Annotated in this window: 59 protein-coding genes and 4 tRNA genes (1 of these 63 only partly in view); 21 read left to right on the forward strand and 42 right to left on the reverse strand. The window is 45.6% G+C overall.

The genetic code is table 11. The features are described 5' to 3' along the window. The 3 genes from infC to rplT form a co-directional block, all read left to right on the forward strand. Positions 1-182 carry the 3' portion of a translation initiation factor IF-3 gene (gene infC, locus L7H18_05480; protein ID UMX47858.1) on the forward strand. 319 nt of this gene lie to the left of the window's left edge, so only the last 182 of its 501 coding nucleotides appear in the window; its start codon lies beyond the left edge, outside the window; the stop codon is at positions 180-182. A 58-nt stretch (positions 183-240) separates the two neighbouring features. After that, on the forward strand, positions 241-426 hold the full coding sequence (locus tag L7H18_05485) for a 50S ribosomal protein L35 (protein ID UMX47859.1): 186 nt from the start codon (positions 241-243) through the stop codon (positions 424-426). Between the two features lie 107 nt (positions 427-533). Beyond that, entirely contained in the window at positions 534-881 is a 348-nt protein-coding gene (gene rplT, locus L7H18_05490) for a 50S ribosomal protein L20 (GenBank protein UMX47860.1), read from the forward strand. 419 nt (positions 882-1300) lie between these two features. On the opposite strand, the gene L7H18_05495 is transcribed toward rplT, so the two are convergent. From L7H18_05495 to L7H18_05510, 4 genes are all read right to left on the reverse strand, one after another. Then, complete coding sequence (locus tag L7H18_05495; GenBank protein UMX47861.1) at positions 1301-2041, reverse strand: hypothetical protein; 741 nt, start codon at positions 2039-2041, stop codon at positions 1301-1303. Further along, positions 2034-2567, reverse strand: a complete 534-nt coding sequence (gene yjjX / locus L7H18_05500) for an inosine/xanthosine triphosphatase (GenBank protein ID UMX47862.1) — start codon at positions 2565-2567, stop codon at positions 2034-2036. The genes L7H18_05495 and yjjX overlap by 8 nt, the downstream gene beginning before the upstream one ends. A 65-nt stretch (positions 2568-2632) precedes the next feature. Then, the gene (locus tag L7H18_05505; protein UMX47863.1) at positions 2633-3151 is read right to left on the reverse strand and encodes a hypothetical protein; all 519 of its coding nucleotides are present in this window, start codon (positions 3149-3151) and stop codon (positions 2633-2635) included. 97 nt (positions 3152-3248) lie between these two features. Continuing rightward, complete coding sequence (locus L7H18_05510) at positions 3249-5108, reverse strand: alanine--tRNA ligase (GenBank protein UMX47864.1); 1860 nt, start codon at positions 5106-5108, stop codon at positions 3249-3251. 558 nt (positions 5109-5666) lie between these two features. Here L7H18_05510 and L7H18_05515 point away from each other — a divergent pair. Then, on the forward strand, positions 5667-5840 hold the full coding sequence (locus L7H18_05515) for a hypothetical protein (protein UMX47865.1): 174 nt from the start codon (positions 5667-5669) through the stop codon (positions 5838-5840). 31 nt (positions 5841-5871) lie between these two features. Here L7H18_05515 and L7H18_05520 read toward each other — a convergent pair whose 3' ends face one another. From L7H18_05520 to L7H18_05650, 27 genes are all read right to left on the reverse strand, one after another. Continuing rightward, complete coding sequence (locus tag L7H18_05520; protein ID UMX47866.1) at positions 5872-6378, reverse strand: hypothetical protein; 507 nt, start codon at positions 6376-6378, stop codon at positions 5872-5874. After that, entirely contained in the window at positions 6375-7178 is an 804-nt protein-coding gene (locus L7H18_05525; protein UMX47867.1) for an alpha/beta hydrolase, read from the reverse strand. The genes L7H18_05520 and L7H18_05525 overlap by 4 nt, the downstream gene beginning before the upstream one ends. Before the next feature lies 1 nt (position 7179). After that, positions 7180-8565 carry an ATP-binding protein gene (locus tag L7H18_05530; GenBank protein ID UMX47868.1) on the reverse strand — a complete coding sequence of 462 codons (1386 nt, stop codon included), beginning with the start codon at positions 8563-8565 and terminating at the stop codon, positions 7180-7182. 57 nt (positions 8566-8622) lie between these two features. Beyond that, positions 8623-8847, reverse strand: coding sequence for a hypothetical protein (locus tag L7H18_05535; GenBank protein ID UMX47869.1), 225 nt, complete (start codon positions 8845-8847; stop codon positions 8623-8625). A gap of 167 nt (positions 8848-9014) precedes the next feature. Continuing rightward, the gene (locus tag L7H18_05540) at positions 9015-9464 is read right to left on the reverse strand and encodes an NUDIX domain-containing protein (GenBank protein ID UMX47870.1); all 450 of its coding nucleotides are present in this window, start codon (positions 9462-9464) and stop codon (positions 9015-9017) included. Positions 9465-9572: 108 nt separating this feature from the next. Continuing rightward, positions 9573-10109, reverse strand: a complete 537-nt coding sequence (locus tag L7H18_05545; protein ID UMX47871.1) for a polysaccharide deacetylase family protein — start codon at positions 10107-10109, stop codon at positions 9573-9575. Positions 10110-10138: 29 nt separating this feature from the next. Continuing rightward, positions 10139-10432: a winged helix-turn-helix domain-containing protein gene (locus L7H18_05550; protein ID UMX47872.1), complete on the reverse strand. Its 294-nt coding sequence runs from the start codon at positions 10430-10432 to the stop codon at positions 10139-10141. 109 nt (positions 10433-10541) lie between these two features. Next, entirely contained in the window at positions 10542-11516 is a 975-nt protein-coding gene (locus L7H18_05555; protein ID UMX47873.1) for an LD-carboxypeptidase, read from the reverse strand. A 143-nt stretch (positions 11517-11659) separates the two neighbouring features. Beyond that, positions 11660-12349, reverse strand: a complete 690-nt coding sequence (locus L7H18_05560; protein ID UMX47874.1) for an NUDIX domain-containing protein — start codon at positions 12347-12349, stop codon at positions 11660-11662. A gap of 13 nt (positions 12350-12362) precedes the next feature. Beyond that, positions 12363-12611 (reverse strand): cupin domain-containing protein, encoded by a 249-nt coding sequence (locus tag L7H18_05565; GenBank protein UMX47875.1) that lies wholly within the window; start codon positions 12609-12611, stop codon positions 12363-12365. Positions 12612-12706: 95 nt separating this feature from the next. Next, entirely contained in the window at positions 12707-13369 is a 663-nt protein-coding gene (locus L7H18_05570) for a nucleotidyl transferase AbiEii/AbiGii toxin family protein (GenBank protein ID UMX47876.1), read from the reverse strand. A 2-nt stretch (positions 13370-13371) separates the two neighbouring features. Further along, positions 13372-13542, reverse strand: a complete 171-nt coding sequence (locus L7H18_05575; protein UMX47877.1) for a hypothetical protein — start codon at positions 13540-13542, stop codon at positions 13372-13374. A gap of 168 nt (positions 13543-13710) precedes the next feature. Further along, complete coding sequence (locus L7H18_05580) at positions 13711-13932, reverse strand: hypothetical protein (GenBank protein ID UMX47878.1); 222 nt, start codon at positions 13930-13932, stop codon at positions 13711-13713. 28 nt (positions 13933-13960) lie between these two features. Beyond that, entirely contained in the window at positions 13961-16567 is a 2607-nt protein-coding gene (locus tag L7H18_05585; protein ID UMX47879.1) for a DUF2339 domain-containing protein, read from the reverse strand. A 94-nt stretch (positions 16568-16661) separates the two neighbouring features. After that, entirely contained in the window at positions 16662-17015 is a 354-nt protein-coding gene (locus tag L7H18_05590) for a riboflavin kinase (GenBank protein UMX47880.1), read from the reverse strand. Positions 17016-17320: 305 nt separating this feature from the next. Continuing rightward, positions 17321-17791: a transposase gene (locus L7H18_05595; protein UMX48456.1), complete on the reverse strand. Its 471-nt coding sequence runs from the start codon at positions 17789-17791 to the stop codon at positions 17321-17323. Between the two features lie 61 nt (positions 17792-17852). Continuing rightward, positions 17853-18359, reverse strand: a complete 507-nt coding sequence (locus L7H18_05600) for a winged helix-turn-helix domain-containing protein (GenBank protein UMX47881.1) — start codon at positions 18357-18359, stop codon at positions 17853-17855. 148 nt (positions 18360-18507) lie between these two features. Continuing rightward, positions 18508-18927, reverse strand: coding sequence for a hypothetical protein (locus L7H18_05605; GenBank protein UMX47882.1), 420 nt, complete (start codon positions 18925-18927; stop codon positions 18508-18510). After that, positions 18903-19247, reverse strand: a complete 345-nt coding sequence (locus L7H18_05610; GenBank protein UMX48457.1) for a class I SAM-dependent methyltransferase — start codon at positions 19245-19247, stop codon at positions 18903-18905. Before L7H18_05610 ends, L7H18_05605 begins: the two co-directional genes overlap by 25 nt. A gap of 16 nt (positions 19248-19263) precedes the next feature. Next, the gene (locus L7H18_05615) at positions 19264-19878 is read right to left on the reverse strand and encodes a 4Fe-4S binding protein (protein UMX47883.1); all 615 of its coding nucleotides are present in this window, start codon (positions 19876-19878) and stop codon (positions 19264-19266) included. 290 nt (positions 19879-20168) lie between these two features. Next, positions 20169-20405 carry an AraC family ligand binding domain-containing protein gene (locus L7H18_05620; GenBank protein ID UMX47884.1) on the reverse strand — a complete coding sequence of 79 codons (237 nt, stop codon included), beginning with the start codon at positions 20403-20405 and terminating at the stop codon, positions 20169-20171. 110 nt (positions 20406-20515) lie between these two features. Further along, positions 20516-20953: a GNAT family N-acetyltransferase gene (locus L7H18_05625; GenBank protein ID UMX47885.1), complete on the reverse strand. Its 438-nt coding sequence runs from the start codon at positions 20951-20953 to the stop codon at positions 20516-20518. Positions 20954-20956: 3 nt separating this feature from the next. Next, positions 20957-21229 (reverse strand): helix-turn-helix transcriptional regulator, encoded by a 273-nt coding sequence (locus L7H18_05630; GenBank protein UMX47886.1) that lies wholly within the window; start codon positions 21227-21229, stop codon positions 20957-20959. Positions 21230-21250: 21 nt separating this feature from the next. Next, positions 21251-21580 carry a type II toxin-antitoxin system RelE/ParE family toxin gene (locus L7H18_05635; protein UMX47887.1) on the reverse strand — a complete coding sequence of 110 codons (330 nt, stop codon included), beginning with the start codon at positions 21578-21580 and terminating at the stop codon, positions 21251-21253. Then, the gene (locus L7H18_05640; protein ID UMX48458.1) at positions 21561-22031 is read right to left on the reverse strand and encodes a DUF1749 domain-containing protein; all 471 of its coding nucleotides are present in this window, start codon (positions 22029-22031) and stop codon (positions 21561-21563) included. The genes L7H18_05635 and L7H18_05640 overlap by 20 nt, the downstream gene beginning before the upstream one ends. Before the next feature lie 278 nt (positions 22032-22309). Further along, positions 22310-22726 carry a hypothetical protein gene (locus tag L7H18_05645; GenBank protein UMX47888.1) on the reverse strand — a complete coding sequence of 139 codons (417 nt, stop codon included), beginning with the start codon at positions 22724-22726 and terminating at the stop codon, positions 22310-22312. Between the two features lie 83 nt (positions 22727-22809). Beyond that, positions 22810-23661, reverse strand: a complete 852-nt coding sequence (locus L7H18_05650; GenBank protein ID UMX47889.1) for a slipin family protein — start codon at positions 23659-23661, stop codon at positions 22810-22812. A gap of 218 nt (positions 23662-23879) precedes the next feature. On the opposite strand from L7H18_05650, the gene recG reads away from it, so the two are divergent. Continuing rightward, positions 23880-26021 carry an ATP-dependent DNA helicase RecG gene (gene recG, locus L7H18_05655; protein ID UMX47890.1) on the forward strand — a complete coding sequence of 714 codons (2142 nt, stop codon included), beginning with the start codon at positions 23880-23882 and terminating at the stop codon, positions 26019-26021. 103 nt (positions 26022-26124) lie between these two features. On the opposite strand, the gene L7H18_05660 is transcribed toward recG, so the two are convergent. The 8 genes from L7H18_05660 to L7H18_05695 form a co-directional block, all read right to left on the reverse strand. Beyond that, positions 26125-26316: a hypothetical protein gene (locus L7H18_05660; GenBank protein ID UMX47891.1), complete on the reverse strand. Its 192-nt coding sequence runs from the start codon at positions 26314-26316 to the stop codon at positions 26125-26127. Positions 26317-26410: 94 nt separating this feature from the next. After that, positions 26411-27586 (reverse strand): HEAT repeat domain-containing protein, encoded by a 1176-nt coding sequence (locus tag L7H18_05665; GenBank protein ID UMX47892.1) that lies wholly within the window; start codon positions 27584-27586, stop codon positions 26411-26413. 20 nt (positions 27587-27606) lie between these two features. After that, the gene (locus L7H18_05670) at positions 27607-28842 is read right to left on the reverse strand and encodes an ATP-binding protein (GenBank protein UMX47893.1); all 1236 of its coding nucleotides are present in this window, start codon (positions 28840-28842) and stop codon (positions 27607-27609) included. 94 nt (positions 28843-28936) lie between these two features. Then, positions 28937-30481 carry a glycosyltransferase family 2 protein gene (locus tag L7H18_05675; GenBank protein ID UMX47894.1) on the reverse strand — a complete coding sequence of 515 codons (1545 nt, stop codon included), beginning with the start codon at positions 30479-30481 and terminating at the stop codon, positions 28937-28939. Positions 30482-30536: 55 nt separating this feature from the next. After that, positions 30537-30608, reverse strand: a tRNA-Glu gene (locus tag L7H18_05680). A gap of 225 nt (positions 30609-30833) precedes the next feature. Continuing rightward, positions 30834-31430 (reverse strand): HD domain-containing protein, encoded by a 597-nt coding sequence (locus tag L7H18_05685; protein UMX47895.1) that lies wholly within the window; start codon positions 31428-31430, stop codon positions 30834-30836. A 194-nt stretch (positions 31431-31624) separates the two neighbouring features. Next, positions 31625-32722: a Fic family protein gene (locus L7H18_05690; GenBank protein UMX47896.1), complete on the reverse strand. Its 1098-nt coding sequence runs from the start codon at positions 32720-32722 to the stop codon at positions 31625-31627. Between the two features lie 228 nt (positions 32723-32950). Beyond that, complete coding sequence (locus L7H18_05695; protein UMX47897.1) at positions 32951-33949, reverse strand: helix-turn-helix domain-containing protein; 999 nt, start codon at positions 33947-33949, stop codon at positions 32951-32953. Positions 33950-34124: 175 nt separating this feature from the next. On the opposite strand from L7H18_05695, the gene L7H18_05700 reads away from it, so the two are divergent. Further along, the gene (locus L7H18_05700; GenBank protein UMX47898.1) at positions 34125-35072 is read left to right on the forward strand and encodes a hypothetical protein; all 948 of its coding nucleotides are present in this window, start codon (positions 34125-34127) and stop codon (positions 35070-35072) included. Positions 35073-35195: 123 nt separating this feature from the next. On the opposite strand, the gene L7H18_05705 is transcribed toward L7H18_05700, so the two are convergent. Continuing rightward, a tRNA-Pro gene (locus tag L7H18_05705) sits at positions 35196-35266 on the reverse strand. A gap of 204 nt (positions 35267-35470) precedes the next feature. Beyond that, positions 35471-36979 (reverse strand): HD domain-containing protein, encoded by a 1509-nt coding sequence (locus tag L7H18_05710; protein UMX47899.1) that lies wholly within the window; start codon positions 36977-36979, stop codon positions 35471-35473. A gap of 163 nt (positions 36980-37142) precedes the next feature. Between L7H18_05710 and L7H18_05715 the strand changes: the two genes are divergently transcribed. From L7H18_05715 to L7H18_05755, 9 genes are all read left to right on the forward strand, one after another. Further along, a tRNA-Arg gene (locus tag L7H18_05715) sits at positions 37143-37214 on the forward strand. Between the two features lie 37 nt (positions 37215-37251). Continuing rightward, complete coding sequence (locus tag L7H18_05720) at positions 37252-37662, forward strand: pilin (GenBank protein UMX47900.1); 411 nt, start codon at positions 37252-37254, stop codon at positions 37660-37662. Between the two features lie 7 nt (positions 37663-37669). Continuing rightward, a tRNA-Lys gene (locus tag L7H18_05725) sits at positions 37670-37741 on the forward strand. A 58-nt stretch (positions 37742-37799) separates the two neighbouring features. Further along, a complete protein-coding gene (gene rpsO, locus L7H18_05730) occupies positions 37800-38066 on the forward strand; it encodes a 30S ribosomal protein S15 (protein ID UMX47901.1) in 267 nt (88 codons plus the stop codon). Between the two features lie 55 nt (positions 38067-38121). Then, positions 38122-38625, forward strand: coding sequence for an NYN domain-containing protein (locus L7H18_05735; protein ID UMX47902.1), 504 nt, complete (start codon positions 38122-38124; stop codon positions 38623-38625). Between the two features lie 136 nt (positions 38626-38761). Continuing rightward, entirely contained in the window at positions 38762-40876 is a 2115-nt protein-coding gene (locus tag L7H18_05740; GenBank protein ID UMX48459.1) for a polyribonucleotide nucleotidyltransferase, read from the forward strand. Between the two features lie 159 nt (positions 40877-41035). After that, the gene (locus L7H18_05745) at positions 41036-43177 is read left to right on the forward strand and encodes a hypothetical protein (protein ID UMX47903.1); all 2142 of its coding nucleotides are present in this window, start codon (positions 41036-41038) and stop codon (positions 43175-43177) included. A gap of 6 nt (positions 43178-43183) precedes the next feature. Next, entirely contained in the window at positions 43184-44764 is a 1581-nt protein-coding gene (locus L7H18_05750; GenBank protein UMX47904.1) for a hypothetical protein, read from the forward strand. Between the two features lie 10 nt (positions 44765-44774). Next, entirely contained in the window at positions 44775-46298 is a 1524-nt protein-coding gene (locus L7H18_05755) for a YifB family Mg chelatase-like AAA ATPase (GenBank protein ID UMX47905.1), read from the forward strand. Between the two features lie 52 nt (positions 46299-46350). Here the strand turns inward: L7H18_05755 and L7H18_05760 are convergent, their stop codons facing one another. Continuing rightward, positions 46351-47418 (reverse strand): LysM peptidoglycan-binding domain-containing M23 family metallopeptidase, encoded by a 1068-nt coding sequence (locus L7H18_05760; GenBank protein UMX47906.1) that lies wholly within the window; start codon positions 47416-47418, stop codon positions 46351-46353. 194 nt (positions 47419-47612) lie between these two features. Between L7H18_05760 and rsmA the strand changes: the two genes are divergently transcribed. Genes rsmA through L7H18_05790 form a run of 6 tightly spaced genes read left to right on the forward strand, consistent with a single transcriptional unit; the run spans position 47613 to position 57577 of the window. Then, positions 47613-48443: a 16S rRNA (adenine(1518)-N(6)/adenine(1519)-N(6))-dimethyltransferase RsmA gene (rsmA, locus tag L7H18_05765; GenBank protein UMX47907.1), complete on the forward strand. Its 831-nt coding sequence runs from the start codon at positions 47613-47615 to the stop codon at positions 48441-48443. Positions 48444-48460: 17 nt separating this feature from the next. Beyond that, positions 48461-51220, forward strand: a complete 2760-nt coding sequence (locus L7H18_05770; protein ID UMX47908.1) for a pilin — start codon at positions 48461-48463, stop codon at positions 51218-51220. A gap of 21 nt (positions 51221-51241) precedes the next feature. Further along, entirely contained in the window at positions 51242-53608 is a 2367-nt protein-coding gene (locus L7H18_05775) for a pilin (GenBank protein ID UMX47909.1), read from the forward strand. Positions 53609-53620: 12 nt separating this feature from the next. Beyond that, positions 53621-54349, forward strand: coding sequence for a hypothetical protein (locus L7H18_05780; protein ID UMX47910.1), 729 nt, complete (start codon positions 53621-53623; stop codon positions 54347-54349). A gap of 18 nt (positions 54350-54367) precedes the next feature. Next, positions 54368-55327, forward strand: a complete 960-nt coding sequence (locus tag L7H18_05785) for a pilin (GenBank protein UMX47911.1) — start codon at positions 54368-54370, stop codon at positions 55325-55327. A 12-nt stretch (positions 55328-55339) separates the two neighbouring features. Continuing rightward, on the forward strand, positions 55340-57577 hold the full coding sequence (locus L7H18_05790; GenBank protein ID UMX47912.1) for a hypothetical protein: 2238 nt from the start codon (positions 55340-55342) through the stop codon (positions 57575-57577). Positions 57578-57671 lie beyond the last annotated feature (94 nt).

Below are 57671 nucleotides of genomic sequence, written 5' to 3' on the forward strand. Positions count from 1 at the left end.
AAAAAGGCGATAAGGTCAAAATTGAACTCCGGCTAAGAGGCCGCGAAAAAGCCTTTGGAAATCTTTCAAAAGAGAAAGTTGAGCAATTCCTGGCAATCTTAGCCAAGCTCACCCCCTACAAAATCGACAAAGAAATAAAACGGGAAATGGGCGGATTCAATATGATAGTTTCAAAAGGTTAAACCATAAAATCATAAAAACATTTAATCATAGAATCATAAAACACGGATTCAGGAAAACATGAAAACAAGAAAATCAATCACAAAGCGTTTCAAGATCACCAAGAACGGCAAAATTATGCGCCGGGCGACCGGATCCTGCCATCTGCGTTCGAAAATGTCGGGCGACAAAGTCCGCGCCGGCCGCAAATGGGTTCCGTTAAACGAATCCGAAGCCAAAAAAATCAGAAAACTAATCATTAAATAAAATTAAAAGTGTAAATATCAAAAATCAAAATGACAATGTAAAATTACCAAATTTAAAAATTTGAATTGTAATTTTACACTTTGATTTTTACATTTTAAACTATTTTTATGCCACGCGTAAAACGAGGAACACTGCATCACAAAAGAAGGGCCAATATAATTGAATATACAAAAGGATTCAAATGGGGCCGGAAATCGAAACTAGCCGCGGCAAAACAGGCCATGATGAAGGCTTTGAGTTACAACTACCGCGACCGCAAGGTAAAAAAGCGCGATACCCGCGCCATGTGGAACATCCACATCAATGGCATCTGCCGCGCTAACGGAACGAATTACAGCAAATTTATCGGCGCTTTGAAAAAACAGAACATCGTAATCGACCGCAAAATCCTCTCGCAATTAAGCGAAACCCGGCCCGAACTATTCCAAGCCATAATGGCCAAAGCCGCCAATTAAAAATATCGGTTTAATTTAAAACTCAATCCCCTCCTCCCGGAGGGGTTTTGTTTTATAACTTTGAATTACGAAACGCTTTGCATTTGGGGTCTATCCCTTGCTGCCTGTCCCGAGTATTCCCGAGGGATAATCGCAAGGGTTAGACCCCTTCAAGGCATTTGAATTTAATGTTTTCGTAATTCAAGATTATAATAAACTTGCGTCCGTTCTATTTAACGGGCGCATTGGATTGCGATACGCTAAGGCGGCTTCCATAAATAACTTCCATATATTGCCCGCGGATTTGGTTCAGATTTCAATTTTCCGACCGAGCGATATTTGAGGCGTAGCTTTGCTACATTAAAAATATCGCGACCGAGAAAAATTGAAATATGAAACAAAGACGGGGGTATGGTGTGGAAGTTATTTATGGAAGCCGCCTAATTATTCAAATTTTGAAAATTCGGGCAAATAACCGCGCATCTGCCGGCAACGCACATCGACGCGAACGGACAGCGCGACATAGCCAGATAATCGCCCGGAGTGGAACACTCAAAATCATGGACGCAGACAATATCGGTCATTTTTTCCACTTTATAATCAAAATCCGCGTTAAAATAGGTTTTGGCGCGTTCGCGGTTAATCTGAAAAGTTTTTTCATTATACGAATTTAAGGCTTTATTGCGGTATTCGGAAGGAAAAAATTCGTCAATGTCGCGCGCGAAATAACTGCCGTCGCGCGGCGCCCAGTGCGACAGCGACCCATCGTCAAGCTTGATAATTTTTGCCGGACCGGCCGCCCCGCTTCCCTCGTATATCTTCCCGCCATCCAAATAAAATTCTTCGCACGAATAATTCAAATAAACCGCTTCTTCGCCATCGCTTTGGCCGATTTTTTCATAAGCGCAAAAAACTTTGCCGCCTTTCGCCGCCGCGGCGAAATTTTTCTCAAGATATTCCGCGATATCGCAATCGATATTGTAAACCGACAGATCGCATTCGCCGGCGAATGGAGTTTCCGTTTTCTCGGATTTTACCGCGTCGATATCGGAATTTCTTTCCTTTCTGATCGAGAGGCCTTCACTGTCATAATCGGGTATAATCGTTTGCGGAATTATCGATACCGCCACAAAAGTGAGAATCGCGGCCGAAATCAATATAAATATGGTTAATTTATTCATATAAAATTTTGTTATCAAGCTGGATCAACGCGGCAATAATTGATTGTTTCACGGTATCTTTGCGGCACCATCGGTTTTTAGTCAGTATCCCGATCGCGCCAAGCGACAAACCGATTTTGGGGTCGCCGGTCAAGCCCAGTTCATAAAACGCCTGGTTGATATCCCTGCCCTTCCCCACCAATTCAATCGCTTTGGGCGGATATTCAAACGCCGCCGATGTCCCCAGATAATATCTTTGCCCGTCATAAAACGCGCAAACGCACAAATTCATAAATCCGGTGGCAGCCTGCCCAACCGACATCAACCCGTCTTCCACGCCCACCGAAAAATCACAATCGCTAAACGCGGTTTTAGCCCGATTTTTGGCGCCGCGAACAGTTTCTTCCAAGCTTTTGGGCTGATCGTCCACGCCGGACTCCGTTCCGATCGTCTTGATCCGGGCTTTGTTCAAAAAATCATATTCGGCGGTTATTTCCCGCAAAGCGTCGGCCTTGATTTTATTTTTGGTGCCGATATTTATTTTCATTTTTTGCTTGCTACCAAAAACGGCCTTGTGAAAGCCGTTCTGACCTTAATCTCGACATGCCTGAATTACTTTACCAAATCTTCCGGCGTCTCATTTTCACTTATCACGCCTTCAACGCTGAAGTTAAACGGCGCCGGGGCCGTGCACCCGGTTTTATTCTTGCAAGTTCCGGTCGCTTTCAACACCGCCTTGCCTTCGGCAACCACTTGATACACCGCCTGCACTCGGGCATCGCCGACTTTAACATCTCTTCGCGACAAAACATTGCTGTCACTGGAAACAATATCCCAATTATAATCCGTTCCCAACATTAAAACAAGATTTTTCCCGGGAGTGGCGGAATATGTCTGGCCGTTATCGTCCAAAGTGACGCGCAAAGGCAATTCGCCGTCTTGCAGATTCAATTGCTTGGCAACCTCTTCATTGGCAAGCTTGGTTTCGGATTTAACCGGCTGATTCGCGGTTTCATCTCCAACCGGCGGAGTCACGGCCGGTTTTCCGGAATTCTGCATTATTATAACAATGCCGACAACCGCGACAAGAATCACTCCCGCGGCGACATAATACGCAATTTTTTTATCCATAGATTATTGATTATTTCCTCCCGATCACGGGATTTGATTATTTATACTTTTATTTTAACAATATTAAAAAACCGCGCAAGCCGCAGCCGCGGCCGCATCATTCCAAAATAGCTTTAATGCGCCGCGCCCCCGACGACGACGATTCTTCTTTGGCGATTTTGAAACGACCGAGATTGCCGGTATTTTCCGCGTGCGGTCCGCCGCAGATTTCCTTGGAAAAATCTCCGATGGCGTAAACCGTCACCCGTTCGCCGTATTTTAAACCGAACGCGCCCATCGCGCCCGCGATTCTGGCGTCTTCCAAACTCATTTCTTCTTTGGCGACGGGAATATTCTGGCTGATTTTTTCGTTAACCAACACTTCAACCTGTTCTATTTGTTCCGGCGCCATTTTTTGCGGATGGGAAAAATCAAACCGCAACCGTTCGGCGGTGATATTGGAGCCGCGCTGGACAATGTGTTCTCCCAAAACCAAACGCAGTGCCGCCAAAAGCAAATGCGCCGCAGTGTGCAGTTTCGTCGTTTGCTCGCTCGCGTCCGCCAGCCCTCCTTTGAACATTCCCGCGGAAGCGGTGCGCGATAATTCCTGATGCCGTTTCAAGCCGGCCCCGAATTCATCTTGAGCGGCGGCGGCAACGCCAATGTTTTTTTCTTTGGCAATTTCCAAGCTCAATTCCAGCGGAAATCCAAAACTTTGATAAAGATCAAAAAGCTGTTTGCCGTTTAAAACCGCGCCGGCCTCCTTGGCCGATTTTTCAAATTCTTTCAACCCCTCATTGAGCGTTTTTTTAAATTTGGTTTCTTCTTTTTCCAATTCGGCGGCAATGGTTGCTTGCGGCAGTTTGTATATATTTAAATATATATTTGAATATATACTTGCCATTTCCGGCAAAAAGTTTTTTTCAATCCCCAATTGATTGCCCTTGACAATCGCGCGGCGGATCAACCGGCGGCAAAAATAGCCTTGCGCCTTGTTGGACGGCAACACCCCGTCGGCGATCAAAAACGACGCCGAACGAATGTGGTCGGTAATCACCCGCATCGCGCCGGTCATTTTGACATCGGCGCCATATTGCTTGCCTGATAATTTTTCAATTTCGGCGATCGCCGGAAAAAACAAATCGATTTTGAACGCGTCGGGATCGTTGTTGCTCGCGGCGGCAATCCGCTCCAATCCCCCGCCAAAATCAACATTGTGCCGTTCCATTTTCACCACCGCCCCGCTTCGCTTCGCGTATTCCATAAATACATTGTTGCCAATCTCCAAAAACCGGCCGCAGTCGCAATTGGGATGGCAGGGCAAATCTTTCCACGGCGAATTTTCGTGGAGTTTTCGCTCCGCGCCGAAATCCCAAAAAATCTCCGAATCCGGCCCGCCCAGCTCGCCTTCGGGCATAGATTGCGGCGTGCCCGATCGGGACCACCAATTCTTTTTTTCGTCATAATAAAAAATCCGGCCGTCTTGCATTCCTTTTTCCTCGGCGAAATCAACATCTTTGGCGTTAATTCCCGCGGCCGCGAACAATTCTTTCCACACATTGGCGGTTTCCCCGTCCTTTGGAATTCCCGCCTCCGGCAAACCGCGAAACGCGGTCGCGTAGATATTTCTCGGGTCCAGCCCGATTTCCTTGGTCAAAAATTCAAACATCCAGCCCAGCTGTTCTTTTTTGAAATAATCGTCCAGCGACCAGTTGCCCAGCATCTCGAAAAAAGTCATGTGCCGGTTGTCCCCCGCTTCATCGATATCCTGCGTGCGCAAGCATTTTTGCGCGTTGGCCAGGCGCGATCCCAGCGGATGGCTTTCCCCCAGCAAATAAGGAATCATCTGTTGCATTCCCGCCGAAGTAAACAAAGTGCTCGGATCGTTATCCGGCACCAAACCGCAAGAAGGCACGATCGCGTGCCCCTGTTTTTTGAAGTAGTTAAGATATTTTTCTCTTATTTCCGAAGTATTCATAATTTTTAATTACCAATTTCCAATGCCTCAATTTCCAAACAAAAAGTCAGCATTTTGGTTTGCGAAGGTCTATCCTCGGCGTACTCGCAGAGGTTAGTCCTTGGCAAACACCCGCATTTTATCCATTTCTAACATTAACAAAAATTTTATGAAGATCGCGCGTTATAAAATACAAACCAACATAATCTTTCCATCTGGCGCGCATTCCCAGCGCGAACGCCTTCATCGCCGCCAGAGTAAATAAATCCGGCATTTTAACGATCAAATCGAATTTTTGAAAATATTCAATAGATCAATTTACCACAAAACCGCCCCAAAATCCACTCCCGCCCTTCCTGTTTATGCAACACAAAAACCCGCAAAGTAATCCCTCACTGGGAGAAGAAAAAATAGCGAATTTGGAGGTCAATCCTCGGTTTGTGAGAGGTTTGACCTCCAAATTCGCGCCATCCCTTACCGCAAACTCGTTGAGGATTGACCTCAAAATACAAATTCTCGAGGTCAAACCTCAACAAATTTGCTCCCCAGTGAGTGATTACCCCGCAACCCTTGACAAAATTGAAATTTAGAACAATATATCATCAAGGTGAAAAAATGAGAGGACACACAAAGCTCTTTGTATTAGAAATGGAAATGCGTCCGTATGAAGAAAAAATCGACGCAATGCTATCTTTGATTCATGGCCAACAAAATGCCATCATAATAAAAAAATTCATAGAAAAGGGCAAATAAATGCCATCTTTTTTTATAAAAATTAACAATCTCAAATTTTGCGCGCGTCATAGGCCCAGTGCAAAACCGCTTGGCGCTGTTTTTTGCGGCACGACAAATCGCGCGGCGCGCAATTATTTTTGATTTGGGCGATGTGCCGTGCGATCGCTTTCCATCTTTTGATCTGCCATTGGTCATATTCGGGCATTCGGCGGCCCATATAATAGCGGCAATACCACTGAAACCATCCCCGCGGATCCGCCGGATGGATCCAGCCTTTGGCACGCCAAACAGAAAGCGGCTGTGACGCGTTGACACCGAAGCAGTTTAATTTCGGATCGTGAAATTCCGAGTTTAATTTCGCTTTTTCATACCAATCTTTCGGAAATTCCTTTTGGCAATCGGTCATATATTTGCCGCCGAATATTCCCATCGCCAGCATTCGCTTGGGTGTCAATTCCGGCAAAAAATCCGAATCGAAATTCTCCCCCATCGGCTCGATCAAAAAATATTCATATCCTTTTTGCATTTTGTCATTGACCGTGATTTTTATTTTCATTTGGTTAAAAATTCCACCGCCTTGGGAAACCATTGTTCCCAGAAATCCGGCCGCTCAAGATCGTGGTCGCCGCCGGGAACGATTATCCGGTTGGGAAATTCAACATTCAAACTTTCCAACGGAACCGACAAATCAAACTGGCCATGAACATGCAAAACCCGGTCTTTAAAATCATCAAAGCTGTGCGAAAAATCCATATCTTTGGCCTCCAAAAAATAATCCGGTTTGATATAATTTTCCCGCGTCATTTTTCCGCGGCGCGCGCAATCGATCAAAAAATCGCCTTCATCCAAATATTGCCGATAATTTTGCCAATTTATTTTTGCGTTCGGATTCTTCTTTTTCATCAGATCGCGGACAAAATAAAACCGCAATAAATCTTTTTGGTTTAATGCCGGCGCGATAAAAACCAGCTTGTTGGTCGATGATTCGACCGCGCCAAAAACCAGCGCCAGCGGGCACATCCCCAAACTGTGCGCCACAAAATTTATTTTCAAATCGCCGCATTCTTTGCGAAAAGCTTCCAACGCCTTCAATAATTCTCTCGCGCGGCCCTTTAATGTAATTTTTGAAAAATCACCCTCCGACAACCCGCACCCGGACGCGTCAAAACGCAATGACGCGACATTGTTTTTCGCCAATTCGATCGCCATCGATTTGGCTTTCTTTTCCACGGTCGCGTTGCGCTCAAATCCCTGCAGAAAAATCGCTCCGAATTCCGGCTTTTTGTCGGGAACCGTCAAAATCCCCCGCAAGATTTCATGATCCTGATTTTTGAACTCGATTAGCTTTATTCGCATATTATAAAATTAACTTGTCGCGATGAATCAACCTAACATTTTCCGTTTTTGCTCGCGCGATCATATCTTTGGTGAAACCGCTTTTGGAAAACAGCGCGTAGTATTCTTTTCTGGCGTCGCGATTCCAATCAACCAGCCGCGCTTTTCTTTTCAGATTTTCATAAATATCGGTGCCGATCATTTTTTGCGACCATTTGGCTTCGCCAAATAAAATTTCCTTGGTTTCCGAATTCAACGCCACAACATCAATTTCCTCATTTTTATCCCACCACTTCCCCGCCCGCTCAAAATAGAACAAACCGTCCTCAATCTCCCGCGCCAATTCAAGGCAAATGTCTTCATACGCGATTGATTCAAGCACGAAAAAATTTTCTTTTATTTTTCTCAACGGCTCATCGTGGCGGCCGATTTCCAAATCGCTTTTATATAGATAAACATATTGAAACCAAAAACGGACGAAATTATCGCAAAGCTTATATAATCCTTTCCGCGATTTTGCCGCCGAAGATTCGGTAACCGAAAATTCTCTTTCCACGATCTGCAGTCTTTCCAAAACCGACAGATATTTGTTCGTTAAATTTTTATCAAGCCCGGTTTCGTTGACGATGTTGCCCAGCTTTGTTTTTCCAAACGCCGCCGCCTTTAAAATCGCCATGTAATTCTTTGGCTCCCTCAATTCCTGCCGAAGGATAAAATCAACCTCGTTGAAAAGATAAGCTGTCGGTAAAAATATTTTATCCAAAATATTGGCCTCAATGGAACTCTTGGGATTGAATTCCGCCAAATAAGCCGGCATTCCGCCGGTTATCGCGTATATTTCCAAAAAATCATTAAAACTTTTATCGGGAAAAAATTGCCAACTCGGCCGAAACGCAAGCGGTTTTAACAACAACTGCCCGGTGCGCCGGCCGAAAAGCGGCGCGCTGTAAATCAAAGTTTCCGATTCCATCATCGCGATACTTGATCCCGAAAGGATAAGAAAGATATTGCTTTCTTTTAAAAACTCATCCCATCCTTTTTGAAACAGCGAAGAAACCGCCTTGTCGGCCTCGGCCAAATAGGGATATTCGTCGATCGCCAAAACAAACCTTTCTCTAATGTTTTTTTTAAGATATTCAAACACATCAAGCCATTGGGCAAAACCGTTGCGCGCCAATGCCGGATCGCCAAATTGACCGCCGATCGCCCGGCCCAAGCTTTGCAATTGCTCTTTTTCCGTGCTCTGGCTGGCCAAAAAATAAACCGCCTGTTTGTCTTTGATAAATTGCTTGATCAACTCGGTCTTTCCCACACGCCGCTTGCCATAGATAATAAAAAGTTGCGCGGTATCACTCGCCCATCTTTCTTCCAGCGCTTTTAATTCTCGCTCGCGGTCAATGAATTTCATCTTATTTCCGTCAATTTAGTATACTTATAAGTAGTATACTCACAAGTACACTAATTGTCAAGACCGCCGCATTCGGATATCCAAACAATCGTCCGTAGCGCTTGAATCATTATAATCGGTATAAATTCGCGCCATCGCGTCCAAAAATCCGTTGGCATAAAAATTTCCCGCGCGTCCGTGAAAATGCAAAACCGCCGCCCTTGCCTCCCCCTCCGGCGCGAACAACAATCCATCCAGCCACAACTCGTCTTTTGTATTAACCCGGCAAAATTCCGTTTTCATAATTCCAATAATGATTTATAAATTTTGAAATTTTCGTCGTCAAAACAGACAAAAAATATTCCGGCGGAACTGGCCGAATTCAAATCGCAAAATTCTTTGAAGGCCGCAGCCGCCGCGTTCACGATTGCCTCTACTTTTAATGTGGTTATTATCCTCTTTTACAACTTTTAACATAATTTTCCCAATATCAAAATTCGGCATAATTTTGATATTGAACAATTAATTTTGTTATTTTGGCCAAAGAATGCCAAACAATCAAACAGAATCTGTCCAAAATTGAAACCGATGGCAAGATTTTGTAATTCGCCCGGCGCGAAAAATTTCATGGCCGCGCCTTCGGCAAGTTTTAAATTTTCAATGTCGACCGGTTCGCGCAGAATATATATCACCTGCTTGATGCCGCCATCTTCGTATTCACCGAAAAAATCCGCACGCTTGATTTGGCAACCAAGTTCTTCTTTGATCTCCCGCGCCAGCGCCGCTTCTGGAGATTCTCCGTCCTCAACTCCCCCGCCGAACAAAACCCATTTGCCGATCTCCGGATCTTCGTCGCGCAACTGCAACAAAAATTCCCCTTTTTTATTTTTAACGATCAAACAAACTTTGGTCTTTGGCATAAATTTTAAACTTTATAAAGTTTCATTTCGCAACAAAACCTATGAATTATCAAAATTCATTTCATCCAAACGGATAAATTTGAATTTTTCTTTTAACTTTTCAATAATTTACGGTAATGCCGCAAACATTTCCGCCGGCCGCGTTCTTTGTTCCTCTTCTTTGCGGCTTCCGTCATGCAGAAGAATAATTGATCCGTTTTGAGAATTTTTAAACACAAAATTAGAGATTTCCGCTTTTCGCAAATGAATATGCGGAAAAACATCGGCATTGATAAATTTAACCGCGTCATTTCCGCCTACCATATAATAATCAGCTCCCCGATTGACATCAAGGTACGGCGCGCGGGCAAATCCGGTATGTTTTCCGATAATGCCAAATATAACATCTTCGGCTTTCCCAAAATCAAACGCGCCTTCTTTGGCATGCGAATAGCTATGGTTGCCAATCAAATGGCCTCGTTTATAAATTTCCTTAACGATATCGGGAAATTTTTCGGCGTTTTGGCCCAAAACAAAGAAACTGGCTTTAACCGAATATTCATCCAAAAGATCCAAAGTTTTAACCGTAAAAAACGGATTTGGCCCGTCATCAAAAGTCAACGCGATTTTATTTTCCCAGCGGCTGCCGTGATCATAAACTAACATAAAACCCATTAACGGACATTCTCACATTCTCAAGAATGTTGGAATGTCCGTATAAATTCAACGAAACGCTTGCCGTAGGGCGATAATGTTTGCGCTACCTGGCGGCCTTGATAATTTTTATTGACCAATCCCGCCTGCACCAAACGCCTGACATGCTCTGAAATTGTTTTAAAATTAACGTCTAAAATATTGGCGATATCCTCAACCTTGATCCCCTCTTTTTTGGCAATTAATAATAAAATATCGATACGGCGATGATTGGCCACCCCCTTAAAATAACGCTCCAATTGCTTGGCAGTTTTCTGTTTTTCGGCCTCTTCCATAAATTTTAATTATTTGATTAAAATTATATCAAATATTAAACAACATTCCAACATTCTTGAGAATGTGAGAATGTTATTTAGCTTTAACTATAAAGAAAGTTTTATTCGGTTAGACAAAGAAATCTTCCATGATTGAAAAATCAAGTTTCCCAGTATCGAGACGAGATAGGGCACCCACCGGCAAATTGCAATTTGGGATATTGTGGCCGATTTCACCGATTTCCAAGATTGGGAAGTCATAACCGGCGGAAGCTTCCAGCATAACTTCGCCAACCGGGCGGTTGCTCAATGGATCCGGTAATGTATTGCCGAAAAAATATCCCAGGACCACGCCTTTTATTTTTTTGAAAACCCCGGTCTGGCGCAAAGCTGTAAAGCGGCGCGCCAAATTTTCCACATTGTGACAATAACCCTCCAAAAATAATATTGTGTCCTTAAACGGCGGCTCGAATCCCGTGCCTTGCAGCGTTTGGATAATGGAAAGATTCCCGCCCAATAATCTTCCTTCCGATATCCCCTCTCGCCAGCACTTCCACGCCTTTGATGAATTTGACGACTCTTGGGAAACTTCGTGTTTGGAATCGGGCAATACTTCAAACGCCTTTCCGACAAATAACGATTGCTTCAAACTTTCAGTTTCATAATCATTGGTCCCGTCGCCGTACCCCCATAACAGATCCGGGCCGTGCAAAGTTATGATGCCGGTTTTGGAAAATATCGGCAATAAAAGAGCGGTCCCGTCGCTCATGCCTCCGAATATTTTGGGAGTTCTTTTTATTAAATTCCAATCCAAACTGTCCAACAATTCATTGGCGGTTTCCCCGCCTTGCGATTGGATAACCGCCTTCACCTCCGGATCGGCAAACATTTCATGAATATCGGCAACACGCTCTTCAACCGTGCCGGCGGAATAATAATACCTTTTAAAAACATTTTTACCAACTTTGACGCGCAACCCCAAGTTTTCCAAAAATTTAACCCCGCTATCAAATTGCGGTTTTAATTCCGGCGCGATAAACCCCGATGGCGACACAATACCAACCGTATCGCCAGCTTTCAGTTTTTTTGGTTTGATAATATCCATATTTTTAAATCTTTAACCAACGCATATCGTTGCAATAACACAATTTCATCACAATATATTCCAAATGGAATATATGATAATCGCAAACTTTATATTATTTTACAAAAAACGTGAAACTTTATAAAGTTTCACAAAGAAAATATTTAATACACGGTTGAATGTTTGATTATCTCCAGCGGATAGCGGCGGCTGGAAAAATAATCCCTGACAATTTGCTTGATATCGGCATCACGCAGTTCGTTTGGCTTCATCGCATAAATTTCCTCGAACAAAAACCATTTTGTCCCGCGGGTGTCGCCCAGCAAATTCTTTTCCGAATGATCGGCAATATCGCCGGCGAAAACCAATTTTATCGCGTGAGGCACGCAGCCCCGAAACCCGGCCAAATCTTGGCGCACCAGCGAATAAATCCCGACTAAATGCGTTGGCGTGAATTCATAGCCGGTCTCCTCTTTTGCTTCTCTTTTCACCGCCTCAACCGGATGTTCGCCCGCGTCAATCCACCCCGCCGGATGGCTCCATTTGCCGTCATCGGGGTTTCCCGGCAAATTTTCCCGCACCAGCATCACCTTCCCCTCTTTTTCAATAATCGCGGCCGCCACTGCAAATGTTTGCGTGAATACCCGTTCCGTCATAATTTTATTTAAACTCAATAACCTTATCAATTTATCTTTGGTTGCGCCCATTTCATTATCAGTAATAACGATTTTGTCTCCTTCGGCATTATTTATTTCAACAATAATCGCGCGTGGCTGTTTATCCAATCCTGATGTCGCCAAAACAGCCAAATTGCGTCGCGACAATAATTCTTTTTGTTTTTTAGTTAATTGCATATCAACCGCAAATTTATTTTATTGTTTCTTCCTGATCTTCGCGCCAGGGCGGGGTGCAATTCAAAAGCAATTTCATTTTGCCTTTGTAGGTGAACTTGTTGCCGGCGGGAATCACCGCCAAATCCCCCGCCGCGCAATCTTCGCGATTGCCATTGATTTCAAAATAACCGCTCCCTTCCAAAACATAATAACAAAAATCGCATTCGCGCTGGCAAATAACGATTTCATGCCCGGCTTCAGTTTCAACTAAAACAAAACTCATTTTGGTCTTCAACCTGCTTGATGGAAAAATTTTTTTCGTTATGCCAAACTTTTAAAAACTATAATCTTCCGGTTTTTCTATCGCAAACATGTTTTTTAATTTTTGATTATTTTGCTTTTAAATTTTTCGGCCTCATTGATAAAGTAATTTTGCCAATCTTTACGGTTAATTTTTATTTTCATCACCGGGCAATCTTTCACTTCGGCGGCCAATAAAAAATTACTTCCCAACTGCAAATAATCAATTGGCACATCAAATTTGATCCGCGCTTTTTTGGCCAAATCCGTAATTTGAAAACCGAATTCATTATGCAAGCAATACAGATCAATGAAATCGCGCGCCCGGGGATTTTGGTAAATGGTGAAAATTTTGTTAACTGCGATATCAAGTGCTCCGTCGATCCGCAAATTGCCAATCTCGGTTTTTTGCTGAATTTCAGCAAAAGGAAAATATGTAAACTCAGTTTTAACAATGTCAGCGTCAAAATGGATAAAAAACAGATTGCGATTAAAACTCTGCTGGTAATCAATTTTTTTGAAGCCGAGTTTGATTTTGTTCTTTTTGAAAAAAACATTGATCGCCTGCACATCAAATTCATCTTCAGAAAAAAAATCCAGATCTTCAGATAAGCGATGATGCAAATAAAATTCGGCTAACGCCGTGCCGCCAGTGAGATAAAAACAACGGCAAATTTCTTTGTCGCCGCTGATTGCAAAAAGCAAATTTGTTTGATTTTCGGTTAAAATCGTTTTTGCCATGGTTAATTCTTAATCCCTAAAAGCATTGCTAAATACTTCTTTTTGTTTGGGTCAAGACGGAATTTTGGCCAATATTTTTTCAATTCGCGAGCACTTAATTTGTCTTTATCCAAACCGAAATTAACCATCTGCTCCAAGCGCCAAACGGCATATTTTTCCTTATCTTTCTTCAATTCTTTTATGTCAACAGACCAATTATACATAACTGCATTCTATCACATTTTATCCCAGAATCCAATCAGCGGCATTTGGAGTCGGAACCGCAATATTTTCCTGCCGGACAGCCGCAGGAGTTGCACGCGTCCACCAACCCCAGATCGCTATCAAAGCAAAGCTTGGGTTTAGTTTTTGAACACTGGCCCTGAATGGTTCCGTCCGAACACGCGGACGACCTTTGGCAGGTGCCATTCGCCGCCCACCACGCCGCCCTCGTCCTTGGCCTTTTGAAACGCCGCTTTCAATTCTTCCATTGACAATTCCCTCCCCTGATCTTGCGCGGCCTTCATCGCCCGGCAAATCGGGCAATCGTCAAAAAACATATCTTCTTTGTTTTTGTTGTCCATGCTTTTGTTTTATTTTTTTGATTAAAAATTATTTTTTTGGCCCGGGACATTGGTTTTTATTGTCTTGGGCGAATTGAGCGATACGGTCCCGGTAACGGTAATACAAATACCCCGCCAAAAGAAGAAAGAAACCCAGAATTATAAACGAAAAGAAACGATAGATGTCGCTCAACTCGGCAGTATCAACAAGAAATACCTTAACAATCACGACAGCAAACAAGGCAATCGCCAAGAATCGTTCATGAGTTGTTTTCTTAATGATCCCCGCGGCCATCAACATCACGCCGTAAACAGTCCATGCCGCCGATAACAAAACATTCTTTATGTTTTCAAAATCATATCCTGCGAAAAACTTTGCCGGATATAACTCCTGTTTGTCGCAATAACTTATAATTTCGGCGCTAGTTATCCATAAAGCAAGAAAATGAAAAACCATAAACAATAAAGGCTGGAAGAATTGGTATTCGCCGATAGATATCTTGCCCTTATTGGCGCGTATCAACGCGAGGAAAAACCGAATCGCGACCGCCGATGCGACGAACGCGAACACCCGGGCATTAAATAACGGCAAGTATCCGGCAATTTGGACATGACTGTCGAAAACCAGCAAATGGAAAAACGCGGCGGCAAAAGTCATATATGTTACGCAACGAAGCGTCGTGCTTTTAAATCTAAATGACAATAATCCGGCAGCCAATCCGCCCATTGTCCACAGAACCGGATACCAATAACTGCCAAAAAAATCATATATTTCCAAGCTCATTCCGAAAAGTCCGGCAAACGCCGCCTCAAGCGCCAAAACCGGAAACAATGATTTTCCATCATTTCCCAGTTCGCTCTTTTTGCGGCGGTAAAGATATGCCGCGCCGACCACCATCGCAAAAAATATAATATAAGCCAAAAGCCGCAAATTGAATATCGGCGCCGCGGCGGCGGCAAGATCGCCTTCAAAAACAACGAGCCTGAACAGCGCGATCAAAAACAAACAATGGCCAAACGCCCGGTAAAGAACAAGTTTCAATTTGTAACCGATGGCAATAAACGCCAGCGCTTCAGCCGCCCAAACCATAACAGACCATTTTCCATGGTTGGCAAAAAAATCATGGATTTCAAAACTTGTCCCGACAACAATGGCCAACGCTGATTCCAACAGCAACAAAGGAAAGACCGCCGATTCCCCTTCGCTAATTTCTCTCTTGAATTGACGATATAAATAGGCTGCACCCGCGGCGGCGGCAAAACACATAACATACGACAAGAACCGGCCATTGAGCAAAAATATCGCTTGCTCCGACGCGGTGTTTTCAAAAAACACCAGTCTAAACAGCGAGATAAATATCAGAAGATTGCCAAGCGCCCGATAAAGGACAAGCTTCAATTTGAAACCGGTGGCGGCAAACGCCAGTGCTTCAGCCGCCCAAGCGACTACAACCCATTTCCCGTCAAATTGTATCGGCGCCGCGATTGCAAGTAAAATAAAACCCGGCGTCAACAAAAAATGGCGGAACAATGACGCTCGCTCGCCTTCCCCGCCCACCATCACCGCCAACACGCAATAGAAAGCGCCCAGAATAATAGTGAACCATCCCATCGAATCGGGATACAACGGATTGATAATCGCGTAACTCATCACGAAATAAAACATCGGATTGAGCGAAATTAACGCCAAATCCCAGGAATTTTCGGGAGATTTTTTGATAAAATATTGTATAAATGAAATAAACAAAAAAATCGCAAAGAATAAAGTCAAATATCCCTGCGCCGAGGCGAATTGGAAAGAACTGTAAAAATTGAAATACCAATAAAAATAAGCCAGCGCGGTACCCGCGAAACTAACCGCCGACAGCGGTTGCCACAACTTATAAAAAGCGGTTAAAAATACCGCCACATCAAGCAATGCCACATAAAGGAACAAAATATGCGGACTGGAATTGCCATTGCCGATAAGCAAGGGCGTCAGAAAACCGCCTATCTGGGCAAATATCGCCAGCGCCATTGAATTTTGCCGCAACGACAGCAAGATGCCAACCGCGGTAATCAAAACCATTGCAAAAAACGCCGCCGGTTGAGCCATAAGCCTATAAAAGGCGAATCCCGCGTAAAAAGATACATACAGAACCCCCAACCCTCCCCCGGTCAAAGCATGGCTGTAGCTCAAATAATGTTTGCGGGTAATTTCACCGATTATTAAAAGGATTATTCCCGCCGCCACGCCCAATACCACCCGGCCGAATTCATCAATCAGACTATTCTCAAACGCGTAACGCAAGAAAAAACCAACCGCGCAAATCACGGCCACTACGCCCACGCTGGTAAATATTTTACTGCCGATTTTAAATTCTAAATTTCCATCGGATTTCTTCTCGGGCCCGATACCGAACGCTTCAATTGTTGCCGCAGGTTTTTGCTCTAAAGCGGCGGCGGGCGGTTCTTGAACGATTTCCAAAGGAATCGTTTCAACGGCCGCTTGCATCTTCTCGAGCGGCACCGACTGCCCGGCGGCAACCGAAGTCTCTTTTTTTCTTATTTCCAGCTTGGCATGCAAATAATCTACTTCATCCCTTAATCGGTCAATCGCATTTTTAAGATACAAAAACACGAACAAAAGCACGATAAAAATAAAAATTTCGTACATATTTTTTGTTTTCTTTATTCTAACTCTGTTTGCAACTATTGGCTATCAACAAAAAATCGCTTGGTTCCGCAAGCATCATCCGCTGCCGATACATTTAGGAAAGATTTTCCCGGACATCGCATTCGATTTGTTTTTTCAATTCCCGCGGATCATTGAATTTTTTAATGTCTCTGATTTTTTTTATTGTCCGCACCGCAACCGTTTCTCCATATATATCATTTGCCAAATCTTGAATGAAGATTTCCAAAGAGACCGGCTCGCCAAATGTTTCCTTCGGCCCGAAAAACAGCAATCCTTTATATTCCCGACCCAAAACCTCGACTTGAACCAGATAAACCCCGTGGTTCAAATCAACATCTACCGCGTCCAAATTCGCGGTCGGGAACCCCATCCCCTTCCCCCGTCCCGCTCCCCGCACCACCTTGGCATTAAAATTAAATTCTCCCATGTATTTTGGAATTTATATAAAAAAAGATGAGCTTATTTAGCCCCTTGCGGCGGAAACTGAGGCATATTCAACTGGGTAGCCAAAGTCCCAAGACTTTTATACATCTTTATTGATACTTTTGTTAAAGTTATAACTTCCGCCGGTTTGAGCAAAAGCTCTACCTTATCGGCATATGAGCGCCCCTTTATTGCGACATCAATTTTGTCACAAATCGGACAATCCTGCCGGTGATTCCTCATATCAGCGCTCAGCGCACATAAAAAACAAACATTTATTGACCTTCGCATAATAGATTGACTATCATATCAATATAATTCGGAAGCCTTTAAAAATCCTTTCATTAATTCTTTGTCTCCGGCGATCTTGCATTTGCCGGATTTGACCGCCCGCCCCAGGGCGGGCAGGCCTTGCGGCCGCAAGTTGCAGACATATTTGTTTTTCATCGCCGCCCAGAAATATTCAACGGGATTAAGCTCGGGCGCGTAGGCCGGAAATCTCTCAACTCGCAACCAGTATTTTTGAGTTTTTAAATATTCTTTGACGATCTTGGCGCGATGTGCCGCCAATCCATCCCAGAAAAGAAGCAATCTTTTTCCCTTAAACCAGTATTTTAATAATTTTAAATATACAAGCACATCTTCTTTTTTGACGCTTCCTTTTTTGCTTTTCAAAAACATCGCCGGATTGCTTCCTGCCGGCGCGCAAACCAGCGTTGCCGTCAAACTCATTGCGGCCCACGATCCGGTGGATTTGATTACCGGCGTTTTGCCTTTAATCGCCCAGGTTTTTCTGACCGTGGGGCGGTCGGAAATTCCCGATTCATCATGGAATCCCAGCTTAAAATGATGTTTTTGCGCCCATTTTTTTTAACCTTGGAAAGGTTTTTACTCTCCAAGTTTTGATGGCTTTCTCATCTCTTTCTTTGGCTTTGATTTCGGGTTTTTGGCTGGTAAAACCCAGCGAGATTACCACCCTCCAGACATGGCCGGGGTGATATTTTGTTCCCGATATCTTTTTGATCAGATCTCGCAGTCTTGCCAGCGTCCAAAGATCGGTGGCATATCCCTGCTTTTGCGCTCCTTTGAGGATCGCTTTTTTGATTTCGCGTTTTTCCTCTTGGGTCAATTTGGAATCCGGCCCGGGATTGCCTTTGCTTTTCAGGCCATCCCATCCTTGGGCTTTGTATGCTTCCACCCAATTGCTCACCGCTTCAAAACTGACTCCCAGTTTTTTGGCGATTTTATATTGGGTTTGGCCTTTTTCCCAAAGCTTTATCGCTTTGATTCTTCTTTTCTGAAGATCATCTTTGCTTTTGCAAGATGGTGAAGATTTACGATTTTTCATATGCCTTCATTATCCCACAAAGGCGATTATAGTCAAGTTATTATGCGAAGGTCAATAACGCTACTTTTGTTTCTTCATCCAAAGTACTCACCTGCCAGACAAAGTTAAGCAAATTTATAAGATAATGTCAAAATCATCTCGTTCGCTCTTAATCCCAAACTTTCCGTTTGCTAATTATAGCGACTTCCATACGATCGTGAATTACAAATGATTTTGAAGTGTCAATATTTTTAACAATTTTTTGTAAAGCATTTTTTGCTATTTGTTGACATCTTTCATCCCAATCAATTTCTTGATAGTCAGCTATCATGCAATTTTGCATATCTTCAAAATCATTAAATTCCCAGTCAATCGAGTAACCGATATTATTCTCGATTGTCAAACTATAATCTCGCGCTATACTGTCAATTACCCACCTAGAATGATTAACTAATGTTGAATGCTTAAAATAATTTAAAGACAAATCTATCGAACCAAATAACGCTTGGACAGAATCAGTTGGATTTTCTTCTGGATCAGCAATAATAATTTGACCGTTATCTTTTAAAACGCGCAATGATTCAAGCAACGCCCCCCTTGTTTCTGCAAGGCTATCTCGTGAAAACTAAGCAGCATAAAAACCGTGTCAACGCTTTTATCCGGCAACAAAATCTTGGTCGCGGAACCAACCTTAAAATCAATTTTATCTTTTAATTCAGTAGTAACTTGCGAAATGGCTTTATTTATTACATTGATATCGTTATCTATCGCAATATAGTGCTCCGCATATTTAGCCAACATCAAACTCGCTCGTCCTTCGCCACATCCTATCTCAAAAATTCTTTTCCCTTGAGGCTTAATTAAATTAACCAATATCCCCTCTTCTTTTTTTTGACGGTCAATAATCATAATCAAATATCCAAAATTATTTTCCCCGATTTACAATTTCACCAACCAACTTTATCAATTCGCCTTTTTTATCAAGATCGTAATAACCTTCTATCTTGCCGAACAATTTCCCATCTTTAAAAAATAACAGCGCGGGCAATTTGGATATTTGGTATTTTCCCAGCAACAATGCGGTTTTCAATTCAATTTTTTCATAGTTTATCTTCATGCCCGCCACCAAATCTTTAATCGGTATTGACCTTAAAAGGCATTCTATCGAATTTTCATTGAAAAATTCAACCATTGCCGGTTTTTTTGATTCTAAAGACGATAAAGTAAATTTATCTTCCGCAACCAAAAACATTGGCGTAACTGGTTGGGCTCCAAACCTGTCTATAAACAAATCCGTAGCTTTCCGCGAATCATTATTGATTTCTTTTTTTATCTTTACGTATTCTTTTTCATTCTTTGCCACCTTAATAGCTTCAACTCCGCACGCCCTTTGGCATTTCCCGCAGCTAATACACTTTTTATTATTGATTTTTATGCTTTTCTTCTTTTCGTCCCACGACAAAGCTCCGGTCGGGCAAACCGCGATACCGCTACATTCTTTCGCATTGTCGCAAATTTTGAAATTGATCAACACTGTCATATATTTTATCAACCCGAAGCAACAAAACCAGGCTTAATGGCATTTGCTGTCGGAGCCGCAAAACTGCCCGAGGGGCAGCCGCAGGAGTGGCAGGCATCGGTCAAATCCACTTCTTCGTCGATGCAAAGCTTGGGCTTGTCAGTGGAGCATTTACCAAAAACCGTGCCGTCGGAACAATGCTTGCCGTCGGCATTGTCAAAAATCGAAAATCTAGCGCTACTGATATCGCCGATGTTTTGCCGGGTCGAATCGAATATCCGAACGAATATAATATTTATTATACCACATTGTCATCCAACCATTTCCTCCTGCTCCACGCACCACGGCGGCGTGCAATTCAAAAGCATCTTCATCTTTCCTTTATAAGTGAATTTATTGCCCGCCGGTATCACCACCAAATCCCCCGCAGTGCAATCCTCACGGCCGCTATTAATTTCAAAATATCCGTTACCTTCCAAAATGTAATAACAAAAATCACATTCCCGCTGGCAGATTGTGGTTTCATGCCCGCTTTGGGTTTCAATCAAAACAAATCTTGTTCTTACCGTCAGACCGCTTGATGGAAAAATTTTTCCCTTGATTCAGAATTTCTCAAAACTATAATCTTTCGGCTCTTTTATTACAAACATATTTTTTATTATTCTTTAATCATCGCAAACCCATCGTTGTTAATAGCTCTTCCCTTGCTTATAATTTTCTCAACCATATCCCGATATAACGCAGGCAATAAATCGTCCTGCATTTCTTTAAATCCCTGCTCTTCGTAAAACTTTTGGTTTCTTCTTCGGCACATCAAATATATCGGCCGTCTTTTTTCCTGGGCAAGAAGCATTTGTATCAGCTTGCCGCCAATCCCTTTTTTCCTAAATCCTTCAACCACTGCGACGCTCGATAATTCAATATTGCCATCGCCAATCTCGGTTATTCTGGCACATCCCAAAACGCGCCGGCCCTGCGCCGCCACCAAAAAACCATCGGCAACCATATTGGACGCATTCAAATCAAAAGCAATCATCATCTCCAATATTTGCGGCAAATCATCCTTGTTCGATTTTCGATAAATAATTTCTTCCATTTATCATTTTAAAAAAACTTCGAGTTGAGAATCCAACGCTTTGGCGATTTTTTGCAAAAACAATAACGATGGGTTCGAGCGTCCCGATTCCAAACGGGAAATTGCCGATTGCTTTGTGCCAATTTTTTCCGCCAGATCTTGTTGCGATAACCCGCTTTTCAATCTTTTTTTAATTACCATTTCGATCAACGCAAATTCCGGCCCGAGTTTTTCATAATGCTTGGCAATTTCTTCGTCTTTTAATAGTTTGTTTTTAAATTCAGTATATGTTTTCATAAATTATATATAACATATATGTTATATATTAGTCAATCTTTCATGCCTCTGAATAGCAACTTTGATCTCCTTTTTGGGGATTTTATCGGATTTTTTGACGAAACCGTGCAGCAAAATTATATTCTTCCTTTTAAAACAATAAAAAAATCTTATTTCCTGCCGGCTCCGAATTCTCAATTCGTAAATCGCGGCGGTTATCTTTTTGCTGTGCGGCATGCCTAATTCATGGCCGAAATTCTCAAGCAAATCGATAACCCGCAAAACTTTTGCGATCGCCGGTTTTTCCAAAGAATTTATAAACCCTTCAACCAAATCATCCAAAATAATTTTATTATCTCTTTCGTTTCCCATATTGCAAAACTTCTTTTAACCAAGCCTCAATTAATTCTGCGACTTGATTTTCACATTTGTGATATGTGTGGTCGGCGCCATCGATTATCGCGGTTTTTGAATTTTGGTTTTTCAAATGGCTGGCGACGATTGCCAGGTCTTCTTTTGGCGAGTTAATACAAAGATTTTCTTTGGAGCCATAGAACGCCAGAATCGGCATTTTGATTCTCTCCAGCTTCTCAAAATTGCCGTTTTCGAAAACCGGGAAAATATCCGCCTTGGTGTCTTTGCCGAATTCATCGACGAAACTTTTTGCCGAAATGTAATATGTGCCGCGGATCGGCCGCGGCAACAATTCGTTGCCCCTCCCCTGCGCAACCATAGCTTCCGCTTCCGCAAGATCTTTTTCAAAATTCTGCGGATCAAATTTTTTCAATAGCCCGGCGGCATCTGCCGGCGACATCAAAACCAGCGCGGTAACATCCGCGGGTATTTTTTCATTTAAAAAATAAATTGCTTTGCCGCCGCCCTGGCTTAGCTCGACACTAACTAAGTTTTATCGTTTTAGCAGGATTTATTTGATCTGGATTCTAGGCGCGAGGAGCGTAATGTAGTCGTAGCACTACATTAGCGACAAGCAACAACGAAGACAGATCAAATAAATCCTGCCCTGCGGGAACATTGAAATTAAATCGTTTTCCGCTTCACTCTTCCTCAATGTATCTGAAAAAGATACAATTTCGTCATCGTTCATTGAAACCGACTTAATTTGAATGTTCTAAAACGATAAAACTTAGTTAGTGTCGAGCCTCCCTGCAAAATTATTTTTTCATAACCGCGCGACCGGAAAAAATCCAACCACGCGCCAATGTCCAAAACGCATTCTTCAAAAATATCAAATGCCTGCCCGATTCTTTTTATCTGGTCGGTATCGCCCACCCGAAAATCCGCGATCTGGTCATGGCCGCGCAAATTAACCGTTAAAAACCCGAATCCGGCCGCGGTATAAGTTTCGGCCATCGCGTCCAAAAACGCATTGGCATAAAACCCGCCGGCCCGGCCGTGCAAATGCAAAATGCCGATTTTCGATCCGGCGTCCGGCTCAAAAAGCAACCCGGGCAATTTCAATTGATCGCAAGTATCTGTCCGGCAAAAAGTAGTTTTCATAATTTATCAAATATAATAACTTAAATCAGCTTCCAACTCAAACAAAAACCCGGGTTATCCCGGGATTAAAAATTCGATGTTTTTTATTTCGCGCCGGTCAGTTTTTTGAAGCCTTCCATAATTTCCACCGGCAGGGCGAAGATCACGGTTTTGGACGGATCGGGATTTATCTTTTCAATGGTTTGCAAAGTGCGCATCGACAGGCCCCCGGGAGTGTCGGTGAGCATTTTGGCGGCTTCGGCCAATCGCGCCGATGCCTGGAATTCGCCTTCGGCGCGGATGATGATGGCTCTTCTTTCGCGTTCGGATTCGGCCTGCTTGGCCATAACGCGCTTCATATCCGCGGGCAATTCAATATCCTGGATTTTGATGTCGGTGACATTTATCCCCCAACTGTTGGTGGCTTGGTCAACGATTTGTTTGATCGCTTCGGAAATTTTCTCGCGCTCGGAAAGCAGCGGGTCAAGTTCAATACCGCCAATCACATCGCGCAACGCGGCTTGCGCGTATTGCGCCACGGCCAGCGTGTAATCCTTGATATTCAAAATCGCTTTCTCGGCCGACTCCACCTGGAAATAAACCACGGCGTTGATTCCCACCGGCACATTGTCTTTGGTGATCACTTCCTGCGACGGAATGTCGGTGGTGGTGATGCGCATATCAACTTTGACCATGCGCTGGATGCCGATCAATATCCATGTCAATCCCGGCGACCGCGTTCCCGAATATTGTCCAAGAGTCAAAACAAGCGCCCGTTCATATTGGTCAACCACGCGCAAACCAATAAGAAGGACCGACAAAACCAAGCCTACAAAAATCGCCAGCAATCCCAGCGGCCCAAAAATGCTCATTGCCGGGCCGACAAGAACAATGGCGCCAATAATCAGCGCGGCGATACTGGACAAAGAACTGATATCTTGATTGTTTTGTGCCATACAATTTAATTATTTAGCTTAAATTTGCCTTTTATGATATTCATTATAGCATAATCTTGATAGAGTAAAGGCAACAATAATTTTCAATTATCAATTTACAATTTTCATTGAATTTTCAATGCACCAATGAATCAAACAGAATCCTAACTGAAACATTTGTTTGGAACATTGAAATTTGGAACATTTATTGTAAATTGTAAATTGAAAATTTTATCTCTATGGATTTCGACGCTTCAATTGAAAAATTCACGCGAATTTCGGCGGCCTATAAATCCCGATTGAAAAATATGGGAATTTTGACGATGCGGGATTTGCTCTATCACTTCCCCTCGCGCTACCATGATTTTTCCGCGCGGACGAATATCGCCGATTTGGAAGTCGATAAAACCGCCTGCGTCCAGGGAACCGTCGAAACAATAAAAATGATCCGCATTTGGAAGCGGCACATGACGCTCATTGAAGCCATGGTGACCGACGCTACCGGCTCGGTAAAAGCTTTATGGTTCAACCAGCCATACCTTGCCGGCACCCTTAAAAAGGGCACTATAGTTTGTCTGGCGGGAAAACTGGTTGACAAAAAAGGCGCCAAATACCTTTCCAACCCGATGTATGAAAAAGTTCGCGACGGTTTTGAAACCGAAGAAGATTACACCCACACCGGACGGATGGTGCCGGTTTATCCGGAAACCGCGGGTGTTTCCAGCCGCTGGTTGCGCTATATTATCAAACCGCTCCTGGCCGGTTATTCAAAAATGCCCGATCCCCTGCCTGAAAATTTGCTCGGCGATTATGATTTCATGCCGTGGCGCGACGCGATAAAACAAATCCATTTCCCGGAATCCGATGAATTCGCCGCCGCCGCGCGGAAGCGTTTCGCGTTCGAAGAATTGTTTTTCATCCAGTTGGCGGTTTTGCGCGAACGCGTGCGGCTGAACAGCGAAAAAGCTTTGGCAATCCCGTTCGACGCGGACTTGGTGAAAGAATTCGTGCAATCTCTGCCCTTCACCCTTACCCAGGCCCAGCGCGAAACCGCCTTTCGGATATTGAAAGATTTGGAAAAACCGCGGCCGATGAACCGCCTCCTGCAAGGCGATGTCGGCTCGGGCAAAACCGTCGTGGCGATGATCGCGGCCCTGGCAACCGCTAAAGCCGGCGCGCAAATCGCGGTTATGGTGCCCACGGAAATCCTCGCCCAACAACATTACGCGAGCTTTTCCAAAATGTTATCGCCGCTCAACATTGAAATCGGCTTGCTTTGCAGCAAGAATTCCCGGCTTTCTTCATACGGATCCGCGTCAAAATCCGCGGTGCTGGAACAGGCGAAAAGCGGCGAAGTTTCCATTTTGATCGGTACCAACGCTTTGATTCAAAAAGGCGTTGAATTTAAAAATCTAGCTTTGGTGGTTTTGGACGAACAGCATCGCTTCGGCATCGACCAGCGCGCGGCGCTCGCAAAAAACAACAAAACAAATTCAAAAAAATCCTTGGTGCCGCATTTGCTTTCAATGACCGCCACGCCCATCCCCCGCACCCTGGCGCTCACAGTCTATGGCGACCTTGACCTGGCACTGATCAATGAAATGCCCGCGGGCAGGCTTAAAGTTGGAACAAAGATTGTCCTTCCCGATGGTCGCGCCAAAGCTTACGAGATGATCCGCAAAGAAATCCAATCCGGCCGCCAGGCGTTCGTTATCTGCCCGCGCATCGACCCCGACGAGGACAAGCCCGAACAAAAGCGGGACGGAATTTTATTCGACCCGAAAGCCGATTACTCCGGCGCGGACGCGGTCAAGGCCGTCAAAGAAGAATATGAAAAACTGTCAAAAGAAATTTTTCCGGAATTGAAAGTCGGCATGATGCACGGCAAAATGAAAGCCGCGGAAAAAGAAGAAGTGATGGTAAAATTAAAAGACGGGAAAATAGACATTCTGGTTTCCACCTCGGTGATCGAAGTCGGCATCGACATTCCCAACGCCACGATCATGGCCATCGAAGGCAGCCACAAATTCGGCCTGGCGCAATTGCACCAGTTCCGCGGCCGTGTGGGTCGCGGCGAACACCAATCGTATTGCCTGCTGTTTTCCGATTACCCCACCCGGCGCCTGAACGCGATGCTCAAATTCGACAGCGGCTTCGACCTGGCCGAAAAAGACTTGGAAATCCGCGGCCCGGGAGAAGTGTTCGGCTCCCAGCAATGGGGCGCGCCCGATCTAGCCATGGCTTCCCTCGCCGACGTGTTCCTGGTGGAAAAATCCCGCAACGCCGCCAAAGGCATTCTCCAAAACGACCCCGACCTCTCGCGCCATCCCGCACTCCGCGCCCGCATCCAGCACTTCCGCGACCGCGCCCACCTGGAGTGAAGCTCGAATGTTCGAATATCCGAAATCCAAAACAAAAATCCGCAGGAGTCTTGCTCCTGCGGATTTGCGTCTTGATAAAAAGACTATAAACACCAGATTGCGTTTACAATAATTCCAAAACATCCTCGGCGGTCAAAACTTCGGGGTTGCCCAACATATGGCCCAAGCGATTGATCTCGGGCCGCATCAAATTGGCTTTTCCCAAAACATCGGTCTGGGCGAAAGTCTTGCGCGCCGGACCATCGGAAATTATCCGGCCAAACGAATCGCGGCAAACATATTCGTAAAATTTCATATAATTTTACTTCTTCCTCCCCTTTTCCGTGATCCAGAAACCGAGGGGCTTGTTGAGAATGAGGCGGGTCTGAGATTCCAGCGATAGTAAAAAATCATTCTTGCGACAAATAGTAAATTTCCATTTTTTCCGCGGGGGTAAGGCCTTGCAATTCTTCACGGGGGGTGTTGTTCCAAAGCTGGTTGGCATATTCAAAAAACGCAGTGAATGATTTTTCGTCGGGAAAATTTATTTTTTCCGAAATCATTTTCATGATCGGGCCGGATGATCGGCTTTCGTTCATTGCTTTTTGAATATCTTCCACCTGCCAGATGTCCCCTGCGCCAACCAAATCCAGCACTCGTTGAAACTCATTTTCAAAATCCGATCGTTGGCGGATTTCAAGCCATCTTGCCAAACAAAACGGTTCAATCTCCTGCGCGTCGCGCTCCGCCAGCTCTTTTTGAAACTGTTTATCCAATTCGCTTCCCTTAAATTTGCGCTCCATTTCTTTTAATCTCTCTTCCATCTTTTCAATATCTACTTCATTGCCGCCTCCTTCATCATCCCCTTCGGCAACTTTTTCCAACAAATGATTCCATCTTTGTTCCCAATTTCGTTTCCATGATTTGTTATCGGGATATTTTTCCGCATAGCTGATGCCATTGGCCAAATAATAATAATGCCACTTCATTTCATTTATCGCAATATCGTCTTTTACTTGTTCAAAAAACACCAAAGATCGCTTCAAAAGTTCTAAAATTATTTTATCTTTGGTATTAACCAAAATACTACCAATAAAATCTTGGATATCTTTGTCCTTTTCAAACAATTTTATCAAAAAATTTTTAACCGGAATTTGGTCTATAAATTCGCCCAGCACGCCAACGGCAAAAATTTTCGCGCGCCACGGATCATTGTCAATCCTGCGCTCGATAAACTCAATCGCAAGAGGGACAACCGATCCCGGATGCGCTCTTTCAATCAGCACCAGCGTATCCTCAGCCGCCTCTTGTGTAAAATCCTCATCGCTGTCAAAAACATCAAGCAAGTACGGAACCGCATCTTTGTCGCGCATAATCCCCAAAACCGCAATCGCCCAAATCGCGGCCAAAGATTCGCAAACCCGAAAATTTTCAACAATTTCGCGCAACGCGGTTTTTAATTGCTTGTTTTTGTCTTGCCGCGCCAAATAATTTACCGCTTCCCTGATTGTTTTCGGATCATCCGAATCCAAGTCATTCAACCTTTTTTTAACCGCCGGATTTTCAATTTTTGTTTCAATTTCCATGGTTTTAATTTTTAATTATTTTAAATTTTCCAATACGGAATAAATTTTACTGTTGTGGTTTTTATTTTTACCACCGTATCCAGCGACAGATTGACCACCCACGCTTCATTGGGTTTGTATTTTTCAACAAACGACAGCAACGACTTTCCCAAAACCGGCGATTTCAAATCGATGTATTTGACTTCAACCGGCAGCACTTCCCGGCCGCGATTGATCACAAAATCCACTTCGGCTCCGGAAAGGGTGCGCCAAAAATTTATCACAGCGGCGGTATCTTTGTTTTTTTCCAAAAGAGCGTTTAAAACAAAATTTTGAAACACAAAAGAAAAGCTTTGCGGATCGGATAACGCCCCCATTAATTCTATGGAAAAATTGCGCAAACCAAGATCATAGAAATATGCCGACGACGACCGAGTGATTTCTTTTTGCTTGTTGGTAAAGTATGGCCGGACGATTTTGAGCAAAAAAATTTTTTGCGCGTACCACAAATATTTTTTCAACGGCGCGAAAGTCAAATCTATTTGCTGGCCCAATTTTGAATAATTCAAAATTTGCCCGGATTGGCTGGCAATGATTTTAACCATCAACGAAAACGCTTCCGGCCGGTCGATTTCCAAAAGTGAAAGCAGATCTTTTTCAACGCAACTGCGAAAAATCTCCCCCATTATTTTGTTTTTCTCCAAAACATGGTTCGCCAAAATAACGCGCGGATAACCGCCGAAATTGAGATATTCTTTCAAAAAAATTTTTGTTCTGTCCTTTTCTATTTCAAAATAACTTCCAATCTTGTCTTCATAGCGGTAATCTGTTTTGAAATTCGCGAATTCCTTAAAATTAACCGGATTAATTTCGAAAATTCTTTTTCGTCCGGCCAGCGATTCGTGAATTTTTTCTTTCAGTTCCAAACTTCCGGATCCGGAAACAATGAATTTATACGGCAAATCCAAATCATAAATTCCCTTCAAAAAAATCCCGGCATCCTTTTTCCGCTGGATCTCATCGATAAAAACAAACCCCCCGGGCGCAAGATGAATCCTGATTTTTTCAATCAATTCCGCCTGGCTCGTGAAATATTTTTCATCCGCCTCATTGTCCAAATTTAAAAAAAGATATTTTTTACCGATACTTTCAAGGTGCCCGGCCAACTCACGCATCAATGTAGTTTTGCCCACTTGCCGCGGGCCGACCAACAAAGTAATTTCTTTTTGAGTTAAATGCTCTTTTAATTCTTGAAAAATCTCCCGCTTAATCAACATGGTTTTGAGTTAAAATATCAATATACTTTAATTTTAACCTTATTATTATTAAAGTCAAGATTAATAATTATCGGGTTAACATTGAAGTCAATCTCTATTTGCCATTCTTTCTCCCCTTTTCCGTGATCCAAAAACCGAGGGGCTTGTTGATGATGAGGCGAGTCTGGGACTCCAGCGCCGGAAGCGAACCGAAAAATATCAGCGTGATCGGCAGACACAGCCATTGAAGCAACATTGATATGTGGCGCCAGCGGCCGTAATGTTTGGGCCGCGGCGGCAGCAACAACATACTGATAATGGCCGACACCACCATCCCCACCATTGCCGAGGTCATAATCACCGAAGTTATCATCGGCAAATTATACGAAAGCAAAGTGGCATTGAAATTTTTGCCGCCCATCAGCAGAGGAAGCCATCCCAAACCGAATGTCATAATCGAACCGGTCGCCCACGACCAGAAACCTTCAATCATGGTTATAATATGGAAAACTTTTTCCCGCAGTTTTATTCCGGCGCTGGCCGGATTCATAAAAAGATTGAAAAAAACATAGGGCAAATTTTCCACGCCCCACGACCAGCGCCGCTGCTGTTTGTATTGGTTGACCATGGTGCGGAATGTCGACTTGCCAAGCACCGCGTCCATTGAAACCGGATAATACATGGGAATTGCCTTATAACGGCCGCCGTAATAGAAATAGGCGCGCCAGAAAATGCGCGAATCGTCGGAAACCACATTATAAGGATAACCCACCTCCAAAAGCGCCTTTAAAGGCATAGAATGGCTTGAGAAGGTTACCAATTGTTCGGGCCGCTCCTGTTGCATCATTTCCCAAAAAGTCGACGAAGTGGCAATTATGCGGCTCACCAGCGGCGCCTCCCAAATGTTGTTGTTATATACGGGTATCGGCTGGTAGCTCTTGTGAAGCCGGTCGGATTCGTTTAAATAATACCATGTCAAACAGGAAAAATACTGCGGATACGGCTTGGTGTCAATGTCGAAAAGCGACACGACGATATTCTCTTGCGGGATATTCATCCCGGGCAAATATTTTTCTTTAACTTCTTTGAACGCCCAGTTTACATTGGCGCCTTTCCCCTGCAGTTCGCCGCCGATTCCCTTGGGATGCACCACCAGCCAAAACGCGAAAAATTTTGAACGGTATTCCGGCTCGATCCTGGCCGCCAATTCTCGCGCCGATTGAATATCTTCGATTGCCAGCAAAATAATAATTCTATTCTTGGGATAATCGGCGTTGACAAGCGAATCAAGCGTCGCCCGCACCACTTCAGGCCCCTCGCTGGCAAAGGGCAGAGCAATTAAATGATAAATATCTTGCCATTCGTCTTTATTGTCGCGTTCAAGTTTTGATCTCCAATCAATGGCAATATTTTTTTTCATTTTCCCGTAACTGGCGATTTGATGGGCCGCCAAATATAAAACCCGGCAAAGCCAGTAAAAATCAAAAGAGATAATGAAAATCGCGACCGCGAACGGCCAAATCCCGGACAAAACAAAACCCAAAATAAGAGTTGCCCATGAAACAAACCCGGGAAGCATTTCCAAAAAACGGTACGCGGCGCGATGCCAATGATTTTTAAAATCATCGGCGCGCGAAAGATTCAAATAATCGATTGCCATATCTGTATTATATGCGAAAAGGCGGCTTTTAACCGCCTTGTCGCCAGAAACCAAGTGGCCCCAGCGGGAATCGAACCCGCGTTTTCGCCTTGAAAGGGCAACGTCCTGACCACTAGACGATGGGGCCAAACGCAAAAATCATAACAAAAAAACGCGAAAAAGTCCACACTGGCCGGAATCATGCCAAATTATCAATCATCTCCAAGCCGATATGCGAATCATTGTATTCCAAACATTCGGGCGTCAAATCGATTACCCGTTTTAAAAACCCCGCGTTTCCAACTCCCCCGCTTTCTCAAAATTTTCCGCCGCGCGCAAAGTTTTATTCAATCCCTGATCTTAGTCTTTCATATTATTTTTTGCTCCGCGATTCAAACTTATTTTTTATCGGCTCCAATTCCATCCACCAATCTTCAATACCGGTTTCTTTCACCGCCGTGAAAATTTCTTTCGCCGAATCGGTTTTAAAAATATCCGCGGCGCTTTCAATCCACAACAATGCTTTTTTATTGCCATTGTCGGCGTAATATTTTGCTTGAATCGCCATATCCAAAAAATCCGCGTCCCCAGCGATTTGCGCCTCCTTGGTTTTGCATTCTTTCAGTTCATCGAAAATCGATTTCATTTGCGGCGCGACAGACACGCCACCTATCTGATCTTTTTGCGCCCTTTCAACTTGGCTTGCAGAGCCATTATAAATCCTTGCCACCCAATTTATATCGCCCAAACGCAATTTGGCGGTATCGTGAAAAATCGCCAACGCCGCCGCGCGGTCAGCATCGGCGCCTTCCATTGCCGCCAAGATATACGCAATCTGCCCCGTTAACGCGCTATGATCGGCCAGCGACTCCGGCAACCTGACGCCAATCCTCTGCCACCCGGAGCGCGGCATTGTTTTCGCTCCGGACAACTCAAACAAAAAGTTAACCAATTTTTTAATATTTTCCATATATTTTTATTCTTTTTATACCCTGTCGGCTCGCCGCGGGGAACAAAAAGAACGAGGATTCCTTAGCAAAGCGCAAGTAATCTTGAAGGAAACATCCTTTGGTTGATGGCGGGGTTAATATCCCGACATCAATGTATTTTTAATTATCGCCGTTATTGGGAGATACTGACATAATCGCGGGAAAAAAACAATTTTTATTTTAATATGTCCAACAATTCCTGGAATACAAAAACGCGGTTCCTCTTTCTTCCCGGCTCCTCTTTTAATATCCCCAACTGGATGAATTTTTCCAAAAGATTATAAATGGTTTGGGGATTTTTAGTTTTTAATTTATCTTTTATTTTCGCGTATGTGATTATCGGCGAGACAAAAAGTGATTCCAACAGATTGAGCGCGTAAACCGAATTGGCGGCGGTAATTTCTTTTTTCAAACGATCGTTTAATTCCAAAATTTTCGAGATTGAATTTTGCGTCTTTAACGATTGAGTTATCAACGCCAGCAAAAAAAATTTAAGCCATGATTCCCAGTCGCCCCTTTCGGTCACTCCGCGCAGATAACCGTAATAGTCCTGCCGGTTTCTTTCAAAATATTCGCTGATATACAACAACGGCGACGACAACAAATCGCGCTGGTACAAAAACAGCGGAATCAACAACCGGCCCACGCGGCCGTTTCCGTCGCGGAACGGATGGATTGACTCCAGCTGATAATGCGCCGCCGCGATCTGCACCAACAAATCTTTTTCCTGATTTGAGTTAACATACTTTTCCCAATTCGACAGCAAGGCCGGCAATTCCGCCGGCGCGGGCGGCACATAACTGGCCTCCTCAATCCGCGCTCCGGGCATGCCAATGTACACCTGTCCGGTCCGGAATTTGCCGCGGTCTTTCTCCGCGCCGCGCGATAAATCAAGCAACAGATAATGGATTTTTTTAATAAATGATTGGTTAATCGATTTTGTTTTCAACTCCTCCATCGAAAAATTCATCGCCCGACGATAATTGATAATTTCGGTGATTTCTCGATTCTGGCCGCCGGCAAGCTCGCCGGCGGGTTGGGCTTCATATTGAAAAACATCTTCCAGCGTCGCTTGCGTGCCTTCAATGCGAGAGCTCAAAACCGCCTCTTTCGTCAGCAACGGAGTTACCAGCAATTCCGGACTCAAAATATTTTTTCGCAACAAACCGTTCAATTCGCCGATCGCGCCGTGCGCTTCGCCAATCACGCGGATCAGCGAATCATAATTTATTTTCGGAGGCAACGGATCCAATATATAAGATTTGATCGGCATAAAAAGTTTGTTGAAATAAATCAAGCGCTTGAGTTTTGCCAATAATTCCTCATGCTTTTTATTCTCCGCGGCAAGCTTGCGGCGGATAAAAAGAATAAGGTCTTTTGTTATTCCAAGGTATTGGAATAACGGCCTCTGTTATTCTAATCTTAAAGCAACTTGGATGATGATGCAACAAAAAAAGAAGGAGGCGATTTCCTTCTTTTTTGATTTTTATATTCAAACGCCTTACCTGAAGATTTTTCCGAAAAATCCTTTGGCGGATTGATCATCGTTCCGTTGCGCGGGAATCCGTCCGCCATTCCCCGCCCCGTTGGCAATGGTCTTATTTTTATTTTGCGGATTGATGTTTGATTGATTATTTTCCGGCGCGTATGCCGCGTCTTCCCGATAGGCAACTTTTAATTTTATTGGATTGGCGACCGGTTCGACAACTTTCGGCGCGGGCGAAGATGATGGAGAAACTTCTTCGCTTGATACCGCCGGGATTTCCGTTCTGGGTTGAATCTTGCGCTCGTTTTTCGGCTTCTCAAGAAGCACCATTTTGTCTTGCAATCCTTTTAATAAAATATTTGTTTCGCGATTCCTTTCAATCAGTTGGCCGATTTTTTCATCAAGATTTTTGATCTGTCCGTCCTTGACCTGCAACTGATCGCGCAACATTTCGGTCGTTTCTTTTAAAAGTATGATTATCTGTTCGTTGCTGTGGTCTTGATTTGGCGCCGTGTCTTGAAAGGGTTCGCTGTGATTCGCGGTCGGCGGAGTCGGTTCGCCAGTCGTGTTTTCCCGCGCCTTATCTTCCGGCGCCGCGGCAATCGTTTCCGCTTCTTTGGGGAATGGTTGCGCCGGCGCTACGGGTTGACCGGGGATTGTCTGGCCAGGCGCGTTTTGAAAAGAAATTCCCGGCATCATAAACGGTTGCGGCATAGTTCGGGGTTGCTGGTAATTAATCGATGCGAACGATGCCATATTCTGCCTCATGTTCGACAATTGCGGCATATAATTAAACTGCCGTATTTCATCTTCCCTTTGCTTGAGAACTTCCACTTCGGCCCGGCTAAAACGATATTCAAGCGTCCCTTGTCTGCTTTTTATACCCACCGGGTGGAGAATGTCCCGATGGACATATCGGCTAATCGTCCTGGAACTTTTACCAAGCATCTCGCAAACTTCGTAGAGAGAAAGGATATAATCCTTGGGTGTTTGATTGTTATTTTGTTGTTCCATAATTTTTAATTATAAAAAATTTCTTCGTTGATTATATCTTAAGCAATACAAAAAAATTTGCAATCATTGTCCGGTCTCTGTTCTCTTGCCGAACAATAATAAAACCCGGCATCGTTACGGCATTTGCAGAACCGGGAAGTGCATATATAATGATCAAAGATAATCAATTCAAAAAATGGAACCAAACACAAATATGGCCGCGCAAACAAAACCGCAATTACCATCATTCTTCGCTTTGCTGAACGATACTTTTAAGGTCTATGGCCAAAAATTAAAACCGCTCTTAATTATCGCTCTTTGCTGTTATATTTTAATGACGGCGGCGGTTGCTATCATTATACTTATAGGAATGATTGCCTCGCTGATCGTGGCCACAACCAATAATTTGATTGCGACGCTGATCGTCAGCATCGTTGCCATCATTGCAATGACATTCTTTGTTTTATACTTTTTTTCATGGATATCCGCGGCAACAATAATTGTTTTAAAAGACAGACAGGAAACATTCGGATTGCGAGAAGCTCTGAAGCGAGCCAAGCCTTACGCGATGCCGTCTCTCTGGGTTGGCGTTCTTTCCGCGGCAATTCTTTTTTTTGGATATGTTTTCTTCATTATTCCGGGAATAATTTTCTCAATCTGGTTTTTGTTTTCCCGATATGCGGTTATCGCCGACGATAAAAAGGGAATGGAAGCGTTATTAAAAAGCCGCGACTACGGCCGCGGCAACTTTTGGAATATTTTTTTATTGGTGGCATTGGGAATAGTTTCAATGTTGTTTATCGATTCAATTATCCAACCGCTGAACAAAGCGGCGGGGCCTCAAACAGAAAATATTGTCAATTTTATTTTTGGATTTTTAATTTCTCCGGTCGCGACGATCTATTACTATTTGATTTTTGAAAATTTAAAAAAAACGAAAACGGATTCGGCAATTTTGATATCGCCATCGGAAAAAAATTTCTTCGGGCCGATGGCAATTATCGGATTTATTCTTATGGTCTCGCTCGCGGTATTATCGGTTTATTTCGCGCCCCAAATTAAAAACATATACGAAGAGGAAACAAGAAAATTACCTGTGACAATTGAAAACGGCATACCCGTCCTGCCGCAAAACATTTTGTAAATAGAACCGGCACGCCAAACAAAAAACCTCGATGAGGTTTTTTGTTTGGCGATATTCCATCCCGCCACCGGCTAAAGCTAGAAAGATAATGGTCGCCTTCGTTAAAACTTCGGCGAAACAAAGTCGGGGAGCAGGGAATCGAACCCTGTCTGCACGAACCCGAATCGTGCGTACTGCCGGCATACTCCTCCCCGTCGCGCAAAAATTTTCTTCAAAAATTAACGCGATTTCATTCTAGCTTAATTTCCTTATTTGTAAATCCCCGCTCTTAAAAATCAAAACGCCGGGCTCGGGAATCTTTTCGCGGAACCCTGCGAGCGCGATGGCGCGAACACAAGGAATCCCGCCGCGGCGGGATATCCGTGTTCCGCGGAAAAATTCCCGAGCCCAAGGCCAAGTCATGTCACCCAATACTTTTTCTTCGTCATCCGATCGCGTTTTATTTCCACCGCGTCTTTTTGTTTTTCCGCGGCTTCGGAAATCTTTGACAATTCCTCTTCGCCAAGACTTCCAAGCCGCCTGATCTCGGCCTCAAGATAATTTCTTTCGTTAAGCGCCGGATCGTTTAAAATCTGCGCCAGCAAAACATCAAGTATCCGACCGACCTTCGGTCCGGGCCGGATACCAAGGATATCCATAATATCTTTACCGTTCGCCTTGATCATTTTGGCTGAAATAGGGTCAAGCGAAGCTTTTTCCATAAGATAGCGCAAGTGCCGCAATTTATACGGCTCGGCTTTGGGACATCCGGAACCGATGCGGTCCGCCATCCTCACCCGCAATAAATCTTCCAAATTTTCCCGGCCAACATTGCGCACCAACCGCCGAATCGAGGCTTCGCCGACTTCGCCCACATTGTAATAAAACAAATGATATCTAACCAGCCGCACAATTTTTTCCGCGTCTTTTTTGGGAAATTTCATTCGAGAAAGGATTTGGGCCGCAGTTTTGGCGCCAATTATTTCGTGGTTATAAAAAGTCGAATCCGGACCGTCGCCGGATTTAGATTTGGGTTTGCCGATGTCATGCAACAACGCGGCCATCCGAACATGCATGCTGAAATTTTTTTGAGCGGTAAATTCGAGAGATTTTATCAAATGGGTGTAACAGTCATATATATGATGCTTATTCTGGCCCACTCGGTAACATGTCAAAAGTTCCGGCATAATATAATCCAGCAAGCCAAGCTTTCTCAATGTATCGATACCGTCAGCCGCCCAGTCCGACATTATTATTTTCACGAATTCGTCGCGAATCCGCTCCTGGGAAACTTCTTTAAGCCATTTGGCGTTGGCGACGATTGCCTGTTCGGTTTTGGCCTCGATATGCCACCCTTTCCCCAAGGACACGGAAAACCTTACCGCGCGCATCATCCTTAGCGCGTCCTCAAGAAAGCGTTCGTCGGGGCCCCGAACCGCGCGGATCACTTTTGCCGCGATATCTTCTTTTCCCCCGAACAAATCTATCGTTTCGGTTTTCAGTTTGCCGGTTTTCTTTTCCTTTATATAGCTCAACGCGATCGCGTTAACCGTAAAATCCCGGCGGGACAGATCGTCGTTAATATTGTCGGCCCATTCAACCTTGTCTGGATGGCGCTTATCGGTGTACTTGGATTCAATGCGATAGGGGGTTATTTCGATCTCGAAAAAAGAGGTTTCGCCCAATAATCCCGGATTTTTAATCCTGGCGGTCACCGTGCCAAACTTATTGTCGCTGAAATTTTCCGGAAAAACCGCCTGAATCCGCTCCGGCGCCGCGCTGGTTGCCACATCCCAATCCGAAGGGATATTGCCGCAAAGCAGATCGCGCACGCAACCGCCCACGACATAAGCCTGAAACCCCGCCCGCTGCAATTCTTCTATGGCGAATTTTACCTCTTTTGGAATTTTATCGAAAAAATCTTGCATATGATTTAGCGTAAAGCTAAAAACGAAAAGCGTAAAGTATTTCTCGCGATTTTTCGCTTTTCGTTTTCAGTTTTGCGCTTTACGCTTTCTTATATCCCGTTATTTGCTTTTTTTCAATTCTTTGGTATAATAATCCTGTTATCCGCCGCACCGATGCCGTTTGGCCTCTGTAGCTTAACGGACAAAGTACCGGTCTTCGGAACCGGTGACGGGGGTTCGATTCCCTCCAGAGGCACACAAAAAGAGGGGATCGGAAATTTATAATTTTCCAAATGAAAAAAAACGCGCGGTTTATCGCTTTTTTGGGAATGTTTATATTGCCGCTCACCGCTTTCGCGGAAGATGAAAAATTGTTGAAATGCGGCGGGCCGGATCAGCCATCGTGCGGAATCTGCGATCTTTTCACTTTGGTCAATACCGCAATCGATGTAATTTTGAAAGGATTGATACCGCTGGTCGCCGTATTGATAATCGCTTGGGCGGGGTTCAGGATGATGCTCAACCAAGGGAATACCGATGTGGCCAAACAATCCAAAGGAATAATGCTGGCGGTCGCCATCGGACTGGTTGTTATGTTTTCCAGTTACGCGGTCGTGGGTCTGGTATTGGATTCAATGGGATATGTGCAAATGAACAACCCTCTTGACTGGGCGCCTGATTGCAAGGTTGATGCCATTGAATAACGATTGCGCCCCCATGACTCAACGGTAGAGTAGCTGCCTCTTAAGCAGTTCGTTGCAGGTTCGAATCCTGCTGGGGGCACACATAACAAATTGAAAATTTAAATAAAATATTTTCCGCAGAAAATAAAACAAAGAATATGTTAACCACCGAAGAAAAAGCGAAACTGATCGATAAGTATAAATTACACGAAGAGGACACCGGGTCTCCCCGCGTACAAATCGCGCTGTTAAGCGAAGAAATCGACCGCTTGCAGAAACATTTGAAAAAACACGGCAAAGATATCCATTCCAAGAGAGGGCTCTTGAAAATGGTATCCAAACGCCGCAAGTTTCTTAATTATTTGCGCGACATCAATGTTACCCAATACGCGCAAACCCTGAAGCAATTAGGTCTGAAAAAGTAAAACTTCCCCCGCCTTGGCGGGGGTTGTCTGCTATTTTCAGCGACTCGCGACTATCATGATATTGCAACCAAACGCCCAGCGCATCGCGGTGTTAATTGATGTGCAAAATCTGTATTATTCGGCGCGCAACCTTTATCAGGCGCGCGTCAATTTCAACGAGATTTTAAAAACCGCGGTCGGACGCCGAAGCCTGATCCGCGCGTTTGCTTATGTGGTGCGCACAAAAACCGGCGAGGAAAAACCATTTTTCGACGCGTTGATAAAACTTGGCATCGAAACCCGAATCCGCGATTTGCAGGAATATTATGACGGGCTGAAAAAAGCGGACTGGGATGTGGGCATTACGGTTGACGCCATCCGTATTTCACCTTCGGTGGACACGATCGTATTGGCTTCGGGGGACGGCGACTTTCAACAATTGGTTGAATATCTGGAAAACCAAGGCAAGCGGGTGGAAATAATCGCTTTCGGCCGGTCGGCATCGTCAAAATTAAAAGAAATCGCCGATGCGTTTATTGATATGGAAAAAGAGCCGGAACGATTTTTGCTTAAAAAATAATCAATCCCAAAGTTCGAATTTCAAATGTCAAATCAAGCCCAAATTTCAAATGTCAAAAAGAATGCCGCGTTCCTTTTGAACTTTGAGCTTAGAGCTTTTCTTGACATTTGAATTTACAATTTTGGCATTTAAGAAAATGGACGCTGAAAAAAACAAGTTTTCCCTGACGCTGGGGGGCAAAGAACTGTCGGTCGAGGTCAATGATTTGGCCGGACAAGCCAACGGTTCGGCGGTAGTGCGCTATGGCGACACCATGGTGCTGACCACCGCGGTTATGGCAAAAAAAGAAAAACCTGATATGGGATTTTTTCCGCTGATGGTCGATTATGAAGAAAAATATTACGCCGCCGGAAAAATCAAAGGGCCAAGATTCATCAAAAGAGAGACTCGGCCTTCCGACGAAGCGATTTGCAACGCGCGCCAAATTGACCGCTCGATAAGGCCTCTTTTTGACGACCGCCTGAAAAACGAAGTCCAAACCATTGCCACGGTTTTGTCGTGGGACGCGGAAAACGAACCCGACATTCTTAGCATGTTCGGCATTTCCTGCTCACTGACAATCTCGAACATCCCATGGAACGGCCCGGCGGCCTCGGTGCGCGTAGGTTATCTTGACGGCGAATATATCATTAACCCAACCTACGAACAAAGAGCGAAAAGCGCGATCGATGTAGTATTCGCGGGAATCATCCGCGACAATGATATTGTCGCCAATATGATCGAAGGCGGTTTTGACCAAGCTCAAGAAGAAATGGTTTTGGAAGCTTTTCGGTTCGCCAAACCTTACATCAAACAGCTGATTGATTTCCAGAACGAAATCGCCAAAAGTATCGGCAAACCCAAAATGGCGCTCAAGGAACCGGCATTCGGAGCCGATTATGAAGACGAATTGCGCGGCCAACTTGGAAACGATCTAAAGGACGCTCTCTACCAAAAACAAAAAGACGCGCGCCAGGAATCAATGGACGCGGCCAAAACCAAACTCGAGGAATACATCGCCAAAACCTACCCGGAAGACATGGAAAGACTCAAGTTCGCCAAATCCTTCTTTGAAAAAGAAATCGACAATGTTTTGCACGAAGTTATTTTAACCACGGGCTTGCGGCCCGATGGACGGACTTTTAATCAATTACGGCCGCTTTCCGCGCGAGTAGCGGTCATCCCGCGGACTCACGGTTCCGCTCTTTTCCAAAGAGGCGAAACCAAGGCCCTTTCCAGCGCCACCTTGGGTGCGCCCGGAGACCAGCAGCTGCTTGACGGGATGGAAATCACCGGCAAAAAGCGATTTTTGCATCATTATAATTTCCCGCCTTATTCCTGCGGAGAAGTGAGGTTCTTGCGCGCGCCGGGACGGCGCGAAATCGGGCATGGCATGCTGGCCGAAAAAACTCTTCTGCCGCTGATTCCTTCGGTGGAAGATTTCCCCTATACCATCCGCGTAACATCCGAAATCGTTTCTTCCAACGGATCAACTTCCATGGCCGCTTTATCGGCCGCGACTCTGGCGCTGATGGACGCCGGCGTGCCGATCAAAGCGCCCGCGACCGGCATCTCAATGGGTTTGGTTTCAAAAGGCGCGAACAATTATAAAGTTCTCACCGACATACAAGGTCCCGAAGACCACCACGGCGATATGGATTTCAAAGTGGCCGGCACCCGGCTTGGCATCAATGCCATCCAAATGGATGTTAAAATCGACGGCATCACCGAAAAGATGATGGCTGATATTCTGGAGCAGGGCAAAAAAGCGCGCTACCAAATACTGGATGTGATCGAAGGCACATTAAGCGCGCCGCGGCCGGAATTGTCGCCTTATGCTCCGCGTATCATTATTATCCATATCAACCCTGAAAAAATTCGCGAAGTCATCGGACCGGGCGGTAAAATGATCAATGAAATTATCGCCGAAACCGGCGTTCAGATTGATATTGAAGACGATGGAACGGTTTTCATTACCGCGGAAAAGCCGGAGGCCGGGCAAAAAGCCACGGAATGGATACAGAACATCACCCGCGAAGTCAAGGTGGGGGAGATATTTCAAGGCGTGGTAAAACGCATAATGAACTTTGGCGCGTTCGTGGAAATATTGCCGGGCCAGGAAGGAATGGTGCATATCTCAAAACTGGCCGATCATCGCGTCAATAAAGTTGAAGATGTGGTGAACATCGGCGATATGATATCGGTGAAAGTCGTCGAAATCGACGACCATGGGCGAATCAACCTGTCGTTAAAAGACGCGAAAAGAAATTAGCGTCAAGAACAAAAAAACGGAAATCACTCTCCGTTTTTTTGTCGCGCCGCAAAAACACTTTCGCGCAAAATTTGCATATGCTAAAATAATGACAAGGAAAATAAAAACGCCCAAGCGCGAAACGCGGCGGTGAGACATCTATCCGCCGCAATTTAAAACATGCTGAAATTAAAAGACAACGCGATCAAAACAATGGCCGGAGATCTGGCTGGCGGGAACATCCCGGCACAACCCGCGATGGAATCGCCGGAAATCGCCGATTTGAACCAAAAACTGAACGAAGCTTTTGGCATTTCAACCGGCATAAAAAATACGGCGGCGGAACAATGGAAAACGGTAAAAACAACAACCGCCCCGACACCGCCAAAAGCAACTTTGGCCGTCCAACAGGTTCCCCAACAAAAAGAAAACAATGATGACGGAAACGATGAACAAGAAGATAGAAAAAACGACGAAGAAAAAAAACTCCGCCAGATTGAAGATTTGAAAAATATAAAAATACAGCTTGAACGGCAAAAACGGGAAGCGGCAAAGCTGGCCGAAGAAAAAGCGAAGCGCGAGGAAGAAACAACCGGAACGCAAAAAACTGAAGAAGAACAGATACTCAACGGAGAAGAAAAACTTGAAGAAGAAAAAAGGAAACGCGAGGAAGCGGCAAAGCTGGCCGAAGAAAAAGCGAAGCGCGAAGAAGAGGAAAAAGCGAAAGCGCGAAAAGCCGAAGAAGAAAGATTGCGGATCGAAGAAGAAAAAAAGGCGCGGGAAGCGGCAAGGCTGGCCGAAGAAAAAGCGAAGCGCGAAGAAAAACAGAAAAAACTCGAAGAAGAAAGACGGATCGCCCAAGAAAAAATGCGGCAAGAGACTTTGCGCGCGCGGGAAGAAAAAGAAAAAGCGCGGGAAGAAAAGCGGCGGCGGCTGGCGGCTTTGGAATTAGAGCGCGAACAGAATTTGCAAAGAGAAAAAGAACTGCAAGAACAGGAAATTCTCCGGCGCGATACAGAAACGCAAAAACAAGCGGCGAAAATCGACAACAGTCAAGAAACAAATAATTTGGATGGCGCGTTTGAAAGATTGATTATGAAATTGAATGACAAAAAAAACGGCCTTGAAAAAGAATTGGCGAGTTTCCCGGCGAAAAAAATACCGCTTGAACAAAAAAAAATCAACCTTGGAAGCGAAGTTTCGGCGATAAAAGACAAAGAATTATCCATCGCGGAAGAACGGGAAAAAGAAATCGAAAGATTGGGAACGGATGAAAAAGCGAAACTTAGCCAAAAATTATCGCCACAACAGAAAAAAACAATCGAACAAAAACTTTGGTCCATCGAAGATCGGCGCAAGGAAATCGAAAAACAGCGCTGGAATATTGAAGACCGCATCAATAAAATACTTGCCGAAGCCGAAACCACAAACAACCTGATCAAAGAAAAAGACGAAGAAGCGGAAGCGATTCGGCAAAAAATAAAAAACACGGACAATCAAATAAAACTGGTCCGATTCGCGATCGAAAAAGGAAAACTGGAAGAAGAATTGATCGGGAATATCGAAGAAAGAGAATCTCGCTTACCTTTGCTTGAGGAAGCAACCGAAAGAAAGAATTCCACAATGAACAGATTTGAAGAATTGGCCGAAAAAGAAAATTCTGTCAACGCCGAACTGAACGCGATCGAACAACAAGAAAAACAAGCCGCCGATCCGGTGCAAAAAAGAGCGGCCGAACAGGAACGATGGCGCGTTACCGGCGTTTTAAAGTCGACCACCCGGGCAAAATGGGAAAGCGATGAAAAAGCCAAAGACGCGAAAACCCGGCTGCAATCAATCCAAGGAGAAATTGACGCGATCAGCGCGATAATAGATAAAATACAAAGCAAAATTTTTAACAAAGAAGCCGCTCTGGGAAAAGAAGGACTGCCGGTGGGAAAAATCCGCGATTCGATCTCCGATTTGTTCAAAGAAAACGACATTAAAATCGATCAAGAACTTTTAAAAGACATAATTCAAACCGACGACCGGCCCCAAAAGCCAGACCCTGTTCTTGAAGAAAAAATTCCCGCGGCAACCACGGTTCAAAAAATTAGCGCTCCGGCGGAAATAAAACCCGTTGTCGCGCCAAAATCAACGAATGAGGCGCCCGCCGACGACCCGGCGGAAATAAAACCCGTTGTCGCGCCGGATACCGCCAATTTTGTCCCGAAAAATCCAATCGCGGAAAACAATTCTCCCGAAAAACAAGCCGGGCGAAACGCGATAGAAGAACCGGTGCCGGATAATTCCGCGCCAAACGATCCTCTAGGCATAAGATAAACACATATGGCAATGACAATTGATCAATTTGGACAAGCCATTAAACGCAAATATCCGCAATACCGCGATATGCCGGATGCGGAATTGGGGGAAAAAATGCTGGCCAAATATCCGCAATATTCGGATATGGTTAGCGTTGGCGACATTCAAACCGCTCCCGGGCAAACAACGCCGGAAATAACCGCCCAAAAACAAACCGAAAAAGTTCAAAAAGAACAAACGAAACAAAACAAAACCGAAGAAAAAATTCCCGGCAAACCGCCCGCGGTTCCTCCCGACGCCAGTTCAAAAAAACCGGCGGAAAACATCGTCGGCAACCCCGCAAAAATCGTTTCAAACCACGAAGATTCCCCGTCCGAAGACAGTATCTGGAAGCCGGGAGCAAAACCGGGCGATATCGCGGGAAAAACAGAGCCTGTCGATAATACAAAAACCGCGCCCGAAACAAAATCTTCAAAAATAGAAGAATCTTTATCGAAAACCGCATCTTTTTACCGCGAACAGATTGAATCATCTCCCGCGACAAAAATTCGCGCATTGCCCATCGCGCCCGCCAAAGGAGAAGTTGTCGCGCCGAAAAATCAAGAAAAAACGCCTGAAAAAAATAACGAAAACGCTCCAAATGGCGGCGAAACCGTGAAAAAACCGATAATAAACGACCCAACCGCGGAAGCGGAAAGACCCAGCGCCCGTATTTTGGAAAGCCGATGGGAACAAATCAAAAAATCATCCTCGCCCGCGGCAGGCGCGACATCAACCGCGGCACCTCCGGAAGCCTCCCCGGCAATGCCCGAGCGACTGAAACCAACCGGCAAAAACAAAGTTTTGGCAAGAGTGCTTGTTGTCGTGGCGCTGATTGGGATAATTGGGATTATTTTGGCCGTTGTTTTAACCAAAAACAATACGCCGACAATCATTAAAAAAACAACCGGGGAAAACTCAACCACCACAACCACCGGCAAAAAAATAGACACCGCCGAACCAACCGCCGAAAACAACAAAAAAAATAACGGCGAATCGCCTTATATGGCGACAGTTTCCACCATACCTATCTATACCGAAGATCTGGCAAGCGTCCCGAATCTGCTTTCGCCCTATCTGCAAACATCGCTCGGATCAACCGGCTACTATCAGGTTTCCATCGTGGACAAAAAGAATAACTCCAAGATTGGATTAAAACAATTTTTTAACATATACAAAATTAGCGCGCCCGAAATATTCTACTCGTCCGTAAGCGATGATTTCACGCTTTTCATCTATTCAAACAACGGCAAGAACCGTCTGGGTTTTGTCGCCCCGGCCGGCAATACCGAATCATTGAAAACGGCAATGGAAGGCTGGGAGGGGAGCCTGCGAACCGATACCGACAATCTATTCAAGTTGTTGGGCAGAAAAACCCAAGACCCGGAGAAAGAACTTCGATTTAAAACCGAAAACTCAACCGGCGGAACCGAATACCGATCAATGGTTTTTCTGCCGGAAACCGATAACTTTTCAATCAATTGGGCGATTTACAACGATAAGTATTTTGTTTTCGCGACTTCGGCCGATACTCTGAAAAAAACTTTCGACCAATTGCCAAAATAGATAACCGTCTATGCCGTCAAAAATATTTTCTGCGGCGATCGCCGGACTGGACGCCCAAATAATTGAAGTGGAGGTGGAAACTTCGTATGGATTGCGAAGATTCGATATTGTCGGCCTGCCTGACAAATCAGTGCAGGAAGCCCGGGAACGGGTTGGCGCGGCAATCGAAAGCGCCGGCTTCACATCGCCGCACCATCTTCCGGTCAAAGTCCTGGTTTCTTTGGCGCCCGCCGATCTGAAAAAAGAGGGCTCTCTGTATGATCTTCCCATTGCTTTGGGATATCTTGCCGCAAGCGAAAAAATTAAATTTGATCCGGCAGGAAAAATTTTTCTCGGCGAACTGGCCTTGGACGGAAGATTGCGTCCGGCCAAAGGCACGATTTGTTTCGCAATCGCCTGCCGCCAGAAAGGAATAAAGGAAATTATTCTTCCCAAAGAAAATTCCAAAGAAGCCAGTCTCATTGACGGGCTACGGGTAATCGGAGTTGAAACGCTGGAACAAACGATCGCTTATCTGGAAGGCCGGATCGCGATCGACCCGGCGGCGAAAGTAAAAGCCGCGGACGGGGAGAAAAAATTTGAAAATGATTTAGGGCTCATCTCGGGTCAGGAATCTTCAAAGCGCGCCCTTGAAATCGTTGCCGGCGGCGGGCACAATCTTTCGATGTGGGGGCCGCCGGGAACCGGAAAAACTCTGCTGGCAAAAGCTCTGCCCACGATACTCCCGCCGCTATCCTTTGATGAATCGCTTGAAGTTACCAAAATATACAGCATTTGCGGATTATTATCCGCCGATTCGCCGCTGGCCATAAACCGCCCGTTCCGAGCGCCCCACCATACGACTTCCGATGCCGCGCTTATCGGCGGCGGCAATCCGCCGCGCCCGGGTGAAATTACCCTCGCTCATCGAGGAATACTTTTTTTGGATGAATTTCCGGAATTCCACCGCGACACGCTTGAAGCGTTGCGCCAACCGATAGAGGAGGGGGCAATCAATGTCCTGCGCGCCCGACACGCATTGTCTTTGCCGGCAAGATTCACTCTCGTGCTCGCGTCAAACCCTTGCCCATGCGGCAATTTTGGCAACCCGGAAAAACGATGCGTCTGCTCAAGCTCCCAAATCGCGATGTACCGCAAAAAGCTCTCCGGTCCGTTGATGGATCGCATTGATCTTTTTATCAATGTACCCGCCGTAAAGTATGAAAAGCTCGCGAGCGCGGAATTCGACCCGGAAAACTCCAGCCGGCGGATAAGAGAACGCGTTTGCTTGTGCCGCGACATCCAGCGGGAAAGATTCGGCGACGAACACACCAACGCGGAAATGAATATCTCCCAGGTTAAACAATACTGCCGGATAGATCAATCCTCGGAAAAACTTTTGAAAGCCGCGGTCGATTCGGGCAAGCTTTCCGCGCGCGGCTACCACCGCGTGTTAAAAGTCAGCCGCACCATCGCCGATCTTGCCGGATCGGAAGAAATAAAATTCAATCATATTTCCGAAGCTTTGGCATACCGGCCAATCGAAACCGTTTAAAAAAACACCGCCAAACGGGGTGTTTTGCGTGTTTAAAAACGCAGAGAACAAATTACTTGTTGAATGGGTTGGCCGCGCCAATGACTTCAAAATGCAAGTGGCATCCGGTTGATTGCCCGGTTTTCCCCATAAAGCCGATTACATCGCCCTTTTTAACTTCCTGTCCCTGAACAACGGAAAGGGTTTGCAAATGATAATAATGAGTGATGATTGTTCCGCCCAAATGAGAAATTGAAATATTGTTTCCGGCGCCGCCATTCCAGCCGGTTTTGGATTTCGTCACGGTGCCCGATGCGGCGGCATATATCGGCGCGCCGCAATAACCGCCGGTTAAATCAACCGCGTTGCGAAAATGCAACCCTTGCGTCTTTTTGCAAGCCGCGCCCACCGGACAAAGAAAATAATTACCCGATACCAACGCCGAATCTTGCAATCCATGGCTTGAACTTTGGGCTCCGGACGAAGAAAGAGGTTTTTTCGCGATCACCGGCTTGGGCATTTTACCATTCGGCACGATAATCACATCGCCGATAAACACATCGTTTTCTCCGTCAAGCTCGTTAAAAGCGACTATTTCATCGATTTTGGCTTGATATTCCAAAGCAATTTTCGCCATTGTGTCACCCGAAACGACATAATGGATAACGCCGGTGACCGGCGGAATGATCAACTGCCGCCCGGGCTTCAAAACCGCCCCTTTCGCCAGATCGTTTGCCCAGAGAATCGTATCCGAACTGACGCTGAATTTCTCCGCCAAGCTCGATATCGTATCGTTTTGTTCCGTCTGATATTCAACGATTGTTTTGAGCGAATCCGCATTCATTTCGCAATCTTGGGCATCGCCAACAATCGCCCCCAGTACCTTGGGGGTTACCACAATCGGCGGCACCGCCGCTTTAACGCAAGCGTCGCCCGCCATCAAATAGCTGGGCGATTCGGGCTTGGCTTGTTTATCGGACCGGGCAACCATATCCTTGGCTAAATCCGCTTGGCAAACAGTGCTTGTTTTCGCCGATACGCATTTAACAACATAATTTGACACGGCCGAACAAACAACAAACAAAACCGCTCCGATAAGAAGAAGTTTGGCGAAATTTTTTAATTGAAGTTTGATATTCATCTGACAACTATTATGGTATAAAAACGGCTTAAAATGTCAATGCCTTTATGCTAAAATTAAAAATACATTGATGTCGGGGTATTAACCCCGCCATCAACCAAAGGATGTTTCCTTTGGAATCCTCATTCTTTTTATTCCCCGCGGCGAGCCGACGGGGTATAAAAAGAATAAAGCCGCGCGGCACCGAAAAAAATATGCATCGAAAACTCGAAAAAAAACAAACCATAACTCCCAAAAAAGGCCTGGGGCAAAATTTTTTAACGCAAATCGGAGTGATCGAAAAGCTGGTCAAAACCGCCGGAATAAAACAAGGAGAAACGATTCTCGAAATCGGGCCCGGCACCGGCAATTTAACCGCCGAACTGGCAAAACGCGGCGACAAAATAATCGCCATCGAAAAAGACGCGGATATGATGGCAATCCTAGAAAAAAGGTTTTTAAAAACGCCCAATGTCGAAATATCAAACGGCAATGCGCTGCGCTTCAATGAAGCCGAAATTTCTTCTCCGTATAAAATCGCGGCCAATTTGCCGTTCTATTTAACCGCGCCGCTGATCCGCAAGTTCTTGGAAAGCGCCAACCCGCCATTATCGCTGACCGTGATCGTGCAAAAAGAAGTCGCCCAACGAATATGCGCCGTGCCGCCCAAAATGAATTTGCTGGCGGTTTCGACGCAGTTTTACGCCGCGGCCAAAATTATTGATTACATTTCCAAAGGAAATTTCTGGCCCGTGCCCAAAGTTGATTGCGCCATTCTGCAAGTCATTCCGCGCACGCATATATATGAAGGGGGAGGGACCGGCAAAAAATTCACCGAACAATTTTTCAAAATCGTAAAAGCCGGATTTTCCCACCCGCGCAAACAGTTGGCAAACAATCTGGCCAAACAATTAAAACTCAATAAAGAAAAAATCGCCGCGTGGCTGGCCGGCGGCGGCATTGATTCCAACCGGCGAGCCGAAACTCTGACGGTCGCCGACTGGGTGAAGCTTACGCAAACCCGACCGATGGATTATACTAAATAGTGAATACCAAACGCCAAATGAAAACTTTTGCGAAAAAATCATTCTTGCCGGTTTTGTTGGCGTTATTTTGTTTTATTGTCCCGCCACGGACGGCCAACGCCGACCACATCAACTATTATTGCGAAAGCGGACGCGGCGGCGACAACGGCACCCAATGCAACGAAGACGCGATAGATGTAGATGTTGTTTATGATAAGAACGGGTCTCGCCTTGTGCGCACAACAAAATTCACCGTCAAAGCATGGCAGCAATGCGTGAACAAAAAAACTTCCGAAGCCGACACCATCTTCGGCATTTGCCACAAAGATTGTTTGGACAAGGTCATAAATCCCAAATACTATAATGATCCAAAAACTCCCGGAATCCAAAACAACAAGCAAAACATAAAATTGCCGGTGGTTTTGGCATGGGACAATGTGCGCGGCTTTGGCGACAACCGCGGCCAGTACGACGCCTGCACTTACGACAGCCACCATAACGATTGCCACCACCTTGAAAAAGTTAAAACCTTCACCGGCGATGGCTATGGCCCGATTTCCTACCGCATCCAAATCCAAGATGACAGCGCCAACGGAATTGGCAATTTGACCATTCCCACCATAAAAAACGGCCAAGTCGAAATCGCGGATAACGGCAAGCAAGCGTTCTACGCGATACTGGATAAAAACGCTTTCAATTCTCTTGAGGACGCCGGACCGTGTTTCTTCAACTCCACCGATACCTATCATTGGCGAGTGGTCGCTTGCTGCAACGCCAACGGCACCGGATGCAAAGACTGGCCCCGGGATTGGTGGACCTTCACCGCCAGCACCGCGCCCGAACCATCGGTGCCGCCGAATAAAATCAGCTCGTTGATGGACCCGGATTGGAACGGCAAAAATGGCGCGGCGGCCGAATCTTTTAAAGACATTGTTCCGTCAAAAGAACCTCTGCGCTGGTGCGCGGCCAAACTGCCGGCCGAATACCAGATCGCCGGTCGGCCGGTACAATACGCCAAATCATACAAAATCGAAGTTACCTCTGACGAACAAAATTCCTTCACCGAGGAACTCCGCAAAAAAATCACGGATTGGATTTCCTGGATATCCGGGAATTCTTCTTCCGACAGCCAGTCAACCCATTCGCTTTCGATCATCAATGGCGGCTGGCTGTATGAAATCAAGCCGGTTGGCGGAAATATCTACAGCTGGTATTCTCCTCTCAACAACCGCGGGAGCGTGGAAACATGGTATCCCTCGCAAGGCCGCCAGGATTTGGCTTATTTTTCGCGGGAACACATCTATTCGTGGAAACTGCAAAGCTGTACCGACGACATCGCCAAAGTGTGTTTTTGCGATAATGGCGAAGCTAAAGCCGAGTGCGCCGACGGGACATCTCCGGAATACAGCCAGGAATGGAAAGTCAAAACTCCTTTTGAAACAATCTCGTCCCCGGAAGCGATTTCGCCAAAAAACGATCCCGAAGGAAAAGATCCGGTTGGTTTCCCGATCAGCCTTTCTTGGACGATCCCGTCGGGCGCCAATTCGTTTCGCTACAAAACAACAATACCGGGGCTTGAAGAAGGGAAAACTTCATGGAGCAGCATCCCCAACAACGAGTTCGACGACAATTCAAAAAATCTTTTCACCCTGGAAAAATCCAACTTAAAGCTGGACACTTTATATAAATGGCAAGTCCGCTCCTGCGCGCAATTCGATCCGGACGCAACAAAAAAAAGCGGCGGCTTGGATTGCGACGAGTGGTCCGAGGAATTTTCATTCCGCACCACGGGCCGGCCGCCGTTGCAAAGCTCAATGGAACCGAATTTGTCGTCAACGATAACCTTCCCGCAAAATTTCAAATGGGAAAAAGTGCCGGGCGCGAAATCCTATAATTTCAAACTGTTCGACGGCACAACGGAAATTGCCGCAGCCGCCAAAACCGTGAAATTCGGATCGGCGGATTCGGACCGGCCGGGAACGCAAGCCGACTATCCGAACATTTTGCCGCCCGTGGGCGTCGACAGCAAGCCCTACACATGGAAAGTGCAAACCTGCGCCGATGAAAACGGCAAGTATTGCGGCGGATGGCAATCGCAATATTTTAAAACCGCGCGGCCCGAAACTCCAACGCTTGAAAATCAAAACCGGACCAACGGTTCGCTCAACGACGCCGGTTTTTCATGGACGGGGCAAACAAAATACTATCAAGTGACAATAAACTACGAAAAGGGGACGGTGGAACAATCCGACTGCGATTTGGAAAATCCGATTGTTAACAAAATTATCGATAAAAATTCCTGCTCCGTTTCAAACGGATGCATTCCTTCAAACATCAAAGGCTCCTGCGTCGGCACCTATAAGTGGACGGTCCAACCCTGCGTCAACCCCGATTGTTCCGACAAAGGCGACGATAACCGCCTGTCCGATTCGTTTCTGGTTGTCAAGCAAACTTCCGAATCAAAAGACACTGTCGCGGTCTGCGGCCAAACTTTTAACAATTCAAAAACCAGTTGGGACGAAACCGAAAAGTGCGAAGTCAAGCATATTTTTATGATGATAAAAATAATAATCGATTTCTTTCTCTTTAAATTGTCAATTATGATCCTGCCGATATTGGCATTGATCACCGGCGGGTTTTTCTACCTTGGCAAAGAAGGGCCCAACACCGTCAAATACATCAAGGACGCATGGATCCGCATCGGCATCGGTTACGCGATACTGTTTATGGCTTGGCTTTTGGTTTCATGGATCATGGCGGCCGCCGGATTCGAAGGCGATTGGTGGAAAATATTATAAAAAAAATTTATAATGAATTTAATGACATACAAAAATTTCGGATTCGCGGCATTGTTTTTATTTTTCGCGCTGGCAACCCCGCTTTTTTGCCGCGCCGAAAACGCGACCACCACTGTTTTTAATTTCGATCAAAGTTGCGGCGCCACCATTAACGGCCCGGCGAGCATAATATGCAAAAACTACCAAAGAGGCTCCCAAACATCGGTGGAAACCATTGAGGTCGCCACCTGCATTTGCGCCAACACCTGCTTGACTATGCCTCCGGATCATTACTACTACGACGATCCGGTCGCCAAAACCCGGCAGACCGATGTCAACGCCATAACTTTGCCCGTGGTTCTGGCTTGGGACCCCGTGGAAGCTTGGATGAACGAAGCCGGCGAATATGTCTGGTCCGGACTCGGATTAAACGGTCAAGAAACCGTAACTTCCAAAATCTTCGGCGCGCGCTCCTATCTTCTGGAAATCGACAACGCCAACCACGAATTAAACGAATCCCAAAGCGACGGCGGAATTTTCCGCCAGATATTGAAAACCACGGAATTTAACCCAACCGACCAGTTCTACCCCTGTTTTTTCAATTCCGGCCGCAAGATAAAGTGGCGCGTACGGCCCTGTTGCGGCGAAGACGGATCATATTGCATGCCCGCCGAACAAGCCGAATGGTGGGAATTTACCACCAGCTACGCTCCGGAACCGATAATCGCCAAGGACCCGGATTGGAACGGCCAAAACAAAGCTACCGGAATACCGTTCAAAGGATACCAGATAAAATGGTGCCGCGTACCGTTGCCGGAGTCCGGCCAATTCGCGAAATCTTACCGGCTGATGGTGACTTCGGATGAAAAAGGCTCCAATACCCTGAATTGCCATCCTTTAATGGTTTCCAACGGCCAATGCCGGGATGACGATATTTTAGCCGATTCCAACGAAGGCGAAGTCAGATATATCACCGACCACGACAATGTGGTAAAAAATATTTTTCCGGTGCAAGGCCGCCAGGATCACGCGCTTTTCACGCGCAACCGCACCTACGCGTGGAAAATGAAAACCTGCTTTGACGATACTGCCGCCAACTGCAGCGATTACGGACAAACTTGGAAATTTTCCACCAAAAACGATCCGATTGGAATTCCGGAAGCGGTTACTCCAAAAAACAGCGTTCAAGACAACGACTTGGCGGCGCTGCCGTTGAGCATGTCATGGACGATACCCGACGGCGCCAATTCGTTTGTGTACCAAACATCTTTCCTTGACGGAGACCAAAAAACCGGCGATCCGATTGTCCCGAACAATAATTCCGGCGCGGCGGAAAAACTTTTGTTCGATGCCGACAATTTAAAGCCCGACACCCAATATAAATGGCGCGCCAAAGCGTGCGCCAAATTCGATTCCACGGATTGCGACGGCTGGTCGGATTGGTTTGTCTTCCGCACCACGGGCCGGCCGGCAAAAAACGATTCGCTGGCGGTAACAACCGGGATTCCGGCAACTTTTTCATGGGAAGCGGTTCCGGGCGCGAAATCCTATAATTTCAGCATCGGCAAAACCGGCACGGCCGGCACGATAAAAATTTTAAACGATTCCGATCTGTTAAAAAACCCCAAACACACTGTGGGCTATCCCGATATCGACCAGTCGCAAAGCTACTCTTGGAAAGTGCAAACTTGCGCCCACGCGGACGGAAAAGTATGCGGCGAATGGAGCCAGGAAAAAACTTTCGCCGCGCCGACGCTAACCGCCGCGGCCAATATAAAACCCGCCATGGAATCAACGATATACGCCGATCAGCCGGCGCAAAATATTTCATGGGACGCGGTAACCGGCGCGTCCGCCTATCATTATATTTTATCTCTAGCCATATCAAAGGAAAAACAAGAATGCATCCAAGAACCGATTGAGAAAACTATTCCCCGCGTTTCCGACACGGTGCAATTGAATTGTTTGGGAGAATATCATCTGATCGTCCAGCCCTGCGTGGACGCGGCTTGCAAAAGCGGGGGACCGAAAAGCGAGTTGAAGTTCACGCTGGACCAGCATATTCCGGCAAACAAATCCTCATTCGCGGTTTGCGGCACCGCCTATGACGACCCGGACACCCAATGGAACGAAAGGGAAGCGTGCCAACCCAAGCACACTCTTTTGTCGATAAAAATCATCATTGATTTCGCGCTGTTCAAACTGTCGATCTGGCTCCTGCCGATATTGGCGCTGGCCACCGGCCTGCTTTTCTATTCGCCTTTCGGCACGCCCGAGCTTTTGGATAAAATCAAAATATGGTGGAAATACATCGGCATCGGCTACGCGCTGTTGATTTTCGCGTGGATTATCACCGGCTTTATCCTGCAAATAGCCGGCTTCCCGGGATTATGGTTCAAAATTCTGTAAATCTTCGCTCTTATGAAACTACCCGCGCCGCTAATCATAGTTTTGTTTTCAATCGCCGCTTTGGCAATGTCTGTTTACTGGCAGTTTTCCGGCGGCAGATTAAACATCGGCGGCAATAATTTACAATTCCCGGAATTCGACAAATCGGTTTATTTAAAAAACCCTTACCAAAAAGACCCTGAAGCGGCAAAAGAACCCTATGTTGATTTCACCAGCCCGGACGGAAACTTAACCCTCAAATATCCGTCGGCATTTTCCGGCGGCGAGACTTTGTTTGGACAAGAAACCCTGGCCAAGCTAAAATTAAATAACATCCTGCTGTTTGCCTATCAAATTTCAATTCCCGATCTTCAACCTTCATATATACTGGCGTCGGAAACCAACGGCACCACCACCGAAGACATCGCCGAACAAATAAAACAGTCCCTCGGCCGGCAACAATGCGCCGCCAGTGTCCAAAATGCCAGCTCAACCAATCCCGCGATATTTGAAATAATCAACGCCGGCTATGAATGCGCCGATGCGATGAACGGCTTCAACAAGTGGCAATCGACGGCCGCGCTGGTCAAAAAGGAAAACGGCTTCTATATTATCGCGGCGATCACCACGGACAAAAATTGGCCCAACATCCAAACCGCCGCCCAATCTTTATTTAACTCGATATCAATCAGTGTTTCCGAACAAAACGCGACCGGCACGATCGCGACCGGCACGGAAGAAACGATCGAATCCAAACCGTAAAAATTATTATCGATAATTATGAAATTTTTTTCAAACAGAACCGGCGGCATTGTTTTGGCAATTTTATTTTTTGCGGTTATCGGCTTCGCGTTCGCGGCCAACGCGGCCGATAGCGCCACCACCACTTTCAAATTCCAAGCGCAATGGCCGGCATCGCCCATGGGCACCGACATCGCCAAAGAAACCAACCCGACGGTAGCGCTTGGCATTAAATATATCTACGAATGGGGAGTGGGGCTGGGAGGTCTGGCGGTTTTTATCGCGCTGATAATCGCCGGTTTTGAATACATCACTTCCATCGGCAACCCGTCGAAAATGCAGGATGCCTTCAACCGCATCCGCGACGCGGTCATCGGCTTGGTGATCCTCCTTTCCTCTTACGCAATTTTATCGCTGATCGGGATAAATCTAAACTCAATAAAAATCACTCCATTCCAGGAAAATTTTTCTTCTCAAGCCACCACCTGCAAAAGCGCGGAAAAAGAACCCGCCCCCGATTGCTGCAAAGACAAAGACGGCGATCAGATCAAAAATTGCAAAGACGAATATTATACCTGCATCGGATATGATCCCGCCGCCAACAAGGCCGGTTATTGCTGGCCGAGATGGAATAAAGCGGAATGCAAATCCGCAAAAATTATCTATGAATCGGGCGGCGATTATTCAATCAATGATTTCGACAACGAACATACGATTGATCCTAAAAAACAAATCGGGTCGGTGGTATTCTACAGCGAATCGAACGGCGCGGGCGCGCCGTGTTACGACCCGACATCCGACGACGAGTCTCTGCGAGATACCAAAAATCCGGTTTGCAAATGCGGCCTGCAATTATTTACCAAATCAAGCACGAACACCGGCGGCGGGATAACCAAAGAATGCGAAAATACCGATATTTATGTCGCGACGAACAACGAATCGCTCAAAACATATGTAAACGCCAAAGCCACGGTTTGCGTTATGCTCATCAAACAATAAGATATGCTCAATATGATTTTTACAAACGCAAACCAAAAAAAATTCGATCTAAAAAAACACGCCCTGATTTTTGGCGGAGCGGCGTTGTTCGCCATCTTTCTCTTTGGCGCGAAAACGGTTTTCGCGTTTGATGCCGATGGCGTAAAAGGCGCCGCGACCGCGGGGCTGGAAGATCTTTTATCATTTGTTTCCGGCACGATTATCTGGGTACTCGCCGCGCTGGCATCGCTTTGGCTCACCACCACCGCTTTGCAATGGCTGATCAACAATCAAACTTCGCTGATAAATTTCAACAATGGTTTCATTTCCCACGGATTGGCGGTCACGCAAGGACTGGCTGATTTGCTGTTATTGCTCGCGTTCGTGGTCGCGGCATTTTGCATAATTCTCAAATTATGGGATTTTGAAGCCAAGAAAATAATACCGAAACTGATCTTCGCGGCAATCGCCACTCGTTTTGGCGTGCTTTTGGTCAAAATGATGGTGGATATCGGCAATGTCGCCATCAACACGATTATGGCCAATAACGGCGATCTGCTGTCAAAAGCGACCTATGATTTGATGTCCGGCGCGATATTCTCAATCGCCACAACGCTTGCCGCCATGGCCGCGCTTATGGTGTCATACGCGATTCCGGTGGTCAACCTTCTTTCCATCGGCGCGACAATCGGCAGCATCGCCACGGCGGCGGCCACCATATTGGGAATCAATACCGACCCGGCATTGGGCGCGATTGGCAACGCGACTATTTATTTTGCCACCAATTTTGTGGCAAAAGGAATATTCCAGATTTTCGCGTGCACCATATTATCCGGCATATTTTTGAGCTATATCGTTTTGTTCGTATCGCGCATCTTTATGCTGCAAATCCTGGCCGTGATCTCGCCCCTGGCCATTATGGCTTATGGCTTGCCGCAAACTCGGCGTTATTTCGGCGATTGGTGGAAATCGCTGGTAAAGTGGACATTCGCCGGTGTTTGGGTCTTATTTTTCCTTGTATTGGGGCTGGGATCGGCGGATTTTATTTTGTCAAAAAATTATGAAACGGACGCGGTCACGGATGTAAAAGCTCTCGAAGGAATTCATATGGACAATACTATGTTCTATTATTTGTTTTTAATCGTTTATCTGGCTTTGGTAAAAAGCATGGCCGGAAGCGACGCGGTAATGGCCGAAATGTTCCGCACGGCGATGGTGGGCGCCGGCGCCGTGGCATATTCGCATGTGGTCAAACCGACATTAAGCGGCGCTCGGAAAGGCGCCATGCGCAGTTATGAAGACGCCGACAAGCGCATCGGCACGGATAAAGAACACTTCTATGACAAAACCGTTAAACACATTTCGGGCCTAACCGCCAATATCGCCAACGAAAAAACAATGTCAACCTGGCGCGGCGCGTTTTCCGGCGATCCGAACAAGGTCAGCGAAATTGGCGAGAAAGCCGGCAAGACATGGAATATCAGAAAATACAAAAAATTCTCGGATATTGGCTCTTTGATAAAAGAAGAAGTCAAGGAAGCGGGCAAGGACAAAACCATTGAAGACATTATGGCCAAAGGAGCGAACGCAAGTTCCGAAGAAGCGGTTTGGGCGATGCAAACCGCCAAATCCGAAGATTTGCCCGATCTCATTTCCGGTTTCGGCAAAAATACCGGACGCGATCTTGATTACGCGGTTAAATATGGCTTGATAAAACCCGGAGTTATGGAAGCGGCCGCGCGATCGGGCGGGTTGGAATCATCGCAGCAGTTAAGAGATTATTACAAAAAACAAGATAAACAAGACTTACAATTAACCAAGGTTGAAAAATTTGCCAACGCAACACCCAGCACGCTAAGCCCCCAAGCGCAAGCCGAGGAAAATGAAAAAATGCGCGCCAGAGTAATGAGCCTCAAAAGCGCAACCGTCCGAAGGGACACTTTCAAAAAACTTCCCGACAGCGTCTTTGCGGACAATAAGAACATACAAGCTATGCTGATCAGCGGCGGCACCGATATGATTGGCTATTCAAGAAGCATCAATAAAGAAACTTATAAAAAAATCGCCGCGGTCGCGAAAGACAACTTTAAAGGATTGGCAAAGGCCAACCCGGACCTTGTAAGAGCCATGGCCCAGGACCCCAATGATATAAACGGTTACGGCGCTTTCATCCCCGACGACATCAAGCAACAGGCGGAAAACGACTACCAGCGCCGCGGCGATATCACTTACAACGAAGCGTTGAAAGAAATAGTCGAAGGGCTGACATAAAATCCAAACCACCGACAAAAAATCGAGCCGCGGCCTGGCTCGATTTTTTGTCAACAACCGCCTTCGCATAAAAAAAGAAGCCCAGCGATTCAGC

This window comes from Candidatus Nealsonbacteria bacterium DGGOD1a, from assembly GCA_022530585.1.
Lineage (GTDB): Bacteria > Patescibacteriota > Minisyncoccia > Minisyncoccales > UBA5738 > UBA5738.

What these genes read in the sequence shown, in the direction of transcription:
- L7H18_05625 (UMX47885.1), bottom strand. Translation starts at nt 20,953, where the DNA reads ATGGAAGAAATTATTTATCGAAAATCGAACAAGGATGATTTGCCGCAA.
- L7H18_05670 (UMX47893.1), bottom strand. Translation starts at nt 28,842, where the DNA reads ATGTTGATTAAGCGGGAGATTTTTCAAGAATTAAAAGAGCATTTAACT.
- L7H18_05615 (UMX47883.1), bottom strand. Translation starts at nt 19,878, where the DNA reads ATGACAGTGTTGATCAATTTCAAAATTTGCGACAATGCGAAAGAATGT.
- L7H18_05565 (UMX47875.1), bottom strand. Translation starts at nt 12,611, where the DNA reads ATGAGTTTTGTTTTAGTTGAAACTGAAGCCGGGCATGAAATCGTTATT.
- L7H18_05775 (UMX47909.1), top strand. Translation starts at nt 51,242, where the DNA reads ATGACATACAAAAATTTCGGATTCGCGGCATTGTTTTTATTTTTCGCG.
- L7H18_05510 (UMX47864.1), bottom strand. Translation starts at nt 5,108, where the DNA reads ATGAATACTTCGGAAATAAGAGAAAAATATCTTAACTACTTCAAAAAA.
- L7H18_05580 (UMX47878.1), bottom strand. Translation starts at nt 13,932, where the DNA reads ATGGACAACAAAAACAAAGAAGATATGTTTTTTGACGATTGCCCGATT.
- L7H18_05665 (UMX47892.1), bottom strand. Translation starts at nt 27,586, where the DNA reads ATGGAAATTGAAACAAAAATTGAAAATCCGGCGGTTAAAAAAAGGTTG.
- L7H18_05590 (UMX47880.1), bottom strand. Translation starts at nt 17,015, where the DNA reads ATGGGAGAATTTAATTTTAATGCCAAGGTGGTGCGGGGAGCGGGACGG.
- L7H18_05735 (UMX47902.1), top strand. Translation starts at nt 38,122, where the DNA reads ATGATATTGCAACCAAACGCCCAGCGCATCGCGGTGTTAATTGATGTG.
- L7H18_05525 (UMX47867.1), bottom strand. Translation starts at nt 7,178, where the DNA reads ATGCGAATAAAGCTAATCGAGTTCAAAAATCAGGATCATGAAATCTTG.
- L7H18_05495 (UMX47861.1), bottom strand. Translation starts at nt 2,041, where the DNA reads ATGAATAAATTAACCATATTTATATTGATTTCGGCCGCGATTCTCACT.
- L7H18_05695 (UMX47897.1), bottom strand. Translation starts at nt 33,949, where the DNA reads ATGGAACAACAAAATAACAATCAAACACCCAAGGATTATATCCTTTCT.
- L7H18_05760 (UMX47906.1), bottom strand. Translation starts at nt 47,418, where the DNA reads ATGAATATCAAACTTCAATTAAAAAATTTCGCCAAACTTCTTCTTATC.
- L7H18_05755 (UMX47905.1), top strand. Translation starts at nt 44,775, where the DNA reads ATGCCGTCAAAAATATTTTCTGCGGCGATCGCCGGACTGGACGCCCAA.
- yjjX (UMX47862.1), bottom strand. Translation starts at nt 2,567, where the DNA reads ATGAAAATAAATATCGGCACCAAAAATAAAATCAAGGCCGACGCTTTG.
- L7H18_05675 (UMX47894.1), bottom strand. Translation starts at nt 30,481, where the DNA reads ATGGCAATCGATTATTTGAATCTTTCGCGCGCCGATGATTTTAAAAAT.
- L7H18_05535 (UMX47869.1), bottom strand. Translation starts at nt 8,847, where the DNA reads ATGAAAACGGAATTTTGCCGGGTTAATACAAAAGACGAGTTGTGGCTG.
- L7H18_05505 (UMX47863.1), bottom strand. Translation starts at nt 3,151, where the DNA reads ATGGATAAAAAAATTGCGTATTATGTCGCCGCGGGAGTGATTCTTGTC.
- rplT (UMX47860.1), top strand. Translation starts at nt 534, where the DNA reads ATGCCACGCGTAAAACGAGGAACACTGCATCACAAAAGAAGGGCCAAT.
- L7H18_05690 (UMX47896.1), bottom strand. Translation starts at nt 32,722, where the DNA reads ATGCCGATCAAATCTTATATATTGGATCCGTTGCCTCCGAAAATAAAT.
- rpsO (UMX47901.1), top strand. Translation starts at nt 37,800, where the DNA reads ATGTTAACCACCGAAGAAAAAGCGAAACTGATCGATAAGTATAAATTA.
- L7H18_05790 (UMX47912.1), top strand. Translation starts at nt 55,340, where the DNA reads ATGATTTTTACAAACGCAAACCAAAAAAAATTCGATCTAAAAAAACAC.
- L7H18_05585 (UMX47879.1), bottom strand. Translation starts at nt 16,567, where the DNA reads ATGTACGAAATTTTTATTTTTATCGTGCTTTTGTTCGTGTTTTTGTAT.
- L7H18_05770 (UMX47908.1), top strand. Translation starts at nt 48,461, where the DNA reads ATGAAAACTTTTGCGAAAAAATCATTCTTGCCGGTTTTGTTGGCGTTA.
- L7H18_05485 (UMX47859.1), top strand. Translation starts at nt 241, where the DNA reads ATGAAAACAAGAAAATCAATCACAAAGCGTTTCAAGATCACCAAGAAC.
- L7H18_05750 (UMX47904.1), top strand. Translation starts at nt 43,184, where the DNA reads ATGGCAATGACAATTGATCAATTTGGACAAGCCATTAAACGCAAATAT.
- L7H18_05785 (UMX47911.1), top strand. Translation starts at nt 54,368, where the DNA reads ATGAAATTTTTTTCAAACAGAACCGGCGGCATTGTTTTGGCAATTTTA.
- L7H18_05745 (UMX47903.1), top strand. Translation starts at nt 41,036, where the DNA reads ATGCTGAAATTAAAAGACAACGCGATCAAAACAATGGCCGGAGATCTG.
- L7H18_05630 (UMX47886.1), bottom strand. Translation starts at nt 21,229, where the DNA reads ATGAAAACATATACTGAATTTAAAAACAAACTATTAAAAGACGAAGAA.
- L7H18_05685 (UMX47895.1), bottom strand. Translation starts at nt 31,430, where the DNA reads ATGGAAAATATTAAAAAATTGGTTAACTTTTTGTTTGAGTTGTCCGGA.
- L7H18_05520 (UMX47866.1), bottom strand. Translation starts at nt 6,378, where the DNA reads ATGAAAATAAAAATCACGGTCAATGACAAAATGCAAAAAGGATATGAA.
- L7H18_05560 (UMX47874.1), bottom strand. Translation starts at nt 12,349, where the DNA reads ATGCAATTAACTAAAAAACAAAAAGAATTATTGTCGCGACGCAATTTG.
- L7H18_05740 (UMX48459.1), top strand. Translation starts at nt 38,762, where the DNA reads ATGGACGCTGAAAAAAACAAGTTTTCCCTGACGCTGGGGGGCAAAGAA.
- L7H18_05530 (UMX47868.1), bottom strand. Translation starts at nt 8,565, where the DNA reads ATGAAATTCATTGACCGCGAGCGAGAATTAAAAGCGCTGGAAGAAAGA.
- L7H18_05540 (UMX47870.1), bottom strand. Translation starts at nt 9,464, where the DNA reads ATGCCAAAGACCAAAGTTTGTTTGATCGTTAAAAATAAAAAAGGGGAA.
- L7H18_05720 (UMX47900.1), top strand. Translation starts at nt 37,252, where the DNA reads ATGAAAAAAAACGCGCGGTTTATCGCTTTTTTGGGAATGTTTATATTG.
- L7H18_05650 (UMX47889.1), bottom strand. Translation starts at nt 23,661, where the DNA reads ATGGCACAAAACAATCAAGATATCAGTTCTTTGTCCAGTATCGCCGCG.
- L7H18_05550 (UMX47872.1), bottom strand. Translation starts at nt 10,432, where the DNA reads ATGGAAGAGGCCGAAAAACAGAAAACTGCCAAGCAATTGGAGCGTTAT.
- L7H18_05645 (UMX47888.1), bottom strand. Translation starts at nt 22,726, where the DNA reads ATGAAAACTACTTTTTGCCGGACAGATACTTGCGATCAATTGAAATTG.
- L7H18_05570 (UMX47876.1), bottom strand. Translation starts at nt 13,369, where the DNA reads ATGGCAAAAACGATTTTAACCGAAAATCAAACAAATTTGCTTTTTGCA.
- L7H18_05610 (UMX48457.1), bottom strand. Translation starts at nt 19,247, where the DNA reads ATGATTATTGACCGTCAAAAAAAAGAAGAGGGGATATTGGTTAATTTA.
- L7H18_05545 (UMX47871.1), bottom strand. Translation starts at nt 10,109, where the DNA reads ATGTTAGTTTATGATCACGGCAGCCGCTGGGAAAATAAAATCGCGTTG.
- L7H18_05660 (UMX47891.1), bottom strand. Translation starts at nt 26,316, where the DNA reads ATGAAATTTTACGAATATGTTTGCCGCGATTCGTTTGGCCGGATAATT.
- rsmA (UMX47907.1), top strand. Translation starts at nt 47,613, where the DNA reads ATGCATCGAAAACTCGAAAAAAAACAAACCATAACTCCCAAAAAAGGC.
- L7H18_05700 (UMX47898.1), top strand. Translation starts at nt 34,125, where the DNA reads ATGGAACCAAACACAAATATGGCCGCGCAAACAAAACCGCAATTACCA.
- L7H18_05780 (UMX47910.1), top strand. Translation starts at nt 53,621, where the DNA reads ATGAAACTACCCGCGCCGCTAATCATAGTTTTGTTTTCAATCGCCGCT.
- L7H18_05600 (UMX47881.1), bottom strand. Translation starts at nt 18,359, where the DNA reads ATGAAAAATCGTAAATCTTCACCATCTTGCAAAAGCAAAGATGATCTT.
- L7H18_05555 (UMX47873.1), bottom strand. Translation starts at nt 11,516, where the DNA reads ATGGATATTATCAAACCAAAAAAACTGAAAGCTGGCGATACGGTTGGT.
- recG (UMX47890.1), top strand. Translation starts at nt 23,880, where the DNA reads ATGGATTTCGACGCTTCAATTGAAAAATTCACGCGAATTTCGGCGGCC.
- L7H18_05710 (UMX47899.1), bottom strand. Translation starts at nt 36,979, where the DNA reads ATGCAAGATTTTTTCGATAAAATTCCAAAAGAGGTAAAATTCGCCATA.
- L7H18_05635 (UMX47887.1), bottom strand. Translation starts at nt 21,580, where the DNA reads ATGGGAAACGAAAGAGATAATAAAATTATTTTGGATGATTTGGTTGAA.